The 56,203-nt window shown below is 69.9% G+C and carries 49 protein-coding genes and 2 pseudogenes (2 of these 51 running past the window's edge); 24 read left to right on the top strand and 27 right to left on the bottom strand.

Translation table 11 applies throughout. The annotated features are described in order from the left end of the window. Both ACN28I_RS29345 and ACN28I_RS29340 read left to right on the top strand, forming a co-directional pair. Positions 1–1,031, top strand: the 3' portion of a protein-coding gene (locus ACN28I_RS29345) for a protein kinase domain-containing protein (RefSeq protein WP_420945229.1). The gene continues 379 nt to the left of window position 1, outside the view; only the last 1,031 of its 1,410 coding nucleotides appear in the window; the start codon falls outside the window, past its left edge; the stop codon is at positions 1,029–1,031. 74 nt (positions 1,032–1,105) lie between these two features. Next, positions 1,106–1,666, top strand: a complete 561-nt coding sequence (locus ACN28I_RS29340; protein WP_420945228.1) for a DUF2059 domain-containing protein — start codon at positions 1,106–1,108, stop codon at positions 1,664–1,666. A gap of 46 nt (positions 1,667–1,712) precedes the next feature. Here the strand turns inward: ACN28I_RS29340 and ACN28I_RS29335 are convergent, their stop codons facing one another. The 12 genes from ACN28I_RS29335 to ACN28I_RS29280 all read right to left on the bottom strand — a co-directional run bounded on the left by ACN28I_RS29335 (position 1,713) and on the right by ACN28I_RS29280 (position 11,704). Next, positions 1,713–2,171 (bottom strand): PaaI family thioesterase, encoded by a 459-nt coding sequence (locus ACN28I_RS29335; protein ID WP_420945227.1) that lies wholly within the window; start codon positions 2,169–2,171, stop codon positions 1,713–1,715. 3 nt (positions 2,172–2,174) lie between these two features. Further along, a complete protein-coding gene (locus ACN28I_RS29330; protein WP_420945226.1) occupies positions 2,175–2,627 on the bottom strand; it encodes a PaaI family thioesterase in 453 nt (150 codons plus the stop codon). Between the two features lie 46 nt (positions 2,628–2,673). Then, a complete protein-coding gene (locus ACN28I_RS29325; protein ID WP_420945225.1) occupies positions 2,674–4,098 on the bottom strand; it encodes an ArnT family glycosyltransferase in 1,425 nt (474 codons plus the stop codon). Then, complete coding sequence (locus tag ACN28I_RS29320) at positions 4,085–4,627, bottom strand: hypothetical protein (protein WP_420945224.1); 543 nt, start codon at positions 4,625–4,627, stop codon at positions 4,085–4,087. The genes ACN28I_RS29325 and ACN28I_RS29320 overlap by 14 nt, the downstream gene beginning before the upstream one ends. After that, positions 4,518–5,018 carry a tetratricopeptide repeat protein gene (locus tag ACN28I_RS29315; protein WP_420945223.1) on the bottom strand — a complete coding sequence of 167 codons (501 nt, stop codon included), beginning with the start codon at positions 5,016–5,018 and terminating at the stop codon, positions 4,518–4,520. Before ACN28I_RS29315 ends, ACN28I_RS29320 begins: the two co-directional genes overlap by 110 nt. A gap of 4 nt (positions 5,019–5,022) precedes the next feature. Beyond that, positions 5,023–5,499, bottom strand: coding sequence for a hypothetical protein (locus ACN28I_RS29310; RefSeq protein ID WP_420945222.1), 477 nt, complete (start codon positions 5,497–5,499; stop codon positions 5,023–5,025). A 2-nt stretch (positions 5,500–5,501) separates the two neighbouring features. Beyond that, on the bottom strand, positions 5,502–6,848 hold the full coding sequence (locus ACN28I_RS29305; RefSeq protein WP_420945221.1) for an ATP-binding protein: 1,347 nt from the start codon (positions 6,846–6,848) through the stop codon (positions 5,502–5,504). 107 nt (positions 6,849–6,955) lie between these two features. Next, positions 6,956–7,681, bottom strand: a complete 726-nt coding sequence (locus ACN28I_RS29300; RefSeq protein WP_420945220.1) for a double-CXXCG motif protein — start codon at positions 7,679–7,681, stop codon at positions 6,956–6,958. A gap of 78 nt (positions 7,682–7,759) precedes the next feature. Next, the gene (locus ACN28I_RS29295; RefSeq protein ID WP_420945219.1) at positions 7,760–9,610 is read right to left on the bottom strand and encodes a protein kinase domain-containing protein; all 1,851 of its coding nucleotides are present in this window, start codon (positions 9,608–9,610) and stop codon (positions 7,760–7,762) included. A gap of 8 nt (positions 9,611–9,618) precedes the next feature. Beyond that, entirely contained in the window at positions 9,619–10,449 is an 831-nt protein-coding gene (locus ACN28I_RS29290; RefSeq protein ID WP_420945218.1) for a DUF2381 family protein, read from the bottom strand. 333 nt (positions 10,450–10,782) lie between these two features. Continuing rightward, on the bottom strand, positions 10,783–10,992 hold the full coding sequence (locus tag ACN28I_RS29285; protein WP_420945217.1) for a hypothetical protein: 210 nt from the start codon (positions 10,990–10,992) through the stop codon (positions 10,783–10,785). A gap of 52 nt (positions 10,993–11,044) precedes the next feature. Further along, the gene (locus tag ACN28I_RS29280; RefSeq protein WP_420945216.1) at positions 11,045–11,704 is read right to left on the bottom strand and encodes a tetratricopeptide repeat protein; all 660 of its coding nucleotides are present in this window, start codon (positions 11,702–11,704) and stop codon (positions 11,045–11,047) included. Between the two features lie 270 nt (positions 11,705–11,974). Here ACN28I_RS29280 and ACN28I_RS29275 point away from each other — a divergent pair, with 270 nt between their 5' ends. From ACN28I_RS29275 to ACN28I_RS29260, 4 genes and pseudogenes are all read left to right on the top strand, one after another. Further along, on the top strand, positions 11,975–12,508 hold the full coding sequence (locus tag ACN28I_RS29275) for a PepSY domain-containing protein (RefSeq protein WP_420945215.1): 534 nt from the start codon (positions 11,975–11,977) through the stop codon (positions 12,506–12,508). A gap of 281 nt (positions 12,509–12,789) precedes the next feature. Then, positions 12,790–13,041: pseudogene (locus ACN28I_RS29270) on the top strand (TonB-dependent receptor plug domain-containing protein); the annotation flags it as partial. Between the two features lie 102 nt (positions 13,042–13,143). Beyond that, positions 13,144–14,730 (top strand): TonB-dependent receptor domain-containing protein, encoded by a 1,587-nt coding sequence (locus tag ACN28I_RS29265; RefSeq protein ID WP_420948739.1) that lies wholly within the window; start codon positions 13,144–13,146, stop codon positions 14,728–14,730. Then, positions 14,727–15,113 (top strand): hypothetical protein, encoded by a 387-nt coding sequence (locus ACN28I_RS29260; RefSeq protein WP_420945214.1) that lies wholly within the window; start codon positions 14,727–14,729, stop codon positions 15,111–15,113. The genes ACN28I_RS29265 and ACN28I_RS29260 overlap by 4 nt, the downstream gene beginning before the upstream one ends. 268 nt (positions 15,114–15,381) lie before the next feature. Here ACN28I_RS29260 and ACN28I_RS29255 read toward each other — a convergent pair whose 3' ends face one another. Together ACN28I_RS29255 and ACN28I_RS29250 are read right to left on the bottom strand one after the other, a co-directional pair. After that, a complete protein-coding gene (locus ACN28I_RS29255) occupies positions 15,382–17,760 on the bottom strand; it encodes a hypothetical protein (RefSeq protein ID WP_420945213.1) in 2,379 nt (792 codons plus the stop codon). A 368-nt stretch (positions 17,761–18,128) separates the two neighbouring features. Beyond that, the gene (locus ACN28I_RS29250; RefSeq protein WP_420945212.1) at positions 18,129–21,083 is read right to left on the bottom strand and encodes a tetratricopeptide repeat protein; all 2,955 of its coding nucleotides are present in this window, start codon (positions 21,081–21,083) and stop codon (positions 18,129–18,131) included. A gap of 294 nt (positions 21,084–21,377) precedes the next feature. Here ACN28I_RS29250 and ACN28I_RS29245 point away from each other — a divergent pair, with 294 nt between their 5' ends. From ACN28I_RS29245 to ACN28I_RS29220, 6 genes are all read left to right on the top strand, one after another. Beyond that, positions 21,378–22,661 carry an MFS transporter gene (locus tag ACN28I_RS29245; protein ID WP_420945211.1) on the top strand — a complete coding sequence of 428 codons (1,284 nt, stop codon included), beginning with the start codon at positions 21,378–21,380 and terminating at the stop codon, positions 22,659–22,661. 168 nt (positions 22,662–22,829) lie between these two features. Beyond that, a complete protein-coding gene (locus ACN28I_RS29240; protein ID WP_420948738.1) occupies positions 22,830–23,087 on the top strand; it encodes a DUF2381 family protein in 258 nt (85 codons plus the stop codon). Continuing rightward, positions 23,044–23,718, top strand: a complete 675-nt coding sequence (locus ACN28I_RS29235; protein WP_420945210.1) for a DUF2381 family protein — start codon at positions 23,044–23,046, stop codon at positions 23,716–23,718. Before ACN28I_RS29240 ends, ACN28I_RS29235 begins: the two co-directional genes overlap by 44 nt. Positions 23,719–23,730: 12 nt before the next feature. Next, positions 23,731–25,485: a serine/threonine protein kinase gene (locus ACN28I_RS29230; protein WP_420945209.1), complete on the top strand. Its 1,755-nt coding sequence runs from the start codon at positions 23,731–23,733 to the stop codon at positions 25,483–25,485. A gap of 402 nt (positions 25,486–25,887) precedes the next feature. Then, complete coding sequence (locus tag ACN28I_RS29225; RefSeq protein WP_420945208.1) at positions 25,888–26,037, top strand: hypothetical protein; 150 nt, start codon at positions 25,888–25,890, stop codon at positions 26,035–26,037. A gap of 610 nt (positions 26,038–26,647) precedes the next feature. Then, the gene (locus ACN28I_RS29220) at positions 26,648–27,301 is read left to right on the top strand and encodes a carbonic anhydrase (protein ID WP_420945207.1); all 654 of its coding nucleotides are present in this window, start codon (positions 26,648–26,650) and stop codon (positions 27,299–27,301) included. Between the two features lie 27 nt (positions 27,302–27,328). Here the strand turns inward: ACN28I_RS29220 and ACN28I_RS29215 are convergent, their stop codons facing one another. Together ACN28I_RS29215 and ACN28I_RS29210 are read right to left on the bottom strand one after the other, a co-directional pair. Beyond that, complete coding sequence (locus tag ACN28I_RS29215; protein WP_420945206.1) at positions 27,329–27,718, bottom strand: hypothetical protein; 390 nt, start codon at positions 27,716–27,718, stop codon at positions 27,329–27,331. Between the two features lie 107 nt (positions 27,719–27,825). Continuing rightward, the gene (locus ACN28I_RS29210) at positions 27,826–28,362 is read right to left on the bottom strand and encodes a hypothetical protein (protein WP_420945205.1); all 537 of its coding nucleotides are present in this window, start codon (positions 28,360–28,362) and stop codon (positions 27,826–27,828) included. A gap of 108 nt (positions 28,363–28,470) precedes the next feature. On the opposite strand from ACN28I_RS29210, the gene ACN28I_RS29205 reads away from it, so the two are divergent. After that, positions 28,471–31,788 (top strand): amidohydrolase family protein, encoded by a 3,318-nt coding sequence (locus tag ACN28I_RS29205; RefSeq protein ID WP_420945204.1) that lies wholly within the window; start codon positions 28,471–28,473, stop codon positions 31,786–31,788. Between the two features lie 97 nt (positions 31,789–31,885). Here ACN28I_RS29205 and ACN28I_RS29200 read toward each other — a convergent pair whose 3' ends face one another. Both ACN28I_RS29200 and ACN28I_RS29195 read right to left on the bottom strand, forming a co-directional pair. Next, positions 31,886–32,152, bottom strand: a complete 267-nt coding sequence (locus tag ACN28I_RS29200; RefSeq protein WP_420945203.1) for a hypothetical protein — start codon at positions 32,150–32,152, stop codon at positions 31,886–31,888. Continuing rightward, the gene (locus ACN28I_RS29195; protein ID WP_420945202.1) at positions 32,139–33,203 is read right to left on the bottom strand and encodes a hypothetical protein; all 1,065 of its coding nucleotides are present in this window, start codon (positions 33,201–33,203) and stop codon (positions 32,139–32,141) included. The genes ACN28I_RS29200 and ACN28I_RS29195 overlap by 14 nt, the downstream gene beginning before the upstream one ends. Before the next feature lie 313 nt (positions 33,204–33,516). On the opposite strand from ACN28I_RS29195, the gene ACN28I_RS29190 reads away from it, so the two are divergent. Further along, positions 33,517–34,824, top strand: a complete 1,308-nt coding sequence (locus ACN28I_RS29190; protein WP_420945201.1) for a hypothetical protein — start codon at positions 33,517–33,519, stop codon at positions 34,822–34,824. Between the two features lie 7 nt (positions 34,825–34,831). Here ACN28I_RS29190 and ACN28I_RS29185 read toward each other — a convergent pair whose 3' ends face one another. Together ACN28I_RS29185 and ACN28I_RS29180 are read right to left on the bottom strand one after the other, a co-directional pair. Continuing rightward, complete coding sequence (locus ACN28I_RS29185) at positions 34,832–35,320, bottom strand: SGNH/GDSL hydrolase family protein (protein ID WP_420948737.1); 489 nt, start codon at positions 35,318–35,320, stop codon at positions 34,832–34,834. A gap of 280 nt (positions 35,321–35,600) precedes the next feature. Continuing rightward, positions 35,601–35,861, bottom strand: a pseudogene (locus ACN28I_RS29180) (acetyl xylan esterase); the annotation flags it as partial. Between the two features lie 321 nt (positions 35,862–36,182). Between ACN28I_RS29180 and ACN28I_RS29175 the strand changes: the two are divergent. From ACN28I_RS29175 to ACN28I_RS29160, 4 genes are all read left to right on the top strand, one after another. Then, positions 36,183–36,632 (top strand): universal stress protein, encoded by a 450-nt coding sequence (locus tag ACN28I_RS29175; protein ID WP_420945200.1) that lies wholly within the window; start codon positions 36,183–36,185, stop codon positions 36,630–36,632. 51 nt (positions 36,633–36,683) lie between these two features. Beyond that, on the top strand, positions 36,684–37,451 hold the full coding sequence (locus tag ACN28I_RS29170; RefSeq protein ID WP_420945199.1) for a hypothetical protein: 768 nt from the start codon (positions 36,684–36,686) through the stop codon (positions 37,449–37,451). A 99-nt stretch (positions 37,452–37,550) separates the two neighbouring features. Then, the gene (locus tag ACN28I_RS29165) at positions 37,551–38,999 is read left to right on the top strand and encodes a M20/M25/M40 family metallo-hydrolase (RefSeq protein ID WP_420945198.1); all 1,449 of its coding nucleotides are present in this window, start codon (positions 37,551–37,553) and stop codon (positions 38,997–38,999) included. A gap of 115 nt (positions 39,000–39,114) precedes the next feature. Continuing rightward, positions 39,115–39,489 carry a hypothetical protein gene (locus ACN28I_RS29160; protein WP_420945197.1) on the top strand — a complete coding sequence of 125 codons (375 nt, stop codon included), beginning with the start codon at positions 39,115–39,117 and terminating at the stop codon, positions 39,487–39,489. 74 nt (positions 39,490–39,563) lie between these two features. On the opposite strand, the gene ACN28I_RS29155 is transcribed toward ACN28I_RS29160, so the two are convergent. Then, positions 39,564–41,015 (bottom strand): amidase, encoded by a 1,452-nt coding sequence (locus ACN28I_RS29155; RefSeq protein WP_420945196.1) that lies wholly within the window; start codon positions 41,013–41,015, stop codon positions 39,564–39,566. Between the two features lie 257 nt (positions 41,016–41,272). Between ACN28I_RS29155 and ACN28I_RS29150 the strand changes: the two genes are divergently transcribed. From ACN28I_RS29150 to ACN28I_RS29140, 3 genes are all read left to right on the top strand, one after another. Beyond that, positions 41,273–42,061, top strand: a complete 789-nt coding sequence (locus tag ACN28I_RS29150; protein WP_420945195.1) for a WecB/TagA/CpsF family glycosyltransferase — start codon at positions 41,273–41,275, stop codon at positions 42,059–42,061. A 71-nt stretch (positions 42,062–42,132) separates the two neighbouring features. Further along, the gene (locus ACN28I_RS29145; RefSeq protein WP_420945194.1) at positions 42,133–43,257 is read left to right on the top strand and encodes an acyltransferase family protein; all 1,125 of its coding nucleotides are present in this window, start codon (positions 42,133–42,135) and stop codon (positions 43,255–43,257) included. A 22-nt stretch (positions 43,258–43,279) separates the two neighbouring features. Further along, the gene (locus tag ACN28I_RS29140; RefSeq protein WP_420945193.1) at positions 43,280–44,560 is read left to right on the top strand and encodes a carbamoyl-phosphate synthase; all 1,281 of its coding nucleotides are present in this window, start codon (positions 43,280–43,282) and stop codon (positions 44,558–44,560) included. A 12-nt stretch (positions 44,561–44,572) separates the two neighbouring features. Here the strand turns inward: ACN28I_RS29140 and ACN28I_RS29135 are convergent, their stop codons facing one another. Both ACN28I_RS29135 and ACN28I_RS29130 read right to left on the bottom strand, forming a co-directional pair. After that, on the bottom strand, positions 44,573–45,307 hold the full coding sequence (locus ACN28I_RS29135) for a hypothetical protein (RefSeq protein ID WP_420945192.1): 735 nt from the start codon (positions 45,305–45,307) through the stop codon (positions 44,573–44,575). Next, entirely contained in the window at positions 45,304–46,527 is a 1,224-nt protein-coding gene (locus ACN28I_RS29130) for an AAA family ATPase (protein WP_420945191.1), read from the bottom strand. Before ACN28I_RS29130 ends, ACN28I_RS29135 begins: the two co-directional genes overlap by 4 nt. A 120-nt stretch (positions 46,528–46,647) precedes the next feature. On the opposite strand from ACN28I_RS29130, the gene ACN28I_RS29125 reads away from it, so the two are divergent. Then, positions 46,648–48,219 (top strand): tetratricopeptide repeat protein, encoded by a 1,572-nt coding sequence (locus tag ACN28I_RS29125; protein ID WP_420945190.1) that lies wholly within the window; start codon positions 46,648–46,650, stop codon positions 48,217–48,219. A 69-nt stretch (positions 48,220–48,288) separates the two neighbouring features. Further along, a complete protein-coding gene (locus ACN28I_RS29120) occupies positions 48,289–49,155 on the top strand; it encodes a fatty acid desaturase family protein (protein WP_420945189.1) in 867 nt (288 codons plus the stop codon). A gap of 169 nt (positions 49,156–49,324) precedes the next feature. Here ACN28I_RS29120 and ACN28I_RS29115 read toward each other — a convergent pair whose 3' ends face one another. After that, a complete protein-coding gene (locus ACN28I_RS29115; protein WP_420945188.1) occupies positions 49,325–50,644 on the bottom strand; it encodes an SPFH domain-containing protein in 1,320 nt (439 codons plus the stop codon). Further along, positions 50,641–52,155, bottom strand: coding sequence for an SPFH domain-containing protein (locus ACN28I_RS29110; RefSeq protein WP_420945187.1), 1,515 nt, complete (start codon positions 52,153–52,155; stop codon positions 50,641–50,643). Before ACN28I_RS29110 ends, ACN28I_RS29115 begins: the two co-directional genes overlap by 4 nt. A 276-nt stretch (positions 52,156–52,431) precedes the next feature. Between ACN28I_RS29110 and ACN28I_RS29105 the strand changes: the two genes are divergently transcribed. Further along, positions 52,432–53,286: a fatty acid desaturase family protein gene (locus ACN28I_RS29105; RefSeq protein WP_420945186.1), complete on the top strand. Its 855-nt coding sequence runs from the start codon at positions 52,432–52,434 to the stop codon at positions 53,284–53,286. Between the two features lie 26 nt (positions 53,287–53,312). Here ACN28I_RS29105 and ACN28I_RS29100 read toward each other — a convergent pair whose 3' ends face one another. Further along, positions 53,313–56,063: a glycoside hydrolase family 44 protein gene (locus tag ACN28I_RS29100; RefSeq protein ID WP_420945185.1), complete on the bottom strand. Its 2,751-nt coding sequence runs from the start codon at positions 56,061–56,063 to the stop codon at positions 53,313–53,315. Next, positions 56,063–56,203, bottom strand: the end of a protein-coding gene (gene epsD, locus ACN28I_RS29095; RefSeq protein ID WP_420945184.1) for an exopolysaccharide biosynthesis glycosyltransferase EpsD. It continues 1,464 nt past the right edge of the window; 141 of the gene's 1,605 nt are visible here — the last part of the coding sequence; its start codon lies off the right edge, out of view — the gene reads right to left on this strand; it ends in the stop codon at positions 56,063–56,065. The genes ACN28I_RS29100 and epsD overlap by 1 nt, the downstream gene beginning before the upstream one ends.

Below are 56,203 nucleotides of genomic sequence, written 5' to 3'. Positions count from 1 at the left end.
GCGGGGGAGGGGACGAGGGCCGTGCGCGGCTGGTGCGCGAGGCCCAGGCGATGGCGCGGCTGTCGCACCCCAACGTGCTGCCCCTGTTCGAGCTGGGGACGGAGGGCGGGAGCGTCTTCCTCGCGATGGAGCGGGTGGAGGGCCCCACGCTGGCGGGCTGGCTGCGCGAGCGCGAGCGGCCGTGGCGCGAGGTGCTCGCCCTCTTCGTCCAGGCGGGCGAGGGGCTGGCGGCGGCGCACCGCGCGGGCCTGGTGCACCGGGACTTCAAGCCGGCCAACGTGCTGGTGGGCGTGGACGGACGGCCCCGTGTCACGGACTTCGGGCTGGTGCGCCACGGAGCCCGGGGGGACGAGGGGCTCGCGGGAGAGGCGGGCACTGGAGACGCTGGCGAGGCGCTCACCCGTGCGGGCGCGGTGCCGGGGACGCCCGCGTACATGTCACCCGAGCAGCTCGCGGGCCGCGAGGTGGATGCGCGCGGAGACCAGTTCAGCTTCTGCGTGGCGCTCCACGAGGCGCTGTATGGCCTTCGCCCCTTCGATGCGCGGGCCCGGGGCGAGGCCCGCTGGCGCCGGGTGCCGGTGCCGCGAGGGCCTCGGCTGCCAGGGTCCGTGCGGGCCGCGCTGGAGCGGGGGCTGGCGCTGGAGCCGGAGGCGCGCTTCCCCTCGATGGACGTGCTGCTGGCGGGGCTGGCCCGGCCCTCGGGGCCTCGCTGGCTGCCGGTGGTGACGGTGGTGGCCGGGTTGGGGCTGGTGCTCGCCGGGGCGGACGTCCTGGTGGGGCGGACGCGGGAGCCGGTGGCCGTGGAGAAGCCGGAGGCCCTGCCTCTCGCGCTGGTGCTGGGCACGCCCGTGGAGCTCGTGCTCCCCGAGGTGGTGCGCGTGGCGGTGGGCGCTCCGGGCATCGTGGATGTGACGGTGCTGGGCGAGGACAAGCTGCGGCTCGAGCCCGTCGAGACGGGCACCACCACGCTGCTGGTGTGGACTCGGGACGGCGAGCGCCGGGCGTACACGGTGTCCGTGGGTCCATACTGAGCGGGGGACCCCCTTTACCGGCACATGGGGGCGGGGACTATCGTGAGAGTCCTCTCGTCGCGGAGGGCTGTTCGTTGCGCTCCATCAATCCCCTGGCGTCCTGGCGGTGGTGTCTCCTCGCGGTCCTCGCGGTGGGCTGCGCGCATTCGAGCGCGGGCCCGGCCGCGGACCCGGCTCCGGCTCCGGCCACCGTGGCGGAGTCCTCCCCTCCGGGCACCTCGTCCGATGCCGGGATGCGCAAGCAGGCGAAGGTGCGCAGGCTGATGGCGGCCACGGGGGCGGAGGCCTCGGGCAGGATGATGCTGGACATGATGACGCAGCACTTCGAGCGGATGTCCACCCTCCCACCGGGCTTCATGGAGAAGTTCCGCGAGGTGGCGGAGGAGGAGTCCATGGTGGACATGCTGGTGCCGGTCTACATGAAGCACTTCACCGAGGAGGACCTGGACGCGGCCCTCGCCTTCCACGAGTCGCCGGCGGGCAAGCGCTTCCTCGCGGCCCAGCCGCTGGTGATGCAGGAGGCGAAGGAGGTGGGCGAGCAGTGGGGCGTGCGGCTCGCGGAGAAGACGCTGCGGGCGCTCAAGGAGGAGGCACGGCAGCCGCAACCCGCGCGTCATGAAGGTCAGCAGCTGTAGATACATCCCCTCTCCCAGAGGGAGAGGGAGCATGCGCAACCCGGCCTCACGACACGAGGAACAGGGCGTTGGCGCTGGCGATGGGCTTGCTCCGGTCCTCCTGCCAGGCCTGCACCTGCAGATTGGCCACGCGCCGGCCGAGCCGCGTAATCGTGGCCTTGGCCAGCGTGTCCTGCGGCCGGCCCGAGCGCAGGAAGTCCGCGGTGATGCTGATGATCTTGGGCACCCGGTCCGTCTGGGTGCGCAGCAGCAGCTCGAAGATGGCGGCGGACTCCAGCAGCGCGCCGAGCGTGCCGCCGTGCAGCGCGGGGATGGAGCTGTTGCCGATGAGCATGGGCGCGAAGCGCATGCGGCACAGCACCTCGCCGGTGGTGTTCTCCACGCCAATGCCGAGGAAGCGCGTGTAGGGGATGGCCTCGGTGAGCAGGTGGTACTCGCCCGTGAGGCGCACCTCGCGCAGGATGTTGGCGATGCGGGTGGGGGGAGTCGGGGGCGTGCTGTCCATGGCTCAGTCCTCCACGATGATGAAGGTGCCCTGCGCCGAGGCCACCGGGTTCTCCGCGTCCCCATGGTGCGCGAGCGCTCGCACGAAGGCCACGGCGCGCGTGAGCTTGTAGCACTCGGCGTGCGCGAGCAGCTCCTTGCCGGGCGTGGCCGGGTGCAGGTAGTCGATGCGCAGGTCCAACGTGGCGATGCGCGCCATGCGGGCCATCTTCATGAAGACGGCGATGCCACACGTGGCGTCGATGAGCGTCGTCACCGCCCCGCCGTGCAGCACGCCCGTCTCGGGGTTGCCCACCAGCTTCTCCGAGTAGGGCAACCGCACGGTGGCCTCCGCCGCCCCGAGGTCCACCACGCTCAGCCCCAGCTCGCGGTTGTGCGGGACGGAGTCGCTCATGAAGCGGTTGATGCTCTCCATCATCTGCTGCTTGTCATTGGGGAACGCGTCGTCGATCGCCATGCGCGAGCGTGGATAACAGCTTCGGCGCTCCGCCACCGCGTGAAATTCAGGGCTTGCGCAGCAGCCGCCAGCGGCCCTCGCGTCCCACCTCGCGCCAGCCCGGGTCGCTCACGGGCGCGCCCTCGGCGACGAAGGCCACACGGGCCTCGGCGGGGCCTCCGGGAGCGAGCCCGCTTCCCAACTCCGTGAGGCGCCAGGGCGACCAGCGCCGCTCCACGGCGAACGCGGCCACGGTGGTCCACTCATGGCTCGGGGACACCACCAGCACGGAGGCTCCGGGGGGCACGTCCGCCGTCTCGGGGCCCAAAGCCCCCGCGAGCGGACAGCGCCTCGGAAAGAGCGGCCGGCCCGCACCCGCCAGGGAGGCCACCAGCACGACGAAAGCGAGCACGGCCAGGCCCCGCGTGGCCCTGCGCGCGCGCTCGGGGGAAGCGAGCCGTGCCTCCAGCCACGGGCCCACGCCGATGCCCACGAGCATGGCCAGCAGCGGGAAGGCGACGAGCGAGTGGTTCCACACCTTGCGCCCCGGGATGCAGAGCGCGGTGAGGATGAAGAGGCTCGCGAGCAGCAGCACACAGGCGGTGCGGCGGACTCCGGCCTCGTCGCGGGTGCCCTCGGGAAGCAGGGTGCGGAGGGCGCGAGCGGGCCGGCCGAAGGCGAGCACGCCACCGGCCACGAGCAGGGGCAGCCCGGGCCAGAAGCGGCTGAGAATGGTCCGGAAGGGGATGTACCAGGAGAGCTGCCCGTCGGTGCGCGCGCCGGAGGCGGAGGCGAGGACCTGGTGGCGCACATAGCCCTCCCACCAGTCCGGATGGGTGACGAGGAAGAGGACGGTGGGCACGGTGGCGGCGAGGCCCACGAGGGTGCCGATGACGAGCACCTGGAAGGAGCGCTCGACGAAGGCGCGGGCGACGGCGGCTCCGGCGAAGGGCAGCACGCCGAAGGGCCCCTTCACGGCGCAGGCGAGGGCGGCGAGCACGCCACACAGGAACCACTCACGCGGGCGCGGCACACCGAGCAACAGCGGCACCGCGGAGGCGGTGGCGAGCAGCAGCAGCAGGGGCTCGAGGAAGGGCTGGCCGGCGCGGGTGAAGAAGCCATCGGGGAAGGAGAGCACCAGCATGGCGGTGACCCCGGCCCACGGCCCCGCGGCGCGGCGGGCGACGGTGCCGGTGAGCAGCAGGGTGCCCAGCGAGAAGGCGGCGCACAGCGGGAACAGGGCGCGCTCGCCGAAGAGGCGGATGACGAGGGCGAAGGGCCAGAGGCCGAAGGGGAGGTGCTCGAAGAAGCGCGGGTGGACGTCGGGCAGGTAGCGCAGGGCGAGCCAGGTGCCGTCCTCGACCATGTGGCGGGAGACGGCCTGGTAGAGCTGCGAGTCCCCGAGGTCCGTGTGGGTCCACCACGTGGAGGTGGTGAGGCCGAGGAAGACGAGCACGGCCCAGACCGTGGGCTTTGGCTCAGAAGCGCGCATCCAACCGCACCGTGTCCAACTCCTGGCGCACCATCTTCTGGAAGAGGGCGGGGCCCACCCACGTGTACAGGGCGAGCCCCAGCCAGACGAGCTGGATGAGGGAGGCGAGGTTGGGCTGGCCCAGGTCCTTCGCGGCGAGGGTGGCGAAGCGGTAGGCCACGAAGGCGCCCAGCAGCACGAGCGTGCTCTTGCCGTCGCCCAGCGAGCCCATGAACATCGCATAGCGCCACCACAGGCCGAGCAGCGGGCTCCGCCGCGCCTTGATGCTGGCGAGCAGCCGCAGCGAGCCCTCGTCGGCGGCGTCCTGGCGCAAGGCCCACAGCGCGTGCTCGCGCGCATCCTCGATGCGGCCCTGGCGCAGGTACACCTGCCCCATGAGCACCAACCCGTCCTGGAACTCGGGCCGGGCGGTGAGGGCGTCATGGGCCCACTGCGCGGCCCGCTTCACGTCCCCGCGCTCCAGCGCGTCCCACCCCATCATCACCATCGTGTCCGGGTCGTTCGCATCCAGCGCGATGGCCCGCTCCAACACCTCCCGCTTGAGCTGCTTCTTGCCCGTGCAGCTCGAGGAAGCGGGCCTGCAGGCGGAGGTTGCTCGTGTCGTCGGGCTCCAGCTCCAGCAGGTTCTTCAGGTGCTGCTCGGCGTCCTTGAAGCGGCGGCGGGCCATGGCCGCCGAGGCCGCCGCGGCGTGGGCCAGGGGCAACATCGGCTCCAGCGACAGGGCGATGCCGGCCTCGTGCTCGGCGGCGTGCGGGCGCTTGAGGGACAGCAGCACCAACGACAGCAGGGCATGGGCCTCGGGGTCTTCCGGCTCCTGCGCGAGGCCCCGGCGCAACGTCTCGAGCGCACCCCGGTGGTCCCCGCGGGCGAGCTGCACCTGCGCGTAGTGGCGCCAATGGAAGGACGGGAAGTCACTCATGGCATCACCAGAGCAGCACCTGCAGCAGCGTGTTTTCGCCGACGAGCCCCGCGACGAGCCGCGAGCCCAGGAAGACACCGGCCACCAGCACGAGCACCCCGTTGCGCACCACGCCGCCGTAGTACTCGTGCAGCGCGAAGCTGCGCTGCTGGAGGTTGAAGATGGCGTAGCCCATGGCCAGCCGCCACACGATGGCGCTCACCCCGGCGTAGGGCGCGGACGTCTTCGTCAGCACGCCCGCCTGCACCAGGGTGCCGAGCAGCATGGCCAGCAGCAGCGTCCCGGGCACCACCAGCACCGCGAGCACCGTCTCCTTGCGGCGCGTGGTGCTGCCCATGGCGAAGCCGTTGAGGATGAACCACGGCACCCCCAGCCACACCCCGCCCATCATGAAGGCCAGCAGGGGGAAGACGGGGTTGACGACGAGGTGCCCGAGGGCTCCGGGGCTCGGCTCGTCCTGGATGCGGTAGGTGGCGCTCATGCTCAGGACTTCCCGTGGGCCTGGAGGAAGGCCAGGACCTCGTCGTACTGGCCGGCGTCATTGGCATAGCGCGCGTAGTTGCGCGCGGTGGTGAGCCACTCCAGCGCGGTGGGCTTCACCTCCTGGAGGGCGCCCTTGAGGTCCGCCGCGGTGATGGGCGCCTCGTCGCCCTGCTCGAGCGAGCGCTCGATGGCGGCGTCGCTGGCCGTCTCCACCACGTTGGACAGGTCCGCGCCCGAGAAGGTGCTGGTGTGCTTCACCACGAAGCCCAGGTCCAGGTGGGGCTCCTGGGGCCGGTCCTTGAGCAGGAGCTTCAAAATCTCCTCGCGCGCCACGGCGTCCGGCGGGGGGACGAAGAGGACGCGGTCGAAGCGGCCCGGGCGGCGGAAGGCCGGGTCGATGGCCCACGGCGTGTTGGTGGCGCCGAGAATCAGCACCCCGGCGTTGTTCTGCGCATAGCCATCCATCTCCGCGAGGAACTGGCTGACGAGCTTGGCGCTGGTGCCCTCGCGGCTGAACTGGCGCTTGGCGGCGAGCGCCTCCAGCTCGTCGAAGAAGAGGACGGCGGGCGTCGTCTGGCGGGCCTTCTCGAAGAGGGCGTGCAGCTTCCGCTCCGACTCGCCGATGTACATGTCGAGGATGTCGGAGATGGCGATGTTGTAGAAGGTGGCGCCGCACTCTCCTGCGGTGGCGCGCGCGAGCAGCGTCTTGCCGCAGCCCGGAGGCCCGTAGAGGAGGATGCCGCCGCCGGCCTTCTTCTTGAAGCGCTCGAAGAGGCTGGGCTTCTGGAAGGGGAGGATGATGCGCTTGCGAATCTGCTTCTTGATGCCCTCGAGGCCGCCCACGTCGGCGAAGGTGAGGGGCGGCTGAGGAGGGGCGACGACACGGTCCACCTCGTTGGAGGCGGTGTCGTCGTTGGAGATGACGCGCAGACGGGGGCCTCCGGCGGAGGGCTGCACGTCGCGCACGGAGGCGGAGAGCTGGGCGAGCAGGTCGCGATCTTCCAGGGTGGGGTTGAGGGAGACGGCGCGCTGGTAGGAGGCGCGGGCCTCGTCCTTGCGGCCGAGCGCGGCGAGGGCGCGGGCGGAGAGGAGGGCGGCCTCGGCGGAGGGGTGGTTGGAGCAGAAGAGGAGGGCGCGCTCGTGCTCGCCGGTCTGGACGAGCGTGCGTGCGGCGTGGAGCCGGTCGGGCTCGGAGAAGAGGTCCGGGGCGTTGTCGCCGAGAATGGCGCGGGCCTGCATGACTTCGTTGCGGTCGAGGTGGGCCTTGAGCACGAGCCCGCGCAGGGGCGCGTTGTCGGGGCTCGCGTCGAGCGCGGCCTTGAGGGAGGCGAGCGTGGTGTCATCCATGGCGGGGCGAAACCTCTCACAGCCCCGAGGGCTCCTTCAAATGCGGAGACACGAGGGAGGACGGGGAGCGTCCGGCCCCTCACGGCCGGTGTGGCCTGGTGTCCGGCTCAGCGGGCCTCCAGCTCCTTGAAGACGACGCCATCCAGCTCCAGGCGGCGCACCGCGTCCACCAGGCGCTCGTTGGCGATGATGAGCGTCGAGGCGTCGGCCAGCCGGAAGATGTCCACGTGCTCCGGCAGCGATGCGGCGTCGAGCACATACGGATCCGGGACGCTGTGGCCCATGGCGACCCCACAGGTGGGGCACGGAGGATGGGGGGGCGGGAGGCAGCCCGGGTGGAATCGCCCGTGGCTTTCGAGCTGGATGTCCCGCAGGTCGGGTGCGTGTTTGGTGCGGAACCGCACCTGGGTGGGGCAGCCGGTCAGGCCCCGCACGCCCGAGCCCTGCAACCGCTCCAGGGCCTCGCGGCGCAGGCAGAGGGACCAGGGGTTCTGCATGACGAGCTGGCCGAAGTAGCCCAGGCCGCTTCCCCGCAGGGGGCCGAAGCGCGCTCCCGATGTCAGCACGGCGTAGGCAGGCGCCAGGGGGCGCACCAGCTCGCGCAGCCGGATGAACTCCTCGCGCGGAACGGGCCAGGAGTCCAACAGCTTCTCCTGGTCCCCGGGCGGCAGACCCGACAGGTCCACGCACGGGTATTGGCCCATCGTATAAGCCTCTGGCGGCAAATCACAGACAGGGCAGCGCTCCACACCGGGCAGCCCCCACTTGTGGGCAGCGTTCAGGTCGCCCGTGTAACGGGGCGATGGGTCTCTCTCCAATTCGTAGAATTGCATACGGTCGAGTCTCAAGACTCACGCCCCCCTCTCGGGCGGAGAGCACGGGATGCGCTGTGATCGCCCCGGGCCGCAACCTCAGCGCCAGTCGGGCGGGGCCAGGGTGAGGCGCGGCATCGGGTGGCCCTCGGGGTATTGCAGCACCGTCTCGAAGCGCGGGTCGTTGAGCACCACGCTGCCGGGACTCCGGTCTATCTTGGCCGGCTCCACCAGCGAGCCTGGAATGGGCTCCTTTGCCCACGTGGGCACCCCGTAGGACGTGAAGTCATCCACCGCCACCCCGCAGATGGGCCACCACGTACCGTCCGGCAATTGCATCCGGTCGAACTGGATGTAGAGGCGGTAGGGCGTCGTCACCGCCTCGCCGGTGATCTTCGTCTCCACCTCCTTGCCCTTCACCTCCGCGTACATGGTGGCCATGACGGGGCCGGGCTTGACGTTGAGGGAGCCGCCCTCCTCGATGGGGTCAACCGAGGCCGGAGTGCCCGTCTCCAGGAAGGTGGCGTTCTCCCGGGAGTCGAAGCCCAGCTTGATGGGCGTGGCAACGGCCTCGGGTGGGCAGCGCGCGAGGTAGCTGGCCGGGTCGGGCCGCGCGGGCGTGGTGGCGCACCCGGCGAGCTGCGCGGCGGCCACGCCTCCCAGCAGGTGGGTGAGGACCACGCACAGGCGCGAGGGCTTCGATTCAGCGGAGACGGGAGGCGTTTCGAAAGGGGAGGAGGGCACGGGCTGCGTTCCTTTTTCGGTGGCCTCCGCGCGAGGGCCGTCCTCCAGAGGAGGGGCATGCGTCGCGCGGAGCAGGGCCCACCCTATCCCGAGTACCCCCAGCCCGAGGACCAGCGCGAGAAGGCGCATCGGCCACCGGCTCCTCTTCCCCTCGGGCCCGGCGGAGCGGACCTCCCGGATGGGCTCGGGCTCGGGCTCGGGCTCGGGGGACTCCTCCAGCATGTCCACGTCCGGAAACCGCTCCGGCACCCATGTGCACTCCGAGGGCCGCTTCGCCGGGGCCTGCCAGGCGGCGGTGTGCCCCTCCTGCTCGCGCAGCCGCTCCAATTCTTCACGCACGGCGCGGGCGCTCGGGGGGCGCTGCCCGGGGTCCTTCGCCAGCAGCCGCAGGGCCAGTGCGCCCAGCGAGGCGGGCGCCTCGGGAGCGAGCTGCCCGGGCTCCACCGGTGGCGTGTAGGCGATGGCGGGCAGCAGCTCGTCCAGCGGTAGCCGGGTGCTGAAGGGGCGGCACCCGGTGAGGGCCTCGTAGAGGAGCACGCCAAAGGCATACAGGTCGGCGGCGGGCCGGGCCTCCAGCCGCGAGCCCGAGGGCGGAGGGTCGTCGGACAGCAGGGACGCCAGAAAGAGGATGGCCTCGGGTGGCTGGCAGTAGAGCGTTCCCGGTGCGAGCCCCTCCGTCAGCACGCGGGCCCACGGCAGGTGCGCCGTGCCGAAGTCGATGAGAAAGGGCGTGTCGTTCCCCTGCCTCACCAGGATGTTGTCTGCCTTCACGTCCCGGTGGACGATTCCGTCCGCGTGCAGGACCTCCAGCGTCTTCAATTGCTCGCACAGCACGCCCACCACCTGGTGCAGCGAGGCGCGCTCCCGCCAGCGCCACACATGGAAGGTGCTCCCGGAGACGTAGGGGGTGACGAAGTAGGCGTAACCCGTCTCCGGCCCGGGCCACCGGCCCCACTCCAGCACGGGCAGCAGGTGGGGGTGGCGCACGTACTCCAGCGAGCTCACCTCGCGGCGCATCCAGTCATCCACCTGGTCCGGGTCCTTCTGCGAAGCGGGCCGGGCCGCCATCTTCACCGTGTAGCGCTCGCCTCCGCGCTCCATCAGGAAGACGAAGGCGAAGCCACCGACTCCCAACCGGCGGACGACGCGGAAGTCCCGCATGGGGTGGCCCTCGCGGAGCTGGTCCGGGCGGCGCGGTCTCCTCATGGCTTTTCTCATGGCCGTGGTGCCTCTTGTCCTGGCAGCGGGCTGAATCCGCCCGGGGAGTCCTCTCCGTCCAGTGCCACCTCCAGGTGCGAGGCGCCCTCGGGAAGCAGGCTGGTGAAGACGTGGCGTTGGCCCCTCGCTTCCAGCGCGCCGGATACGAGCTGGGCGGGCCACTCCATGAGCGAGCCGTCCACGAGGGTGGCCCGCAGCCGCACCTGCACCAGCCGCCACGGTGGGGCGCCTTCCTGGCTGTCCCGCTCGGACGCGGTGGCGAAGAAGCGCGGGCCCATCCAGAGCACGGACTCCACCCGCGCCCGGGTGCGCCCCGGATCTCGCGCCACCGCCCGGGGCCAGGCGAGCGCGACGCGGGAGGGCGGCGTGGCGAGCAGGTGGAGCGCCAGGGCCCGCGCGGCGTCGTCCTCGGAGGAGGAGCCAGCACCCACCACGCGCACGCGCACGTCCGCTACCTCGCGCCGGGTGACGAGCGTGAAGTGAAGGGGCTCGGTGCCGGGTCCGGTCTCCAGGGTGAGCGGCACCTGTTCGCCCTCGGCCAGGGAGGTGGAGAGAAGGAGGAGCCACGAGCCGGGACCCAACGCGACGAGCCGGATGCGGGCCTCGTCCACCGGAAGCCTCGGAGCCGAGGGCGGCAGTGGCGCTTGGAACTGGAGAAGCGTGGGCACGCCGACGGCCACGTGCAGCGCCAGGGGCGGCACCTCGCCGGGCCGGGCGGGGGCCACGAGCGTGCGTGTGCGGAGCGAGGGCCCGCGGGGCGGTTGCCGGGCAATGGCCGGGGCGGACAGCAGGAGGGACAGGATGAGGAGCCAGGAACCGGAGCGCACGCGAGCCTCGACGAGCAGGCGTGCACGCTAGGAGCGGCCCGTTCCCGGGAGCAAGCACGAAACAACCTCCGCCGTCACCCCGGAGCGGGTGACTCGGGAGGACATCCGGGGCGGTTCTTCCGCGCACGTCCTGCCCGGCTCGGACAGGGCGCTCCATAGGGAAAACCGAAGGACTCGTTTCGGTTTATCTCAACAACCTTGGCAATCGCCTCCCGATAACTCCCGAGCACGAAGACATCCCGGAGGTGAGGCATGAGAGTCAGCGCGCTGGCGAACAGCATGAATGTCCAGACTCCTTCCAAAGCCACGGGAGCCCAAGGGGTGGGGTCGAGCTCATTTCAGGCGCGTCTGGGGACGGTGGCGGGCGAGCGTTCTTCCGCCGCGCAAGCAGGACCGACCGGAGCGGAGATCCTCCAGCAGACCGCGCAGGAGATGCGCTCGCTGCTGCGCCTCCAATACGAGCTTCTCCCGGAGCACGACCTCCCTGATCTCCAACATCATGAAGACGCGGCACGAGACGGCGAAGAATTCGATCCAGAACATCCGCTGAGGAGGGCTCCTACTGCACCCCGTGTGGGGTTCCATGATCAGGGCATCAGCCCATCTCCTGGAGCCTGTGCCTCAGGTCATCCGCGAGCCCGGACGGATCGCCTTCTCGCAGCGCGGCGAGCCCCGCCTCGAAATCCACACGGGCCCCCTCTGTGTCACCCAGTCGCGCGCGCAGCACGCCCCGATCGCGCAGCAACTCCGCGTCCACCGGCTCGCCCTCCTGTGCGGCGAGCGCGTCGGTAATGTCTCTCACCGCCTCCTCCAGCCGGCCCAGTCTCCCCCGCGCCAGGGCCCGCTGGTGCAGCAGCCACGGATTGCCCGGGTCCTCCGCGAGCGCGAGCGTCCAATCCCGCTCGGCATCCTCATGCCGGCCGAGCACCTCCAGCGACTCGGCGCGCTTCATGTGCAGCACGAGCGCCTTGCGGAAGCTTCCGGTCTCCAGTGCATCGAAGCCAGCCACGGCCTCGGCGTGACGGCCCAGCGCGGCCAGGGCGAGGGCGCGGTGCAGTTGCGCCGAAGCGTGCCCGGGCGCCAGCTCCAGGACGCGCTCGTACCAGGGCAGGGCCTCGGCGGGGGCGCTGCCCCAGATGCCAATCGTCAACCCCATCTCCAGCAGCACGCGCGCCTGGCGGGGGTACGTCTCGGTGAGCTGGCGCATGCGCGAGAGCGCCTCCGTGTACCGCCCGCTGCGCCGCAGCTTGTCCACCTTGCGCAGCAGCTCCGTGAGCTTCCGGCGGCCACGCCTCGCGCCCGTTGCGCTCAGTCATTGCTTCCACTCCCGGGGTGTGGGGCCCCACCGTTGTCGCCCGCACCCGATTCGCTATAGTTCCACACGACCGAGACGAGGCCTGGGCCGTGCGCTCCTCCTCCCTCCGCGCCCCCCATGCCGTCGCCCGCCCGTGTCACCCGAAAAACCTCGGAAGCCGAGGTCCCCGCTCTTACGCCCGTCGCCCCTCCCCGCCCGGGCCCCTCGCGCGTGGTGGTCTGGCTGCGCCGGCTGCGCCCGCTGCACCGCTGGGTCGGCGTCCCGCTCACGCTCCTCATCCTGCTCAGCAGCCTGACAGGCATCCTCCTGGGCTGGAAGAAGTACGTCCCAGTCCTCCAACCCCCCGTCCAGCGCGGCGCCTCGCTCGAGGCCCGGGACTGGCAGCCCCTGCACCTCATCTCCTCGGCCGCCGAGGCCGGCCTGCGCGCGCACCTCGGCGCGGCTCCCGGTCCCGTCGACCGGCTCGACGTGCGTCCCTCCAAGGGCGTGGCCAAGGTCCTCTTCCGCGAGGGCTTCTGGGAGGTGCAGGTCGACCTCACCACCGCCCGCGTCCTCTCGGTGGATCGCCGCGCCTCGGACTTCATCGAGACGCTCCATGACGGCTCCATCCTCGGCGAGGCCGCCCGCGCCACGATGAGCACCGTGCTGGGGCTCGGCCTGCTGTTGCTCTCCCTCTCGGGACTCTGGCTCTGGTGGGGCCCGAAGCTGGCCCGCCGCAACACTCCCCCTCCACGCGACACCTGATTCCATGCGTCACCCTCCTCGCGCCCGGCGCGCTCTTGTCTGGTCGTGCTCCCTCTCCCTGCTGTGCCACGCCCTCCCCGCGGGAGCGCAGGAGCAGCCCCCGGCGGAGACGCCGCCCGCCGAGGCCCCGCCCTCGCCGGAGACCCGGGCCGGGAAGCCGGACACGTCCGGTGTCACCCTCGGGGAGACGTACGTGAAGTCCACGAGCATCCCCAAGCCGCTGATGCCCGCCTCGCGCGTGGGCTCGGAGGTGACGGCCGAGGAGCTTCTCCCGCCGTCCCGCGCGCTCCACCCCGGAGGCGCTCCTGGAGGAGGAGGGCGTCTTCGTCCAGCGCACCAACCACGCCGGTGGCCACCCCATCATCCGCGGCCTGCTCGGCCACCAGGTGCTCGTCCTCGTGGACGGCGTGCGCCTCAACAACGCCGTCACGCGCGCGGGCCCCAACCAGTACCTCAACACGGTGGACCCCTTCCTCGTCGAGCGCCTCGAGGTGGTGCGCGGCCCGTCCTCGGTGCTCTACGGCTCGGACGCCATTGGTGGCGTCGTCAACGTCCTCACCCTCACGCCGCGCTTCTCCTCCGAGGGCGAGCGCCGCTTTCCCACCAGCCTGCGGGCCCAGGCGGGCAGCGCGGACATGAGCCTCCAGGGCAGTCTGCGGCTGGGCGTGGAGCTGCCCAACACGGCGGCGCTCGGCGTGGTGACGGGGCGGGACTTCAATGACCTGCGCGGCGGCGCGGACGTCGGCGTGCAGCGCTACACCGGCTATACCGAGTACGACGCGGCGGTGAAGGCGCGCCAGCGGCTGTCTCCCGGCGCCATCCTCCTGGTGCAGTACCAGGCCGCGCGCCAGAGCGACGCGCCGCGCACGGACCGCTCGGTGCCCGGCGACTTCCGCGTCTTCTCCCTCCAGGAGCGCGACTTCCTCCATGGCCAGCTCACCTTGAGTGGGGCGGGGCCCTTCCACCGCGTGCGCGTGGACGCGAGCGCGCTGCGGCAGAGCGAGCGCACGGACCGCTTCCGCATCGCCCGGGATCGCATCGAGCGTGAGGACGCGAACGTGTGGACGCTCGGCCTGCGCGCCGAGGGCGAGCGGGGCCTCTCGTGGAACAACGCGAGCCTGCGCGTGGGGGCGGATGTCTTCCACGACCAGGTGACGGGTGCGGCCACGTGGGGCGCCATCCAGGTGCCGGGAGCCTTCGAGCCGCGGCCGGAGCTGGCGCGCTACCCGGGCTCGCCCACGGCGCTGGCCACGGGCCTCTTCGGCCTGTTGCAGATGGACCTGGGGCCGAGCGCGACGGGGCACGTGGGGGCGCGGGCGCAGCTCAACCGCACGCACCTGCCCGCGGACAACCGGTTGGAGTTGCAGTTCCCGGGCAGCCCCGTGCTGCCAGCCATCACCGAGCAGGCGCTGGGCGTGGCGGGCGAGCTGGGCTTCCAGCAGCGGGCCACCGAGAACGTGACGCTCTTCGCCAACCTGGCCACGGGCTTCCGCGCGCCCAACGTGGATGACTACCTGCGCCTGGGTGCCGAGGGCCCGGGCTTCGTGTTGCCCAGCCGCGAGCTGTCCCCCGAGGTCTCCTATACCGGCGAGGTGGGCGGGCGCTTCCAGCGCGGCAACCTGGCGCGGGTGCAGGCCGTGTATGCCTATACCTTCATCGACAACCTGGTGACGGCGGTGCCCACCGAGTTCAACGGCGAGACGCACACGCCGGACGGGCTGGCGTACCTGGCGCGGACGAACGCGGACAACGCGCAGGTGCACGCGGTGGAGCTGTCCGGGCAGGTGAAGCCGGTGCCCTCGCTGACGCTGCTGGCGCAGGCCGCGTGGGTGTTCTCCTCGCAGAAGCGGTTGGATCCGCTCGAGCCCGCGGCGCCGCCGCAGACGGAGCCCTTCAACAAGTCCCCGCCGCTCAACGGGCTGGTGCGCGCCACGTGGGAGCCGGTGGACTTCGCCTTCGTGGAGGGCGTGTTCCAGTGGGCGGCGAACCAGGAGCGGCTGAGCGCGGCGGATCGCGAGGACATCCGGATCTGCCCCGAGTCGCCCGGCTGCCAGGGGACGCCGGGCTGGGGGGCGGTGCACCTGCGGGCCGGGGCTCGCTGGCGTTGGTTCACCACGACGCTGGAACTGCGCAACCTCACGGACGCCTCGTACCGCTTCCACGCCTCGGGGGTGGATGCGCCGGGCCGCTCGGTGACGCTCGCGCTGGAGGGAAGCCTGTGAAGTCCGTGAAGACGTGGCTGTTGTGCGCCGTGATGCTCGGCGCCGTGGGGTGCAACGAGGGCGTGGGAGACCGGTGTGATGCGGACACCGCGTGCCCCGAGGGGCTGGAGTGCTCCTTCTCGCCGCCTCCCCGGAGCGGGCCGGTGGAGAATCCCCAGGGTGTCTGTGATTACCCCTTGCGCGCGGAGGGCGAGCCCTGCTCCCAGGCCGCCGACTGCCAGACGGCGCTGACGTGCTCCAACCACTTCGAGGCGAACACGCGCTATGGCCGGTGCGTGCAGAAGCACGGCCTGGGCGAGGCGTGCTTCCAGGACCGCGACTGCGCCGCCGGGACGTGCGAGGGCGCGGACGAGAGCGGCCTCGGCGGCACCTGCACGCCCTGACGGAACACGGCCTGGGCCGCGAACGGGCTCGGGCGCCTTTCGAGGACAGCGCCTGTTGGGACCGAGCTCGAGCAACTGGTCCGATTGTTGGACCAGTTGGTGAGCTTCGCCGCCGGAGGCTGCCGGGCGCGGTCTTCTGAAACTTGTCCAACGGTTGGACACCTTTTGGAGCTCGCCCACCGGGAGCCTGTCCGCGGGCCCCGCGAACGAAGAAGGGGCCCGGGCTTGTGGCCCGGACCCCTGTCACTTCAGAGCGAGGTGCTCCGGATTACGGCGTGAGCTCCCACACCGAGCGGCCGAAGGTGCCGGCGCGCACGAGGCTCGAGTCCGGGAGGATCTCGATGTCCGTCACGTTGACCAGCGGCATGCCCGTGCCGAAGCGCGTCCAGGAGGCGCCCGCGTCGGTGGAGCGGTACACGCCCAGGTGCGTGGCGGCGTACAGCGTGGTGTTGCTGCCCGGGTCCACGGAGATCTGGTTCACCGGGACGCCGGCCGGCAGGCCGTTCTCGATGGCCGTGAACGTGGCGCCGAAGTCCGTGGACTTCCACGTGTGCGCCTTGGTCGCGTCCGGGGCCACCGACGTCACGTACAGCGTGTTGGGGTTGGTCGGGTCGAACGCGATGCTGCTGGTGCTCAGCCCGTTGTTGGGCAGCGCGCCCGTCTGCGTCCAGCTCGCGCCGCCGTTGTTGGTCAGGAACACGCGGCCGCCGCTGGCGACGATGCCCAGGACGCTGCCGTTGCTCTTGGCCGCCGCCACGCCGCGGATGAAGATGCCCGAGGGCAGCCCGGTGACGCCCAGCGCGCTCCACGAGGTCGCGAAGTTGGTGGACTTGTACACCTTGGTGTTCGAGTAGGTGTAGACGGTGTTGCCCGTCGGGTCGCCATCCCATTTGGCCAGCACGGTGATGAAGGGCGCCGAGCTGCTGTTGTTGCTCTCGGTGATGCCGGTGCTCGCCGCGGCCCAGTTCAGGCCGCCGTCGGTGCTCTTGTAGATGCGGCTGTAGTACAGCGTGCCCAGCATCAGCCTGGCGTTGGTGGCGTGGATCTCGCAATCGAAGCCGTCGCCGCCGAGCTCCTGGTTGTAGACGGTGGTGGAGCCCACGCGCACGCGGGTGCCGTTGTCCTGCAGGCCCGCGATGACGGCGTTGCGGTCACCGCCCGAGCTGCCGATGTCGTAGATGAGGTGCGAGGCGATGCCCACGTTGAGCGTGTCGCTGAAGGTGGCGCCGCCGTCGGCCGTCGTGAAGATGCCGCCGTCGTTGCCCACGTACAGCTTGCCCGAGGCGTCGAAGGCCGCCGCGTGGAAGTCCGCGTGCACGTACGGCAGGCTGAACTGGCCCAGCCAGTTGGAGACCATCGAGTAGGACGTGCCGCCATCGGTGCTCTTGGCCAGGTGCAGCGCGCCGCCGATGAAGAGCTCGTTGGCGTTCTTCGGGTTGACGATGATGAGCTGGTCGTACCAGCCCTGGGTGTTGAAGAGCGTGCCGACGGTGCGCGACTCGGTGTTGGCGTTCTTGTAGCGCTTGCCGGCCGCGCTGGTCGCCGTGAAGCTGGTGCCGCCGTTGGTGGACTTGAAGATCTCCGCCAGGTCACCGCCCGGCTTGGCCGCCAGCACGTACACGGTGGTGGGGCTGGAGGGCGCGGTGGCCACCGTCATGCGCTCCAGGCCCGCGGTGGAGGTGACGCCCGTGGAGCGCGTCCAGGTGGCGCCGGCATCCGCCGTCACCCACACCTGGCCCTGCGTGTTGCCGCTGGCCGCGGAGGGCTGCGCCTCGAGGGTGGCGATGAACCTCGTGCCGCCCGCGTGGGCGATGGACCAGCCGGACGGCGCCTCGGCGTAGCCGGTGTTGAGGCTCACCTGGCTCCAGGTGGCGCCCGCGTCCACCGAGCGGAAGAGGCCCGCGTTGGTGGTGGCCAGCACGATGTTGCTGTTGCCCGGCACCACCTGGAGGTCGGTGATGGAGGTGGCGTTGCCCAGGTACACCGGGGCCATCCACGTGGCGCCGCCGTCGGTGGACTTCACCAGGCCGATGCCCGTGCCGTCGAAGGGGTCACCCAGGCCGAGGTAGAGCGTGTTGCTGTTGTTGGGATCCAGCTCCAGCGAGCCCACGGAGAGGCTGCCCAGCGTCTCGGTGATGGGCGTCCAGGTGGTGCCGCCGTTGGTGGACTTCCACACGCCACCGCCGGAGAAGGCGGCATAGAGGGTGGTGGTGCCCGGCACGGGGATGATGTTGCGCACGCGGCCCGCGTCCGTCTTGGCCAGCTTGTAGCTGCCGTTCTCGATGTAGTCGGACTTGGTGGGGCCGATGTTCACCCAGGTGGAGCCCGTGGCGGCGACGGTGGCCGTGGGGTCCGTCACCGCGGTGATGGTCGTCGCGGTGCCGGGGAGCTGGGAGGCATATTTCGCGCGCTCCTTGGCGGCCGCCTCGTTCATGAACTTGCGGAACGCCGGCGCCCAGGGCCCGTCCTTCTTCCTCTTGCCGTTCTGCTTGGGGCCGTAGGCCTCGTTGTACCAGGCGTCCATGGCCTCGCGACGGCCGTTGGGATCGTCCTTGTCCTTGTCCTCGGCGAGGGCGGAGACAGGGGCGAGCGTCACGGCGAGCGCCGCGGCGAACAGCTTCTGCCACTTCTTCGAAGAGAGCTTCACGTCGACTCCTTGGGGCCTGGGGGCCTGGGGGACCGCCAATGGTTTGACTGCAAACCAACTCGCGTGCCAGACTGGGGGTTTCGTTGGCGGCGGACAGTTACAGCAGTTTCCGCGCCAGCCCAGGCAGCCGAGTGAATCCAGGGACTTGGGACTTCTTGCTCCCGTGACGTGGTGCGTTCCCGCTCCAGCCCCACATGTCGGGCAACGTCAACGGAGTTGACACTCCGGCCGCGAAGCTCTCGGAGAATGAGAGTTTGAGGGGAGGCCAGGGGGTGTCCCGGAAACGGACAGGGCGTCCCGGTGGGTGCCGGAATTCGTCACTTCACGGGGGAGACGGAGGCGCGTGACGGGGGGTGAAGCGGGGCGCTCTAGCGGCGCGGCGGACGGGCGGCGAGCCACGCCTGGACGCGGGTGCGCAGGGCCTCGGAGCCGGGCTGCTCCAGGGCGTCCCCGGCCTTCCGGGCGAGCTCGCGGGCGCGCGTGCCGTCCTGGCGCGCGTCCCACAGCGCGCGGGCGAGGACGAAGCGCGTCTCGGCCAGCTCCGCCGGGGCCACGGCGTGTGTCTCGCGCAGGGCCAGGGCGCGCTCCAGCGGCGCGAGCGCCTCCCGGGCCCGGCCCAGCTCCACCAACGCCTCGCCCCGGCCGGTGAGCGGCCCGGCCAGCTCCGGGTGCCCGGCCCCCAGCGCGTGCTCGCGCAGGCGCAGCGCCCGCTCGAAGTGGCGCAGGGCCTCGGCGGGGCGCCCGGCGTCCACCAGCACCCGGCCCAGCGTGCTGCTCGGCCCGGCCACGTCCGGGTGCTCCGGCCCGCGCGCCCGCTCCGCGGCTTCCACCGCCCGCTTCAGCACCGTCAGCGCCTCGTCCGTCTTCCCGTCCCGCCACAGCGCGCCGCCCAGCGCGTCCAGCACCATGGCCCGGAAGGGGTGGCGCGGCGAGAGCGAGCGCTCGACAATCCCCACACCCTGGCGCAGCGGCGCCAGCGCCTCGGCGTACCGGCCCAGGGCGCTCAGGGTGGTGCCCAGGTTCACCAGGGAGCTGCCCACACGCGGGTGCTCGGCGCCGAGCGTCTGGGCGAAGGCCGCGTGCGCCTGCTGGTACACCGGCAGCGCCTCCGCGTGGCGGCCCTGGTCGCTCAGCGTGTTGCCCAGCCGGCGCAGCACCATGGCCATCTCGGGGCTTTGCGGCGAGGACACCTTCTCCAGGGCGACGAGCGCGTTGCGCTGCGAGGTCTCCGCGGCGCCCGCGTCGCCCTGGGCGGCGTACACCAGCCCGTGGGCGCTCTCGAGCTCGGCGAGGATGCGGCCCTGGCGCCGGGTGCGCACCAGCAGGGCGCGCGCCTGGCGGAACCAGTCATGCCCGTCCTGCACGCGCGCGGCGTCATAGGCGACGAGCTGGGTGAGGGCCACCAGCGCCTCGGCGCGCACCTCGTCCAGCCGCACCTCGTCGGCCGTCCACATGGCCTCCTTGAGGGTGTGCTCGGCCTCGGGGTTGCCGAAGCCCGCCTGCTGCTGGCCCAGCTCCAACAGGGCCTCGGCCTCCAGGGGGCGGTAGCCCAGGCCGCGCGCCTCGGCGGCCACGGGGGCGGCCACGGAGAGCCCCGCCGCGTACTGGCCGGAGATGCGCAGCGCCCGGGCGCGCGAGAGCGCGGCGCGCAGCCCCTCCGCCCGCGCGGCCACCCGGGCGTCCGCGGGCGGCGGCACGGGGGCGGTGAGGGGATCCGCCGAGTCACACGGGCCCGGCTCGGACAGGCCGCGCACGGCCTCCACGGCGCGCTCCACCACGGCGGCATCCGCCTCGGCCAGCACGCCGGTGAGGGCCTTGAGCTCCGAGCGGCGGCGCTCCAGGCAGACGGTGCGCGCGGTGAGCAGCTCCTCGGAGGACTCGCCGCGCAGCCGCGTCGCCTCGCACGCGCCGCGCTGTCCGGCCACCCACTGGGCGGCGTAGGCGTCGAGCGCGGTCTTCACCCCGTTCCAGGCATCGGCCGCGTAGGGGGCGCCGGTGGCGAGGAAGGCCTTGCGCACGGCCTCCTGGCGCGGCGCGTCCCACACCCCCTCCAGGCGCGAGCCCACGCCCTGGCAGAGGCCCTGGCGCTGGTGCCACTCGCCCACGGCGCCGGCCACCACGGCCACGAGGAAGGCGGCGGCCATGGCGACGAAGGCCTGGCGGCGGAGGCGGGCGCGCGGGTCGTCGTGGAGCGCCTCCAGCAGCGCCTCCAGGGAGGCGTAGCGCTCCTGGGGGTGGAGGTGGAGGCCGCGCAGGACGACGCGCCGCAGCCAGCCCGGCACGCCCGAGTCGCGCGGCGGCGGGCGCAGGCGGCCCTCCAGGGTGGCGCGGGCGAGCGCGGCGGCGCCGCTGCCCTCGAAGGCATGCTCGCGGTAGAGGGCGTAGTAGAGCGTGGCGCAGAAGCTGAACTGGTCGGCGCGGGCGGTGACGGCCTCCTGGCGGTACTGCTCCGGGGCCATGTAGCCCGGGGTGCCCATGATGAGGCCGTGGCGCGTCACCGGCGTCTCCAGCGGCTCGCGCGTGCGCAGGCCGGAGATGGAGCCGGAGTCGGAGCCCCCGGGCAGCTCGGCGCGCAGCAGCTCGGAGAGGTCCACCGGGGTGGGCGCGCCGGGCGAGCCGGTGCCCTGCTCACACGCGAGGCCGAAGTCGAAGACGAGCACGCGCCCGTCGCGCCCCACCAGCACGTTGTCCGGCTTGAAGTCGCGGTGGACGAGCCCCACGGCGTGCGCGGCGGCCAGTCCCCGGCCCGCGAGGGTGAGCGCCTCCACCACCTCGCGCCAGCCGCGCGGCTGCTCCTTGAGCCACTGCCGCAGCGTGCTGCCCTCCACCAGCTCCAGGGCGATGAAGACCTGGTCCCCGTGCTCGCCGATGTCGTAGACGGGCAGCACGTTGGGGTGCGACAGGCGGGCCATGGCCTGCGCCTCGCGCATCAGCCGCAGGCGGGCCTCGCTCCCGTCCAGGCCCTCGCCTCCGGGCAGCAGCAGCTTGATGGCCACCCGGCGGTTGAGCTGCGGATCGAAGGCCGCGTACACCTCGCCCATGCCACCGGCGCCCAGGCGCTCGAGCACGAGGTAGCGTCCCACCGAGGTGCCCCGGGGCAGGGGCTGGGCCTCTTCCGGGGCGGCGAGGGGCAGGGGGGGGCCGACGACGCGGGTGGGCTCGGCCTCGCCCTGGCTGAGGTGCGCGTGGGCGCGCAGCAGCTCCTCCTCGAGCACGTCCGCGAAGTCGCCGAGGTCACCTGGGCGGTCGTCCGGCTGCCGCGCACCCGCCGTTTCCGGTAGGGCGGCTTGCTGCTCCGGTTGCGACCGCTTCAGGCTCTCCACTTCCATCCCCCTGACGACGTCAGGTCCTCGATGCCCGGCGAGGACAGAATATTACAGCCGCGAAAAAACGGGAAGGTTGTTGATCCACGTCCACGAGGGACTTTGCGTTCTACACCGCGATGCATCATGACCCAAGGGGCCAGCACTGTCTTGCAGCCGGACGGGCGAGCCGCTGGCCGTCCGGGAGGGCATCCGGAGCGGGGCGGGAGCCCTGGCGACCCTACTTTTAACGAGAGGTGGGGGCGTTCGCCTGGAGTTGGAGCGGGCGAAGACAACGAGTGAGGAGAGCTGGGAATGGCGGTGCGAGGAGGCGGAGGTGCGCCGGAGGGCGGCTGGAGGTTCCTGCTGCGGGCGCTGGCGCACCGCAACTACCGGCTCTTCTTCATGGGGCAGAGCGTGTCGTTGGTGGGGACGTGGCTGACGCGGGTGGCAACGAGCTGGCTGGTGTACCGGCTGAGCGGCTCGGCGTGGCTGCTGGGGCTGGTGATGTTCTGCGGGCAGATTCCCTCGTTGGTGCTGGCACCGGTGGCGGGGGTGCTGGTGGACCGGTGGGACCGGCACCGGCTGCTGGTGGTGACGCAGGTGCTGGCGATGCTGCAGTCGCTCGCGCTGGCGGTGCTGGCGCTGACGGGCGTCATCCAGGTCTGGCACCTGGGGGTGCTGAGCCTGGTGCAGGGGTTGATCAACGCCTTCGACGTGCCGGGGCGGCAGGCCTTCGTGGTGGAGATGGTGGAGGACCGGGCGGATCTGCCGAACGCGATTGCCCTCAACTCCAGCATGTTCAACGCGGCGCGGCTGCTGGGCCCGTCGGCGGCGGGAGGGCTGATTGCGTGGGTGGGGGAGGGGGGCTGCTTCCTGATCGACGGCCTGAGCTACCTGGCGGTGATTGCCTCGCTGCTGGCGATGAAGCTGACGAAGCGCCCGAAGGTGGAGCAGCACGGGCGGGTGTTCGCGGAGCTGAAGGCGGGCTTCGGGTACGCGTACCACTTCACGCCCATCCGGTCGCTGCTGGGGATGCTGGCGGTGATGAGCGTGATGGGGATGAGCTACACGGTGCTGATGCCGCTGATGGCGACGGAGGTGTTGGAGGGAGGCCCGTCGACGCTGGGCTTCCTGATGGCGGCGGCGGGACTGGGGGCGTTGGGCGGGGCGGCGTACCTGGCGTCGAGAAGCTCGGTGAGGGGCTTCGGGAAGACGATCGCCCGGACGGGAGCGCTCTTCGGGGCGGGGCTGGTGGCGTTCGCGCTGTCGAGACACGTGGTGGTGTCGCTGCTGACGCTGACGGTGGTGGGGTACGGGATGATGGTGATGATGGCGGCGAGCAACACGCTGTTGCAGACGATCGTCGAGGAGCGGATGAGGGGGAGGGTGATGAGCTTCTACGCGATGGCGCTGATTGGAACGGCGCCCTTCGGGAGCCTGCTGGCGGGAGCGTTGGCGGCGCGGATTGGTGCGGCGGCGACGATTGGAGCGGGAGGGGTGGTGTGCCTGGGCGTGGCGGGATGGTTCGCGGTGAAGCTGCCGGTGTGGAGGGAACAGGTGAGGCCCGTCTACGAGCGGCTGGGCATCGTGGACTGAGCCAGGAGGGGTAGGTCCTGACAGGGGGGAGGTTCCGGCCGCGAGGGGGGAGCAACTGGTCCGATTGTTGGACCAGTCGGCACGCCGCGCGGCCGGAAGGCGCCCCGTGCATTCGCGCACCGTCGTCCCAATTCCCACATCTGCTAGGGTGGACTCCGGAGGTACCCCATCCTGGTACGACTTCTCACGTGGTTACCGCTCGCTCTCCTGCTGACGGGGCCGACGGCGTCAGCCCAGCCTCCCCCCTCGGCCCGAGAGCATCAGCAGCGGCAGGTCATGGTTCCCACCAGTCCGGACGAGCCGGTGCCGGAGGTGCGGGTGGCAGCCAACGTCTCCACCCACTTCCGCTTCGATGCATCCATCGACCGGGAGCTCGCTGGAGGTGGAGGGACGCGCAACACGCTTCAGCCTGGTGGATGCAGGTGACCACACCCTCACCCTGGAGCTGGCCGTGGAACCGGGTGCCGCCGAGAAGCTGGGCGTGCGTGTGCGCTACAAGGATGGGGTCTCCCCGGCCTATGCCACCTTCGCGCTCGTCTCCCATCCCACGCTGGTGGACAAGGAGGTGGAGGTGGTGCGGCGCCCGCGCACGGTGGAGGCAATGGAAGCGGCGTTGGCGGAGAAGGACGCGCAGCTCGCGGCGCTTCGGGCCGTGAGCGGGCCTGTTGGGCTCGTGTTCTCAGGGCGGCTCGACTGGAAGGGAGTGAAGGCCCGGCCCATTGAGGGCATTACCACTGACACTCCGAATGGATTGAAGGTGGTCAACGGCGTGGGATATCGCGCCGGGTCCTGGGCACTCGCGGTCGTCCGTGTGCAGAACCTCTCGGGGCAGAAACCCTGGGAGCCAGGGCAGGCGCGACTCACCCGCACCACGAACGGTCTCCCGGTCCAAGTGCGCTCCGTAGGCTTGAACAAGGCGCGGCTCGCGCCCGGCGAGGAAGGCCTCGTGGCGGTGGAGATGGAGGCGCCCCACTGGAACAGCGGTGAGCTGTTCCGGTTGGAGGTGCTGGACAGGAGCGGCTCGCGGCGGCTTCCCACCCTCGATGTGAAGCTTTAGGAGGCAGGAGCCATGACGACGGAAGCCCTTCACCCGGACCACCTCCTGCCCGGCCACATGGTGGGCCCCTGGCGCATCGTCGACAGGTTGGGGACCGGCGGCTCCAGCCGTGTCTTCAAGGTGGAGCGCGAGGGTCTGTGCTTCACGATGAAGATGGCGTTGCGGCCTCTTTCCGCCGAGGAGGGAGAGGAAGAGGAGACCTCCTGGCGGATGGCGCGCGAGGTGGCGGCGTTGCTGACGTACGCGCCCCACCCCAACCTGCTGCGCGTCCATGCGGTGGACTGCTGGCCCCACCTCCAGAAGGGTTACCTCTTCTTCGTGATGGACTTCGTGGACGGGGACACCTGGCACGGGTGGCGCTGGAGGACGCCTCTCCCTGCCGCCGGGCTGCTGGACGCCTTCTCCGAGGTGGTCCGCACGGTGGGGGTGCTGCACTCTCGCGGCGTGTACCACCGCGACTTGAAGGCGGAAAACATCCTCATCCGCCGGGAGGATGGCAGGCCCTTCCTCATCGACTTTGGCAACGTCCGCTTGCCGGGAGCCTTCACGAAGACACTCGGCCTGCCGCCGGGCGTCATCCACCTGCTGCCCCCGGAAGTCCTCGCCTATACACGCAGTGAGGTATGGAAGGAGGGAGTGCCCTTCCAGGGCGGTGCCGCCGCGGACCTCTACGCCCTGGGGGTGCTGCTCTACCAGGGTCTCACCGACCTCCACCCGTTCGACCCCGAGCTGCCAGACAAGGCGCTGGTGGCGGCCATCGCCACCGTGCCCCCCACGGAGCCCCACCTCCTCAACCCCAGGGTGCCGCGCTCGCTGAGCGACATCGCCATGAAGCTGCTGGAGAAGCGGCCGGAGGATCGTTACCCCGGCACCGAGGCGCTGCTGCAGGCCCTGTGGAATGCGGGCAAGGAGCGGACGTCCAGCGCCTGGAAGGTGCCGCTCTTCGCCGTTGAAGGCAGCCTGGGGACGCCAGCGCTCACGGACGTGGCCCCGCCCGCCCCGTCTTCGGAAACAGTGAGCGTGGCCTCCGAGGAGGTTCATCCGGCCACGCAGGAGGCGCACCAGGAAGAGGCGCGGCTCGTGGTCCCAGCGGCATCAGGCCGCCCGCCCCGTTCGAAGTGGCTCCGGGTCCTGCTCGCGAGCCTGACCGTGCTCGGCCTTGCCTTGTGGCTGGCGCGCTCCACACTCACGCCCCCAGCCGAGGCGCTGCTGCCTGGGTCTGCCCATCCCGAGAAAGAAATCCCGCCCATGTCCACTCCTCCCCGCTCCACTCCTTCGAGTTTCCTCGCCGCCTGGCTGTGCGCAGTCGCCGGCCTGGGTTGCCCTGCCGCTCAGGTGCGGCCCCCGGAGCCGGAGGACTGCCCCAGGGAGGCGCGAGAGGCCATGACCGAGGAGTTGAAGTTTTTTGTTGAGGGCGCCGCTTTTCGTATCACCGTAGACATCAACCAGCCTGGCTGGGGGGCGGGCATCTACCAGGATGGTCCAGTCATCGGACGCATCTCGGAGGGAGAGGGCGACCTGTCCGAGGGAACGCTGCTCCATGGACGCCTATGGACAGGTCCTGGCATCTACGATGACTCCAATTTGAAGGAACCGGCCATCATGGGCCGCTACACCCTGGCCGTGCTGCCCGATGGCCGGAAGTACCCCGTGTGCATCGCGCTGGGGGACGTTGACGGGCGTGTGCCCAGGCAGGCTGGCTCCAAGGCCGGTGCCGCCGTGGCGAGCCGGCAACTGCCGGCGAGCATTGTCTTTCGCTGGCGGTGAGCGCATCGCCCACGCACGAGCTCGGGCTTCAAAAGAGAGATGTTTTCAGTTGGGACTCTTATGGAAGGAAAAGACCCAGATGCTTCCCTATGATCCAAAGACGGGCAACCTGAAATGAGCCCTCGTGAAATCGACCTGGGCGGAGTCACGCTGACCGTGCCCCCGAACTGGCACGACATCACTGCGGAACTAGCGGCTTCCGACGCGCCCCATACCCTCGCGGATCCAGATGGTGGTGTTGGCGCGCTACAGTTCTCTTTTGCCCTCCATGAGGGTGGCTCCCCGCCACTTCCCTCCGGTTCGGACCTGCTGTCCCTGGCACGAGAGTTCGGTCAACAGCAGGCCCTCGGGCTTCCATCCGAGGAGGAGATCTTCTCAGAGGACTCGCTACAGGGAGCGGGAGTGAGCTTCCACAGCGGAGAGGACTTCATCCGGGTCTGGTATGTCTCGGATGGGCGGAGCATCTCCCGGGTGACGTATGTCTGCGCATGGGGCCAACATGAGATTGAGCGGCCCATCTGCGAGGACATCGTCCGCTCCATGCGCTTCTAACGCAGGCGGGCGGGACGGTGCTGCTTACTGTTGCCGCGCACGTTTGTTGATGGAGATTTGGACCGGCTGGTTGATGGGCATCGACGAAGATGCGCGGGTCCGGCTCCAGGCTGGTGGCGGAAGCAGTGATGGCCGGGTCTGGGGTGAGTCACAGTGCAGGGCGTGCTACGCCGCCTGCATGCGCTATGGGTTCTGGCCGTGGCAAGCCAACGACAAGCCCTGTCCTGGAGCCTGAGTGCAGGCACTGGACCTGTTCCCTCGACAGGCTCGTGAAGCATGGGAGATGTTGGAGGACACAGAGCGAAGAGTGTGCCGGCTCCGTCGAGAGGACCCCCTCCGCAAGGAACATAGGGAGGCCATCGCGCACGCGAAGAAGGTTGCCCGCGTGCCGTCTCCCCCTCGATGACAGGGCCCGGCCGGACCCCAAGCCCCGGCCCTTCATATTCGTCCCCATCTACACGGTGGCACCGGGGGGGGCCGTCTCGGCCCTTGGGCATGACGAGCGGCGTCACCGTGCCCTGCCAGGCGAGCGCGTCGCGCCAGAAGCGCCGGGGCCGCCCGGTGCGGATTCCGTTGGACGGCACCACTCCTGGAGGAGAGGCTTCCGGACATGACCATCAAAGGCATTCCCCCTCCTCCCCTGCCCGCCACTCAGGCGCTCCAGCGCCTTCAGGAGGGCAACCGCCGCTTCAACCAGAACCTGCGGAGCCTGGACACGACGATGGGCCAGGCGGCGCGGGCCTCGCTGGCGGCCTCGCAGCATCCGGTCGCCATCATCCTCTCGTGCTCGGACTCCCGGGTGCCGTCGGAGTTCATCTTCGATCAGGGGCTGGGGGACCTCTTCGTCATCCGGGTGGCGGGCAACGTGGTGGCGCCCTCGCTGGTGGGGAGCGTGGAGTTCGCGGCGGCCACCTTCGGGACGCGCCTGGTGGTGGTGATGGGCCACTCGCGCTGCGGCGCCATCAAGGCGACGCTGGACTTCATCCAGCACCGCGTGGACGCGCCCTCGGAGAACATCCACGACATCGTGGACCGGTGCCGGCCCGCGGTGGAGAGCGTGGTGCACGCGGCCGGCCCGAACGTGGAGCCGGAGCGCCTGGTGCACGAGGCCGTGCGCGCCAACGTCCGGCAGTCCTGCGCCCACCTGCGCCACGGCAGCCGGCTGCTCGAGCGGCTCATCTTGGATGAGGGGCTGTTGGTCGTCGGCGCCGACTACTCGCTGGACACCGGCGAGGTCGATTTCTTCGACGGCCTCCCGCGCTGAGCCCTCCCCCCCCCCGAGGCGTGTGGCCTACGGGGCCTTGGGGGCGAACGTCGAGAAGTTCGAGATATGGAACGAGGTGCAGGTCCCGGACGTGTTCCAGGAGAAGGCGATGAACGAGTCATCGGAGATGGAGCGGATCTGCGCGATGTGCTCGGGGTCGGTGGTGGTGCAGTTGCCCGAGACACCGCTCGCGTTGCGGGCCGCGCAGTAGCCGGTCGGGGCGCCGTAGGAATTGACGACAATCCGGCAGCCCAGCATCTGCTGGGAGTCGGGGCTGTTGCGCGCACTGCCGAGCGAACCCTCCGCGAGCCGCATGGACGTGAGCACGACGACGTTGGCCACCTCCTGGGTCCCCGCCCAGGCGGCGGGTGCGGCGGCGGCGATGAACAACAGGGCTGCGACGGTGGTGCGCTTCATGGTGTCTCTCCTGGGCAGTGTGCCGGAATAAACGGTGAGAGCCATGAGAACATGAATTCCCGGGAGAGAGAAGAAGATCCCGGTCCGAACGGTGCGAGCGTTCGCGCTCAGAAAGGAAGGCCGCGGGTCTCCATCTGGATGCGTCCTTCGTTGATGGCCACCACGACCTGCTGCATGAGCGCCCGTCGCTGCGCGTCCGGGAGGTGGGGGGCGAGCCGCCGGAAGGCCTCGGCGTCCTGATCCGTCCAGCGCCGCGCGCTCAGGGCCGAGTCCACGAGGCGTTGCGTGTCCTGGATGAGGGGCAGTTGCTCCGGAGCCGGCGTCTCGGCGCGGGGCAGCTCCGGAGGCGGCTCGGCGGAAGGCGCCCGCGGCTCGGGGTGCAACTCCTCGCGCACGAGGCGGGCGAGCTCGGCGCGGAGGGAGGCACTGTCGTTGGCGCTCAGCGTGGCCACGGTGGTGCACGTGCCTTGTGGGGGCGGCGGTGGCTGCGAGCGCAGCGCGGCGAGCTGCGCGTCATGCGCGAGGACGAGCTGGCGCAGCGCGTCGTCCGCCTCCGGTGTCGGGACGCTGGCGCGGCCCGCCCAGAAGCCCAGCAGCCCGGTCACTGTCCCCGTGAGTGCCAGCCAGACGGCGGGATTTCTCATGGGCCCGAGCATACCGCGCCCTCACTCGCCCGGCTGCTTCCACGAACTCCACACGCGTCCTCGCCGGGGTAGGCTGCGCACCCCCATTCCGCCCGACGAGGAACCGCGGTGAACCGATTGAGCCTCCGTTGCCTCGCGCTCGTGCTGACGAGCGCGTTGCCCCTGTCCGCCCGCGCGCAGGCGCCGGCCCCCATGCCCGCCCCGCCGCAGCAGCCGGCGAAGGACGCGGGCAAGCCCGAGGAGAAGAAGCCCGAGGAGAAGTGGGACGTGAACGCGCCCGGCTTCCCGGCCACCCAGGTGGACCTCGACGTCACCGAGGGCACGTGGATGAGCCTGGACGTGAGCCCCAAGGGCGATGAGCTCGTCTTCGACTTGCTGGGGGACCTCTACACGCTGCCCATCGGCGGCGGCGAGGCGAAGGCGCTCACCCGCGGCGTCGCCTGGGACATGCAGCCGCGCTACAGCCCGGATGGGAAGTCCATCGCCTTCACGAGCGACCGGGGCGGCGGGGACAACCTCTGGGTGATGAAGCGCGACGGAAGCGAGCCCACGGCGGTGACGCAGGAGAAGTTCCGCCTGCTCAACAGCCCCGCGTGGTCGCCGGACGGACAGTACCTCATCGCGCGCAAGCACTTCACCTCGCGGCGCTCGCTGGGCGCGGGCGAAATCTGGATGTACCACCGCTCGGGCGGTGACGGCGTGCAGCTCACCGAGCGTCCCAATGATCAGAAGGACGTGGGCGAGCCCGCGTTCTCTCCGGACGGCCGGTACGTCTACTACAGCCAGGACATCACGCCGGGGAAGGTGTTCGAGTACAACAAGGACCCGAACGGGGAAATCTACGTCATCCAGCGGCTGGACCTGGACACGCGGGAGACGGATCGCTTCGTGACGGGCCCGGGCGGCTCCATCCGTCCGACGCCGTCGCCGGACGGCAAGTCGCTGGCCTTCATCCGCCGGGTGCGCGGCAAGAGCACGCTGTACGTGACGGACCTGGCGAGCGGCGCCGAGCGGCCCATTTTCGACGGGCTCGAGCGGGACATGCAGGAGACGTGGGCGATCCACGGCGTGTACCCGGTGATGGCGTGGACGCCGGACAACAAGTCGCTGGTGTTCTGGGCGGGCGGCAAGCTGCACCGGATTGAGGTGGCGACGAAGAAGGTGACGCCGATTCCCTTCCGCGTGCGCGGCACCCGGACGATTCACGAGGCGGTGCGCTTCCCGCAGGCGGTGGCGCCCGAGAAGTTCCACGTGAAGATGCTGCGCTGGGTGCAGGTGTCTCCGAAGGGGGACAAGGTGGTGTACCAGGCGCTGGGGCACCTGTACGTGCGTGACTTGCCCAACGGCACGCCGAAGCGGCTGACGAAGCAGACGGAGCACACGGAGCTGTATCCGGCGTTCTCGCGGGACGGAAAGAGCATCGTCTACACGACGTGGGACGACGAGAAGCTGGGCACGGTGCGGGTGGTGCCGGTGACGGGCGGCGAGGGCAAGGTGGTGAGCACGAAGCCGGGCCACTACATCGAGCCGGCACTGTCTCCGGACGGGCGCTTCCTCGTGTACCGGTCCATCGGCGGGGGCTACCTGCGCTCGGGGCTCTACAGCAAGGAGCAGGGGCTGTTCGCGGTTCCGGTGGCGGGAGGCACGCCGAGGCGGCTGGTGAAGGACGGCGAGCAGCCGCACTTCGGGGCGAGCGCGGAGCGGGTGTTCTTCCTGACGGTGGAGCCTCGGGAGAAGGACGAGGAGCGGGCGCTGAAGAGCATCCGGCTGGACGGGAGCGAGCAGCGCACGCACCTGACGAGCGACGAGGCGACGGAGTACCGGGTATCGCCGGACGAGAAGTGGCTGGCGTTCCGGGAGAACTTCCAGGCGTTCATCATGCCGCTGCCGCGCGGAGCGAAGGGCGCGGTGGCGAGCCCCGAGGGCAAGGCGCTGCCGGTGGCGAAGGTGTCGCGCGACGCGGGCGAGTGGCTGCACTGGTCGGGAGACGGCAAGCGGCTGCACTGGGCGCTGGGGCCGGAGCTGTACACGCGCGAACTGAAGGACAGCTTCCGCTTCCAGGAGGGAGCGCCGGAGAAGCTGCCGGAGGTGGCGGAGAAGGGGCAGGACATCGGCTTCCAGGCGAAGACGGACGCGCCGGAGGGGACGGTGGCGCTGGTGGGAGGCCGCGTCATCACGATGAAGGGGGACGAGGTCCTCGAGAATGGCGTGGTGGTGGTGAAGGGCAGCCGCATCGTGGCGGTGGGCCCGAAGGGGAAGGTGGTGGTGCCGGCGGGGGCGAAGGTGGTGGACGTGACGGGCAAGACGCTGATGCCGGGCATCGTGGACGTGCACTGGCACGGGGCCATGGGCGACGAGGGCGTGCTGCCGGAGCAGAACTGGAAGCTGCTGTCCTCGCTGGCGTTCGGCGTGACGACGGTGCACGACCCGTCCAACGACACGGGCTCCATCTTCGCCACGAGCGAGCTGGTGAAGTCCGGGGCGATGGTGGGGCCGCGCGTGTACTCGACGGGCACCATCCTGTACGGCGCGTCGGGGGCGTTCCGCGCGCCCATCGAGTCGCTGGAGGACGCGCGCTCGCACCTGCGGCGGATGAAGGCGGTGGGGGCGTTCAGCGTGAAGAGCTACAACCAGCCAAGGCGGGACCAGCGGCAGAAGGTGCTCCAGGCGGCGCGCGAGCTGCAGATGATGGTGGTGCCGGAGGGAGGCTCGCTCTACCAGCACAACATGACGATGGTGGTGGACGGGCACACGGGCATCGAGCACTCGATTCCGGTGTCGAAGGCATACGCGGACGTGCAGCAGCTCTGGAGCCGGAGCGGGACGGGCTACACGCCGACGCTGATCGTGGCGTACGGCGGCGTGTGGGGTGAGAATTACTGGTACCAGAAGACGAACGTGTGGGACGACAAGCGTCTCCTGGCGTTCGCGCCGAGGCGGGTGGTGGATGCGCGCAGCCGCCGGCCGGTGATGGCGCCGGAGGACGAGTTCAACCACATCCAGATCGCCCGGGTGACGAAGGAGCTGAACGACAAGGGCGTGAGCGTGCAGTTGGGAGCGCACGGTCAGCGCGAGGGCCTGGGGGCGCACTGGGAGCTGTGGATGTTCGGGCAGGGCGGGATGAAGCCGCTGCAGGCGCTGAAGGCGGCGACGCTGTCGGGGGCGCACTACCTGGGACTGGACGGGGACCTCGGCTCGCTGGAGGAGGGCAAGCTGGCGGACCTGCTGGTGCTGGATAAGAACCCGCTGGAGGACCTGCGCAACAGCACGTCCATCCAGTACACGATGGTGGGCGGGCGGCTGTACGACGCGCTGACGCTGAACGAGGTGGGCGGGGCGTCGCGCAAGCGGGAGCCGCTCTTCTTCGAGCGGGAGGGCCAGGAAGCGTGGGGCCCGACGACGACGGTGAGCACGCACGAGGACTGAGGAAGTCCCAGGTTGAGCCCGTGTGAAGCCCCCTCTCCCTCTGGGAGAGGGCTGGGGTGAGGGTCATCGGACAGAGGACCCCACCCCGCCCAATCCGTCACCGCTCGCCAGTCGCCCCAGCCGCGTCCTCCACGGAGGGCGAGTGCGAGATGCGGATGGCTGGGTCATCGACGCGCGAGCCGTTCTTCTTCACGCGGGTGCCGAGGATGACCTGGAAGGGAGGCTCCTCGACGATGGGCGCGGCGCCGTAGACGACGAAGTGAGTCCCATCGGCGACGGCCACGTCCTGCTGGACCTCGCGGAGGAACTCACCGCCCGAGAGCACGAAGCCGTCCGGGGAGGCGAGGGTGCTATCGGCCCGCACGAAGTTGCCCCGGACGGAGAAGCGCTCGGGGGTCAACCGGCTCCAGGTGGCGAGTACACGCGACCCGTTGTAGGCGAGGGCTGGCTGGAGGCTCCGTCTCCGGGCCGGTGGAGATGGGGAAGCCATCGGGGTCGGGCACGGCGCCATGGGGCTTCACGAGCGTCGCGAAGATGTCCGGGTTGCCGAGGCGCGTATCGGTCCAGGCGACGAGGAAGCCGTGCTTGGTGGCGACCACGTCGGGGAGGGTCTGCTGGCCGGGCGAGTCGGAGAGCGGGATGCCGGCCGGGTCGAGCACGGTGCCATCGGCCCTCACGCGGGCGGCGATGAGTTGGGCGGTGCCGGTGCGCGCATCGCTCCAGACGACGAGGAAGCGGTCATGCCCCCAGGCCGCGGAGATGCCGAACGCGGCGAGGGACGGAGCGGACGAGATGACGATCTCCCGCGTGCCCAGGCCCATGTCATCGCTCTCCACGATGACGCCGCGGACGCTGCGGGGGTCGCCGAAGTCGATCCAGGCCACCAGACACTTGCGCCAGCCGCACGCGATGGTGGGGGCGGGGGCGGGGCTGGTGAAGGCCTCGGCGAGGGTCAGGACGGGAGGCTCGACGGTCCCGTCGCGGTTCACGCGGACGAGATTCAACGTGAACTCCGACTGCCAGACGACGAGGAATTGCCTGCCGTCGAAGGCGACGGCGGGGTCGCCGGCCTGGACGGCGGGATCCAGGTTGAGCCGGATGCTGTCGGGATCGAGCAGCTTGCCCTCCTTGGACACGCGCGCGGCGAAGAGCTCGGTGGGCCGGAGCACGTCACGCCAGACGGTGAGGAATTGCTTCCCATCCGTGGCCAGGACCGGGACGGCGGCGAAGGTGGGCGTGGACCACGTGGGAAACGGCCCCTGTCCGCCACCGTTGTCGTGCATCGCGGAGACGGAGCCCTCCTCGAGTGGCTCCACCTCCGGCGGCTCGGACACGGCCCCGCACGCGGCGAGCACGAGCGTTCCCAACACCCACCACTTCCAGCCCCGGGCCGGGGCCTGCGTTTCAGATTTCATCGGACAACCCCCCTCGTGTGAACGGCTTGGGCAAGGTCCGTCTCACGCAGGGGCGGAACAACATCCCCCGGGTGAGGTGCGGGCGCCGGGTGGAGGACGGCGCCAGCTCCCCCGGGTCCAGCCCATGCTCGCCTGCCTGGCGGGGGCTCCAGCGCACGAGGCGCACCGCCACCCCGTCAGCCGATGGCGGCGGCCCCGCGGGTGCACAAGCTCGCGAGGCCCGCGGGCGGCGGGTGAGCAGGAGGGGGACGGCGTGAGGCGCGGCTGGGCAATGGGAGTCGCCGTGTGTCTGGGGTGGGGGTGCGGAGCGGGGGTGGAAACACCGGAGCCCTCGCCGCCGCTGGCCCTCCAGGAGCGGGAGACGCGGGTGGAGCGCGGCGCCACGCGTCAGGTGCGCCCGGTGGAGGGCTCGGCCTTCGGGTGGACGGTGAGCGTGGACCGGACGGGCAACGCCTTCATCTCGCTCGCGTACGAGCGGAGCGGCGTGGACCTGGGAGGCGGTGCGCTGCCCGGGGAGGCGGGGCTGGCGCTGGCCAAGTACGCACCGGACGGCACGCACCTGTGGTCCACGGGCTTCCCCACCTACAACGGCGCGAGCCCCACGGTGACCGCGATGGTGGCGGATGGAGCGGGCAACCTCTACATCGCCGGGGAGCACCGCGAGCCCACGCTGAGCCTCGGGGGCGAGCCGCTGCCGGCGGGGCCCTTCCTGGCGAAGTACGCGCCGGACGGCACGCACCTGTGGTCCCGCTCGGCGGTGTTGCCGGGCGTGGGCCTCCTACCGGCCCGGGCGCTGGCGGTGGACGAGCACCGGGGGCAGCTCGTGGTGGCGGTGAATTTCAAGGACAAGGGCCAGTCGCTGGGCGCGGCGCTGGTGGGGCGGGTGCGCGCGGAAGACGGACAGGTGCTCGCGTTGAGTCCGGTGGTGCGGCGGGGGCGGCTGGCGGTGACGTCGCTGGCGCTGGAGCCGTCCGGGCACATCTCGGTGGCGGGCTTCTTCGAGGGCGAGGTGGACCTGGGAGGACGCCCCTTCTTCACGGTGAAGCCGCGCAGCCCGTTCGTGGCGCGCTTCACGCCGGACATGCGCCACGTGTGGTCGAGAGGGCTCGCGGGAGCGGAGGGCACGGCCACGGGAGTGGCGGTGGAGCCGGGGCGCATCCTGGTGGTGGGCGAGTACACGGGAGCCATCGCGTTCCGGGGACGGACGCAATGGTCGGAGGGGAAGGACGGCTTCGTGGCGGTGTACGGCCCGACGGGCGGGGAGCTGTGGATGCGCCACTTCGGGGAGAGCGTGACGGGCGTGGCGGTGGACGAGGAGAACCGGGTGGTGTTGACGGGCCAGTACCGTCCGGGAGACAGCGTGGGAGGGCCGCGGCTGCCGTGGCGAGCGGGAGGCACACCGGACAACCACCTCTTCGTGGTGAAGCTCTACCGGGGCTCCGGGGGGCACGAGTGGTCGCGAGGGCTCGTGTCGGAAGGGGTGCTGCGGGCGGGGACGGTGGCGGTGTCACGCCGGGGCGAGGCGGTGCTGCTGCCACGCGTCGAGGGCACGGCGGACGTGGGCAAGGGGCCCATCACGGCGCCCCCGGACTCCGCCTTCTTCCTGCGCTTCGTCCGCTGACCCCGTCTCAGAAGCCCAGGCCCTGGATGAAGGGAGCGATCTCCTTGGCCATCTCGGCGTGGGACTCATTGGTGGGGTGCCAGTCCTCGCCGTAGGGGTCCCCGACGATGGGGGTATAGGCGAAGTAGTGGACGTTGGGATCGCCCAGGTCCGTGACCATGTCGCGGACGTAGGTCTTCATCTTGGTCCAGTGCTCGCGGCCGGGCGGGTAGTTGTCGTTCATCATCGGGCCGACGGAGCAGACGATCTTCGCCCTCGGGTAGTACTCGCGGAGCTGCCGGACGAAGGCCGCGTAGGCCTTCTTGAACTCCGTGGCGTCCGGGGCGGTCGGGAGCTTGTCGGGGCCGGACACGTTGAAGTCGTTGTTGCCCAGGTTGATGACGATGAGCTTCCGGCTGGTACCACTGGGTGTTCCAGATCGGCGCCTCGCGGTCGGGGTAGACGCGCGTGTAGAGCGAGGGGAAGGCCTTGCCCACCGTGGAGCCGTCTTTGTCATTGATGTTGCGGTAGACGCCGGTGCCGGAGATGCAGGTGGTGATGACCTCGGCGTTGAACTTGCGGCCCAGCAGGGAGCCGTAGGCCTGGGAGATGTCCTCGTTCTTCGAGTGGTAGCCGGTGTTGGGCTCGGTATAGGTGGGGGCGTAGATGTCCACCTCGTTGCCGTAGCCGCAGGTGATGGAGTCGCCGATGAACTCGAAGCGCCTCTCGGGCCAGGGCGGCGGATCCAGGAGGACGCCCTGGACGCTGACGCCGAGGAACTGGATGGGCCCGGCATAGGGCTCGGTGCGCTTGACGATCTCGATGAGGTGCTCGCCCCGGGGGAGGTTGCGGGCGCCGCGCAGGATGTTGCGGCCGGGCTTGAGCTCGACCTTGGCCTGGGTCTTCCCGTCGACGATGACGTTGACCCAGTTGGTGTGCTCCGGGCCGCCGGTGCCATGGTCCTCGAAGGCCACGTCCACGCCGGTGCAGTTGCAGCGGAAGCGGACGGTGACGCCCGAATGGGCATAGGTGGGCCCATCCTTCGTGGACCAGTCCATGCGCCCGATGTACTGCAACCGCGTGTCGTTTCCGTCCGGGACGTAGTCGAACCAGGGATCGAAGGGCTCGCAGCCAGCCAGGAAGAGGACTGGCAACAGCCAGGCAAAACGGGAGCGGAGCATTCGTGTGTCCTCCAGGCGGCGAGTATCGCGCAGTGCGAGGGGGGCGTCACTCGCGCGGCTGGGAGGGGAGCGGGTGCAGGAATTGCGTGGGGGTGGAGTGTGCGCAGCATTTGCGCCGCGCGTGCGGGGGCTTCCGAGGGAGCGCGGGTGGGAACGGCCATTGCACCAGGAGGGGGAGACCTGACCTGGAGTGGAGCCATGAGCAAGATTCAGCGAATCCTCGTGCCGGTGGACTTCTCGGAGACGTCGAAGCGGGCGCTCGAGTACGCGGACCTCTTCGTGAAGAGCTTCGACGCGAAGCTGGACGTGCTGCACGTGTGGCGGCCGTCCGAGTACGCGGGAGACGAGATGGTGGTGCTGACGCGCAGCGAGCCGGAGCTGACGCTGTCCACCTACCTGCGCAACCACGCGGACCAGCAGCTCACGGCCTTCCTCGAGAATGTCCCCCACGCGAAGCGGATGTTGGAGGCGGGAGATCCGGCGCACGTCATCGCGAAGGTGGCGGGCGAGGGCGGGTATGACCTCATCATCATGGGCACGCACGGGCGCACGGGCCTGTCGCACATGATGATGGGCAGCGTGGCGGAGAAGGTGGTGCGGCTGGCGCCGTGCCCGGTGCTCACCTACCGCGCGCCGGAGAAGAAGTAGAGGCGGCCGGGGGCGTGCTTGAGGTAGCAATGCCGGCACATGGAAGCCAGCATGGCATTGGCGGTGGTGCTCCTCCTGGGGGTGGGTCTGCTCCTGGGAGGAGGAGGGCTGTTGCTGTGGAGCAAGGCCCGGCGGGCGCGGTGGCGCGCCCTGCCGAGGAGCCGGGCGAAGCAGGCGCGTCCGGGCACCTCCGTGAAGGTGGTGGGCCGGTTGCGCGCGAGGGAGCCGGTGCGCACGCCGCTCACCGGCGTGGACTGCGTGTACTACCGGCTGCGCGTCTGGGAGGAGGATGGCGACAACGTGCGCCAGCTCTTCACGGAGACGGAGTACGCGGAGGGCTGGGAGCTGGAGGACGAGTCCGGCCGCATCGGGCTGGAGGGCGCGGAGGCGTCCTTCTCCTTCCTGGACGAGCACGAGTACAGCCCCGGGGGACTGCTCGACACGTCGGGCCTCGAGCGCGAGGAGCTCTTGCGCTACGTGCAGGACAAGACGGGCCGGGTGCCTGAGAAGTCCCTGCGCCTGAAGGAGGAGCGGCTGGAGCTGGGAGACAGCGTGGTGGCGGTGGGGCAGGTGGCGCTGGGGAAGCGAGGGCCGGTGCTGGTGGCGGGGCCCAAGCTGGAGGTGATGCGGGGCACGGAGCAGGAGGTGCAGGGGTACAGGGACCCGGACCTCATCTCCTGGGTGATGCTGGCGGCGGGCGTACTGCTGTGCGTGGCGGCGGGCGCGTGGATGTGGGAGGAGCCCGAACCCGTACCGGTGGTGAAGGACCAGCCGTTGAAACGCCTGGGCCCGGCGCGGTCCGGCGCGCGGTCCGAGTAGGCAGAGCCGGGAGCGAAGGCGCGCCGGGGCACCGGGGTGCTTGCGAGGAAGCGCTCGCGGAACGAGAGTGCAGGCCCCCTCTCTCTCCGGAGTCACCCCGTGCCCTCGGTCCTCCCGCTCTCCGCCGCGCTCCTGTCCCTGCTCACCACCGCGCCGCGGGCCCCGGCCCCCGAGGCCGTGACGGGCCCCTCGTTGCAGGTGGCCGAGCGGCTCATCGGCGCGGCGCTCACCGAGGGCCGTGCGTACGCGCGGCTGGCGGAGCTCACCGATGGCATCGGCCCGCGGCTGGCGGGCTCGGAGGGCGAGAAGGCCGCGGTGCAGTGGGCGAAGCGGAGCTTCGAGGCGGACGGGGTGAAGGTGTGGTTGGAGCCGGTGAAGGTGCCGCGCTGGGTGCGAGGGGAGGAGAGCGGGCGGGTGCTGGCTTCGGAGCGCTACCGTGCGCACCCGCTGGCGCTGATGGCGCTGGGCGGGAGCGTGGGCACGCCGGCCAAGGGGCTGACGGCGGAGGTCATCGAGGTGCGCTCGCTGGAGGAGGTGGCGGCGCTGGGGGAGAAGGTGAAGGGGAAGGTGGTGCTCTTCAACCACTCGATGAGCGTGGCGGCGGACTACGGCAAGGCGGCGGCGCTGCGGACGCGGGGCGCGTCGGTGGCGGCGAAGGCGGGGGCGGTGGGGATGCTGGTGCGCTCGTTGGCCACGGCGTCACTGCGCTCGCCGCACACGGGGGCGATGCGTTACGAGGAGGGCGTGCCCCAGATTCCGGCGGCGGCGGTGTCGGTGGAGGACGCGGAGCTGCTGCACCGGCTGCTGGCGGGAGGGCCGGTGAAGGTGGAGCTGAAGCTGGGCTGCCGGACGCTGCCGGACGTGGACTCCTTCAACGTGGTGGCGGAGGTGCCGGGCCGGGAGAAGCCGCGGGAGGTGGTGTTGCTGGGCGCGCACCTGGACTCGTGGGACGTGGGGACGGGGGCGCACGATGACGGGGCGGGGGTGGTGATGGTGATGGAGACGGCGCGGCTGATCGGAAAGCTGAATCCGGCGCCGAGGCGCACGGTGCGGGTGGTGCTGTTCGCGAACGAGGAGAACGGGCTGAGGGGAGGCCGTGCGTACGCGGAGGCGCATGCGGGGGAGCTGGGCAACCACGTGGCGGCGCTGGAGATGGACGCGGGAGGCTACAAGCCGCTGGGGGTGGTGCTGAGGGCGGGCCCTGGAGGGGCGGAGCTGGTGGGCCCGTGGCTGAAGCCGCTGGAGGCGCTGGGGGCGGGGAGCATCCTGCCGGGGGAAGCGGGAGGGGCGGACATCTCGCCGCTGATTCCGGCGCGAGTGCCGTTCGTGGGGGTGAGGGTGGACAGCAGCCGGTACTTCGACGTGCACCACTCGGAGGCGGACACGCTGGACAAGGTGGACCCGAAGGATCTGGCGCAGGCGACGGCGGCGGTGGCGTGGGTGAGCTACGTGCTGGCGGAGGTGCCGGGGGTGTTGCCGAGGCCCGAGGCCCCGCCGGCTGAGGCTCCGAAGGCACCGGCCGCGGCCCCCAAGTCCTCAGCGCCGTGAACCGGTAGAACCCAAGCCTCCACTGAGCCCAAAATCCCCTCGCCCGCCGGGAGAGGGACGGGGTGAGGGTGCCGGGAGCCGAGGGTTCCCACCCGAGTCCCGAAAAGAGAGCACCATGAGCAACGAATTGGACCCGGAGGATCGCCGGGCGCCGCGCGAGAGCCGGCTGAAGCAGGAGCACCGCGAGTCCATCCTGAGCGCGCTCAAGGAGGTGCACGAGCGGGTGCACCAGGCGGCGCCGGAGGGCTCGAGCCCGAAGCTGTCACAGGGCTGGGTGGACCGGAGGAGGCTGCTGCTGGTGGACCTGGCGCTGCACCTCTGCGAGGAGGCGGTGAAGGGGGAGACGGTGGGGACGAGGGAGCTGGCGGAGAAGGTGCACTCGGTGCTGTACGTGGCGAAGGATCTGGCGCCGGGGCACGCATTGGAGAAGGCGGCGGAGCTGGTGCTCGAGGCGCTGGGAGAGGGAGACCCGGACGCGCACGTGGATTGAACCCGTGTATGTCCCCTCTCCCTCTGGGAGAGGGCCAGGGTGAGGGTCGTCCCCTGCCCGTCAACGCGCGCGGCTCAGAACCCGGGAGGCTTGCGGAAGGCGCCCGTGATGTGGGCGAGCGACTCGGAGAGGGCGAGCAATTCCTCATCGAGCCACCGGCGGCCGACCACCTGGATGCCCAGGGGGAGGGGCGAGTCCACCAGCTCGGTCAGCGGCAGCACCACCACGGGGTGGCCGGTGAGGTTGAACACGGAGGTGAAGCCGGCGGTGCCGGACATATAGGGCACCCGCTGCTCATCCACTTCGATCCACTCGCCACTGGGCCGGTGCGTGAACGCCTGTCCCACCGAGACGGGGCACAGCCAGGCGTCCCAGTCGGAGAGGAAGGACTCCACCTGCCCGGTGATGCGGTCGCGGATGGCGAGCGCCTCGATGTACTCGGGCATCTCAATCTGCATGCCGCGCACGACACCGCGATTCAAGGTGGCCTCGCCGCGCATGGCGTTGAAGCGCACGCTGATGGCGAAGCGGAACAGGAAGGGCATTTCCGAGCCAATCTCGGCGCCGAGCACGCGGCCCCACACCTCCCACAGCTCGTCGAAGTTGATGCCTTTGGGGGCGGCGTGCTCCACGCGGCAGCCGAGCCCCTCGAGGGTGCGCGCGAGCTTCTCCAGGGCGGCGCGGGTCTCGCGGGTGACGGGCAGGCCGCCGAAGTCCTCCGTCCAGGCGATGCGGTAGTGGCGCGGCTCGCGCGGGGGCACCTCGCGGACGGGCAGCGGAGGCACGTCGAAGTCCTCGTCATCCGGGCCGGCGAGCAGCTTGAGCCCGAGCCGCAAATCCTCCACGGAGCGGGCGAGGGGCCCGGCGGCGCCCTCGTAACGGACGCCGCGGGGGCGGCCGGGCAGCGGGGGGATGTGGCCGGAGATGGGGACGCGGTGCTCGGTGGGCTTGAAGCCGAAGACGCCGCAGTAGTGCGAGGGCACGCGGATGGAGCCGCCCAGGTCACTCCCCACCTCGAAGGGGGACATGCCCGTGGCCACGGCCACCGCGCCGCCGCCGGTGCTGCCGCCGGGGGTGCGCGACTCGTCCCAGGGGTTGCTGGCCCGGCCGAAGAGGTGCCCGCTCGTCTGTAAATCCAGCGTGAGGGTGGGCAGGTTCGTCTTGCCCAGGAGGATGCCGCCGGCGGCCTTGAGCCGGGCCACCACGGTGGCGTCGTGCGAGGGGATGTGGTTGCGCAGCCGCTTGTAGCTGCTGGTGGTGCGCACCCCGGCCGTCATGAAGGAGTCCTTGATGGTGAGGGGCACCCCGTGCAGGGGGCCCCAGGACTCGCCGCGGGCGGTGGCCTCGTCGGCCTGGCGGGCGCGCTCGCGGGCACGCTCCTCGTCCAGGGTGACGATCGCGTTGAGGCGGCCGTTGTGCCGGGCTATCTGCGCCAGGTGGGCTTCCAGCAACTCCCGGGCCGATACCTCCCGGGCGCGTATCAGCGCCGCGAGCCGGTGGGCCGGAAGGAAGTTGAGCTCCTGCATAGGGCGCCGTCCTCCGCGCAATGTGCGCTGCGTCGTGGACTCCAAAAGCTAGACACGGGCCACGGCGACTCCGTCATCCACTGTCCGAAAGTCTCTCCCACCCGTTCACCACATGGCGGAGCATGTGCGTACCCCTGTTGACGGCGGACACTCGGTGAGGTCGGCCGGTACCCGGCGCGGGCCGGCGCCACACCCCGCGTCAAACCGTTCCGGTCGCCCGCCCGGTCCACTATCCTCCCGCGTCCTCAGGAGGAAGCATGCCGAGCCAGGAGCCCACGAAGTCCGAGCGCGCGCGCAACTTCATGGCGCTGATGAACCGCATCCGCATCATCGACGACGAGGCGGCCGAGCAGGCGTTGCTCGACGAGCTCGCCCGTCCCACGCGTCCCTTCATCCTCTCCTTCCTCAACGCGCACGCGGTGAACCTGGGGTGGAATCAACCAGGGATGCTGGAAGGGCTGATGCGCTCGGACATGGTGCTGCGCGACGGCATCGGGGTGAAGCTGGGGCTGAAGGCCTTCCAGCGGCCCTTTGGGCTCAACATGAATGGCACGGACTTCATCCCGAAGATTGCCCGGGCGTACACGGGACGGCGGGTGGCGCTCTTCGGGACGCGCTCGCCGTGGCTGGACAACGCGCGGCGCACGCTCGAGGAGTGGGGGCTGAACGTGGTGGCGAGCCAGGAGGGGTTCGATCCACCGGAGACGTACCTGCGGCTGGCGGCGGAGACGAAGCCGGAGCTCATCCTCATGGCGATGGGCATGCCCAAGCAGGAGGAGGTGTCGGTGAAGCTGCGCGAGGCGCTCACGCACCCGGTGCTCATCGTGAATGGGGGCGCCATCCTGGACTACATCGGCGGGAAGGTGCCGCGGGCGCCGGTGGTGATGCGCAAGGTGGGGATGGAGTGGCTGTTCCGGCTGGCGGTGGAGCCCAAGCGGCTCTTCACCCGCTACGTGGTGGGCATCCCCGTCTACTTCGCGCACGTGGCCAAGGTGCGCCGCTCCGGTGAAACGGGAGAGCCGCCGAGCGGGCGAGCGGTGCGCTAGCGGTACGGCGGGAGCGCGTCCTGCGCGCCCCTTGTAGAGGGCTGGGAATTCTGCGTTGCTGAAGGCGCACCATGGACTCCGCCCAGACCGCCCATCAGTCCTTCCTTCGCACCAAGACCTTCGGAGCCCTGGACGGGCTGCGAGCCCTCGCCATCTTCGCCGTGGTGCTCTACCACGTGCTGGAGGCCCGAGAGGGCCTGGTGGGGCGCTTCTACCTGAGCGTCTCGCTCTTCTTCGCCATCAGCGGCTTCCTGATTACCACGCTGCTGCTGCGTGAGCGGGCCCAGACGGGGACCATCTCGCTCAAGGGCTTCTACGCGCGGCGCTCGCTGCGCATCTTCCCGCTCTACTACGCGGTGACGGCGCTCTACATCGTGCTCGTGTCGCTCTTCGAGACGGACATGGCGGTGCGCGGGGCCTTCTTCGACAACGTGAAGTACTACCTCACGTACACGTCGAACTGGTTCATCAACCTGGAAGAGGGCCGCATCATCTTCTACTTCGCGTGGTCCATGGCCACCGAGGAGCAGTTCTACCTGCTGTGGCCCTTCGTGGTGCGCTACTTCAAGAGCACGTGGGGCCCGGTGGTGTTCATGTCGGGGATGCTGGTGGTGGGCATCTTCATGGGCTGGGCGACGAAGACGGGCTACCTGGACATGAAGCACCTGTGGGTGCGGATTCTCGCGAGCATCTCCATCTCGGTGTGCATGGGCTGCCTGTCGGCGTACCTGGTGCACTTCGAGAAGCCCTTCGCGTGGACGTGGAAGGTGCTGGGGCAGGTGTGGAGCGTGCCGGTGATGGTGGTGTTGGTGTTCTTCGCCATCTACAACTACAACACGCCGCTGTGGCTGTCCTCGCTGCTGCTGACGCTGATGGTGGTGGCCATGTGCATCCGGCCGCAGCACGTGCTGGCGCCGCTCATCGACCACAAGTGGCTGCGCTACGTGGGCTCCATCACCTACGGCATCTACCTGATGCACATGATTTCGCTGAACATCGTGCGCCGGGTGGTGCCGCACAACCTGCCGCTGTACTACGTGCTGACGCTGGCGCTGAGCATCGTCTTCGCGACGCTGAGCTACCGCTACTTCGAGAAGCCGTTCCTGAAGCTGAAGGATCGCTTCGACTGGCGCTCGAAGAAGCCGGTGGCCGAGGCGGCGCAGCCGGTGGTGAGCACGCCGGTCAACCTGGGCTGAGAGACACGAGGAACCCGACACCATGACGACGCAGTCCCGCCCTCCCATCCTGCTGACGATGGCCGACTACTACGGCACGTTGGCCGCGGTGCGCAGCCTCGGCCGGCTGGGGATTCCGGTCACCGTGGCCGAGTCCAAGCTGCTGGCGCCGGCGCGCTGGAGCCGCTACGTGACGAGGCGGGTGGAGTGCCCGGACGTGGGGGACTCGGACGCCTTCCTGGAGTGGCTGCTGCGCTTCGGCGAGGCCGAGCCGGGGCACGTGCTCTACCCGACGAGCGATGACATGGCGTGGCTGTTCGCGCTGCACCGCGAGGAGCTGGGCAGGCACTTCCGGATGTACCAGCCGGGGGTGGACGTCATCTACGGGCTGCTGAACAAGCAGCGGCTGCACGACCTGTGCAAGGACGTGGGGCTGGACGTGCCGGACACCTGGTTCCCGGAGGGCGAGGCGGACCTGGAGAAGGTGGCGGCCGAGGCGCGCTTCCCGGTGCTGCTCAAGCCGCAGACGCAGATTCTGTTCGAGAGCCACGTGAAGGGCTCGCAGGTGGAGCGCGCGAGCGAGCTGTTGCCGCGCTACCGCGAGTTCCTGGAGCGCAACCGGTACGGGCGGAAGCTGCTGGACTACGACAGCGAGGCGAACCGGCCGATGGTGCAGGCCTTCTACACGGAGGCGGCGCAGAACATCTTCAGCCTGAGCGGCTTCGTGGACCGGACGGGCGAGCTGTTCGTGGCGCGCGGGGCGTTGAAGGTGTTGCAGCGTCCGCGCAAGCTGGGCATCGGGCTGTGCTTCGAAGAGGTGCCGGTGGAGCGGGAGCTCGCGGAGAAGGTGCGGGCGCTGTGCAAGAAGCTGGGCTACCACGGCACGTTCGAGGTGGAGTTCATCCGGGCGGGTGGGAAGCAGCTGTTGATCGACTTCAATCCGCGCTTCTACAGCCAGATGGGGTTCGACATCGCGCGGGGGAGCCCGCTGCCGCTGTTCGTGTACGAGGCGGCGTGTGGGCACGAGGATCGGCTGGGCGAGGTGGCGAAGGATGCACTGGGGTGGCAGGGCGGAGGCCAGTACATCTACTGCCACCGGGGTATCTTCGAGCTGTTGCTGAGGGCGCAAGGGTTGTCGGGGCGGCTGAGCTCGGACGAGGTGAAGCACTGGCGCGAGTGGTACGCGCGCAACCGGGAGCGGGCGGTGGACGCGGTCATCGACACGGGGGACTGGGTGCCGTGGATGGTGGACGTGGCCATGCACCTGCGCTCGTACGCGAGGCACCCGAAGGGCTTCATCCGGACGATGGTGCTGGACCGGTAGGCGCGAGCCGCGTCACGGCTCCATGGACTTGAGGGCGAGCGCCGACAGCGCCACTTTCAGATCCTCGGAGGCCTGTTTCCAGCCGGTCCAATCGTAGCGATCGAGATCCTCGGCGGAGATGCATTCGGCGAGACTCGCCTGCATCTTCGCGTTGATGCTGCCCCCGAAGGAGTGGAGCAGTCGCTGGAGCTCGGCCTTGGCATCTCTCCTCAGCGCGTCCTCATCCGGTTCGGGTACGGAACAGTGCTCGCGGCCGTAGGCCAGCTCGATGGCCCGCTTGCGCGTAAGCCAGGATTGGATTTCTGGCGCGGGTTGCAGCAGGGGCACGTGCGTGCCGAGGCTCGTGTTGACCACGAGCACGGCCCTGATGACGGCGGAAGCCCCCGTATCTGCGTCATGCGTGGCCACGAGCAGGTCGACTGGAGCCGGGCCTCCGCGCGCCGGCTTCAATGCGGCTGAGACGAGCACTCCGAGCTTGTTCGAGTCTGCGAGGATCTCGACCATCGCAGGCTGCCGCGAGAACGGGAGCGCTGGAGGTTGGAGGATGCGTATCCCGTCGCTCTGCTTGATGAATCGCCGGTCCCAGGGCTGGCCGCCATTCATCAGGGGATAGAGGGCCCGCCGCACGAGGATTTCCATCGCTCCCTGCTGCTCATGGGGAACCGGGGTGAAGGGGGGCTGCGTACGGTTCTTGCCACGCTCGTCCTTGCCCTCGCCGAGCACGGTGACGCGGAGCGGAGTCTTCATGCATCCAGCCCCGGAACGCCTCCGAGGGCTCCCGAGTACCAGAGGTCTCCCGCGTTCGCCTGGAACTTGTCGACGAGAGTGCGCAGCGTTTCGTTCTCCTCGAGGGCGTGGACCTGCGTCCCTGTCACACTGCTGTATTCGACGACGCGGATCTCCGATGGCTCCACCCAGCGCACGAAGTCGACGGATTGGGTTGCGACGACCACTCGAAGCGGATGGCCGGTGAACTCACCGTTCGCGAGCGAGCGCAGGAATTCGACTCGCTTACCCATCAGATGTGGATGGAGCGCTGCTTCTGGTTCATCGATGAGGAGCGTGCCGTGCGGAGGCGTCGTTGCCCCAGCCCAGAGCAGGAACAGGGTTGTCAGGACACCATCCGCTTCCATTTGAGCCGGAATCAGTTGCTTCGAGCGTCGGGTTGAAAAGACCAGGTGCTGGATCTTGCCTTTGTCACCGGTGTCGAAGCGGATGCGCTGGATGTGCGGGAAGAGTTCGCTCAATCTCTGCGAGATGGCCTCGAAGCGCTCACTTTCCCGATTCTGGAGGGTGGCCAACGAAGCCACGAACCCCGAACCGTCTGGCCATACCTCGTTGTCAGCGGTGGGATGGAGCATCGCCGTGCTGTTCGGCCGAAAGTAGCGCGCGGTTCCGAAGGATTCCAGGTGTTGGACAAGGCCCTCCGTCTCCTCGCGGAACGGAGGAAGCCTTCCGAGCTGAGAGAGCATCCATGTGATGGAAAAGTGGCGTGGCTGCGACAGACTGATGGGCCGATCGTGGATCCTGAGCGCTTGAATTCCCATGTCTGTGCCGAGCGAACGTCCATTCTGATCCCTCAGTTGTTCCTTCAGGATCTGCGGCTCGGCCTTTTGCTCTGAACCCGGCTGCGCAACGATGTTGCTGCGTACCTGCTCCCAATCAATGCCGAGCGTCATTTCGTAATCGGGTTGAGTGGAATCGGGCTGGACGAATCCACGCAGGATGAGGAACTTCGCCGCATCTCCCCCGTTGATGATTTGGGGCCACTGGGAGCCCGTCAGTGAGTAGCCCGCGTATTTCACCTCCTGCATGGGCTGGTTCCGCAGCATCGCGAACAGCTCGATGCCGCGCATCACGGTCGTCTTGCCGGAAGCGTTGGACCCGAGGAGCACCGTCAGCGGGCTGAGTGACACGCCCGTCTTCTGGATGGAGCCAAGGTTCTCGATTTCGATTCGTTCCAGCATTGCCGCCGAACATGCCCAGTGGGCCAGAATCGGTCAACGTCCGGCAATCGGCCATCGTTGAGCGTCCCGTCCATAGGTCCGGACTTGAGGGCGTGGGCCGATTCGGGCATTGGAGCGCGCATGGGACTGGGTGACGCGTTTCGCTCGTGGCGGCTCTCGCGTGAGGTGCGCCGGCTGTTGATCGCCGGGGAGCGGAAGAACGCGCTCGCGCTCGTCTCCAGCGTGGGCGGGCAACTCCGGGCCAGCGCCCTGGTCGGCCTGGCCCAGGACTGCGACGAGGACGAGCTGGAACTCGCGTGCGAGCTGCTCCAGCAGGCGCTGGCGCGCGCTCCCCAGGATGATGACGTCATGTGGCTGTTGGCCCGGCAGGAGGCCAAGGCTGGCCGGGTGCGCTCGTCCGTCGAGCGGCTGCGAGCGCTCCAGGTCCGGCACCCCCGCCGCGTGGACGTGCTGGCCGAGCTGGCCAATCAACTCATCGAGCTGGAGCGCGCCTCCGAGGCGGAGCAACTCCTGGCGGGCTGGGAGGAGTCTCCGGAGCCCCGGCTCCTGTGTCTGCTCGGCAAGGCCCGTTTCGCCCAGGAGCGTCTGGAGGAGGCGCTTCCCTCGCTGGAGCGGGCGATGGAGCTGTACGAGCAGATGATTCGCGCCGATCCCTATGGACAGGCCGTGCGCGATGACGCGTACGTGGAACTGGAGGCACTTCACTCCGAGGTGCTCGCCTCCCTGCATGGCCAGGAGGCGCTGGTCGTGGACGCGGCGCGCCGGCGCAAGCTGGATGCGCGCGCGGGCGTGAACTTCCTGCTGCTCGCGGCGCACCAGATGGTGGGGGCGCCGTGCCGAGCCCCCAGCCTCTCGCTACTCCCGCTCGATCGGATGCGGGTACTGGCGGACGAACGGCTGCGCGAGGACGCCGCGGATACCGTGGGTCTCGTCCAGCGAGGCGGGGTGGCTCTCCGCGAGGGCCGCTTCAGCGACGCCCGGAAGCACTTCGAGCGGGCGCACGAGTTGTCTCCGGGCGACTTCGCGCCCCTCCTCGGCAAGGGCATGGCGCTCGAGCTCGACGAGCAGGACGTCCTCGGGGGCTTGAAGCGTCTGCCCGACGTGGGCCCGCTGGAGGGGCTCGAGCGCGTGTTCCCGGACTGGACGGTGCTGACCGGGCGGGAGCAGCGCGTCGTGCATGCCTCGGTGCTCCCCTTGCGCCAGTTCCTCCCGAGCCTGGCCGCGAGGGGCTACCGCCTTCGGATCCTCCCCCTGGACGTGCGCGTCTCGGACGTGCCCGAGTTCGCTCCTCTGCGGGAGGAGCGCGCGGGAGAGGGCGATCATCGGACATTCGAGGCGCTCCACGGAGTGACTCTCGGGAACCTGGCGATGGCGAAGGTGGAGGGGCTGTTGAGCCTGTCGCCCGGGGCGAACGGGTGGGTGCTCGCCCACGAGTTCGCGCACCTCGTCCTCATCGCGGGGCCCGACACGCTCCGCTTCCGTGTGCAGAGGTTGCTCCGGCGGGCCGAGCGCGCCGGTTACGTGGGTTCCGAGTACCAGAAGCAGAACGAGGACGAGTTCTTCGCCTGTGCGTACACGGAGTACCTCGCGCGGCGTTACGGGCTCGAGGTGGAACAGCAGCTGGATGACCGGGGTGTTTCCGCCGGCGTCTTCGCCCTTTTCGAGGAACTGGAGCGCCCGGTCTCCGGGTGACCATCCCGGGAAGGCGGTCTGTTCTGTATACTGGAGGACCCTTGGCCTCGGCCCCCCTTCTCAAAGCGCATGACCCTGTTCCGACATCCTGAAGACCGCATTCCCGTCCTGCTGTTCCTGTGTGTGTTCGCGCTGGACCTGACCGTGTACTTCACGGCGAGCAGTTGGTGGCTGCCCGTGCTGTGGCTCGCGGTGATGGCCATTCCGAAGGGGTGGATCAGCGCGTGGAACCACCACCACCAGCACGTCACGATGTTCCGCCACGCGCCCCTCAACCGGCTGCTGGAGATCGTGTTCGGCTTCCAGACGGGCATCACGTCGCACGGGTGGTTCCTGCACCACGTGGTGGGCCACCACGTGAACTACCTGGACCAGGAGAAGGACGAGTCCCGCTGGAAGCGCGACGACGGCTCCACCATGGGTGAGGTGGAGTACTCACTCAAGACGGCGCTGACGGCCTACCCGAGGGCCTTCCAGGTGGGGCGCAGATACCCCAAGGCGCTGCGCGTCTTCCTGGCCATGGGCGCGCTGCAGGTGGCGCTGCTCGGCGGACTGTTCTGGCACAACTGGTACAACGCGCTCTTCGTCTTCCTGCTGCCCATGTGCCTGTCGCTCTACCTCACGGTGTGGGCCACGTACTTCCACCACGTGGGGCTGGAGACGAAGGAGCACGCCGAGGCCTCGTACAACATCCTTCATCGGGGCTACAACCTGATGACGGGCAACCTCGGCTACCACGCCGCGCACCATGCGAAGCAGGCGCTGCACTGGTCGAAGCTGCCGGAGCTGCACGCGAAGATGGCGCAGGACATCCCCGCGACGCTCTACCGCCAGCCGGGCATTCCCTTCGTGTGGAGTGGCTCGGAGGAGAAGCTGGAGCTGACGGACGAGCAGGTGGAGGCGGCGCTCGCCCAGGCCCGGCCCGCGGGCTCCTGAGTCCGGACACCTGAAGTGACACACCAAGGGGCTCGCGGTGGACGCGGGCCCCTCTGCGTTTGGGCGGATGACTTCGTGAGGACCGGGTCCGGCGGCGCGCTGGACCAACTGGTCCAACAATCGGACCAGTTGCTCGAGTCCGGGCCCGGCGAGCCCTTCTTGAGATGGCTCAGTGCCCGGTGCCCAGGCCCTGCGCATCCGCATGGCCGTCCGCGTGTCCATCGGCCTGCCCGTCCGCGTGCCCGTTGCTCAGGCCGAGCGCGCTCGGGCCGATCATCTTGGGCAGCATCTGGGCCAGCACCAGGGTGGAGAGCGCGGACTGCTCACCGCCGCCGCTGCGCACGACGACGGGGCGCGGGGCGTGGCGCATGAGGGCCTCGGCGACCTTCAGCCGCCGCAGCGCGAGCTGGTACTGCAGCACGGCCCGGTTGTCCTGATAGGACCTGCCGAGGTGTTGCAGTCCACGCGCCTCGTTCTCGGCCTCCTTGAGGGTGGCCCGGCCGCGCGCTTCGATTTCCCAGCGCACGCGCTGCGCCTCGGTCTCCTTCTCCTGGAGCATGCGGGCCACGTCCTCGCGCGCCTTGTTGGTGGCGGCCCTGACCTCGACGAGCCGGGCATCGCGCACCTTCTTGGCGCGCTCTATTTCCATCAGCAGGCTGTCGGCGCGCTGCTTGCGGATGAGCTCCCAGCCGCGGGCGTAGGCCTCCAACTCCTTGGCGACCTTCTCGCGGGTGGCGAGGTGCTGCTGGTACTGGTCGGGGAGCTGCACGTCGGGGATGTTCGCGCCGATGATGCGCACGCCGTAACGGGTCATCTGCTTGTTGAGGTAGGTCTGCATGTCGCCCACGTCGCTGCCGCGCAGGTCATAGGCGCGCTCGGTCTGCACCTGGCGGCTGCGCTGGCGGATGGCGTCCTGGACGGCGCTGCTGAGCACCATGTCGAAGTTGCTCGCACCGATGTTGCGCACGAAGGCGATGGGATCCTCGATGCGGAACTTGAGGAAGAACTCGATGGCCTTGAGCGGCACGTTCTCCTTGGTGGGGCAGGCCACCACGGGCGCGGTGTAGGGCACCTCCGTCGAGGTATCCACCACGGCCTCGACCTTGTCCCAGGGCCACCAGAGGTAGTGCCGTCCCGGCGTCAGCGTGCCCACGATTTCGCCGTAGCGCGAGAGGATGCCCGTGGTGCCCTGCTCGATCTCCACGATGGAGCCGCGCCACAGCCACAGCAGCGCGAGCGCGAGCGAGAAGAAGGCGCCGAACCCCGCCAGGGCGCGGACGAACCCGAGGTCCGCGAAGAGCGCCACGCCCGCGAGGTAGAAGGCGAACGCGGCGAACACCAGCCAGCCGTAGCGGCGCCGGTCCTTGGGGATGACGACGGGGACGACCTGGCCCTCCTCGCCCGAGCGCAGCAACTGGCGGATGCGGCCCCAGGTGGCGACGGCCTCCTTGATCTTCGAGAACTCCTGCCTTCTCACGGGGGTGCTCATGCCGGGCCTCCTGGAGCCGCCTCTCCAGCGTGGGCTCCCGTCTCCAATTCCTGGAGCTGCTTCTCTCGCGCCTGGATGCGCGCCTGGATTTCGCGGGTCCGTCCGCGGATGACCTGGATGTCCGCCTCGCTGTAGAGCGCCTGGTCGGTGATGCCGAGCATGTGCCGCGCCGTCTCCAGGTAGTTGATGCGCTGGTCCTCCTCGACGCCGATGTCGATGATTTGAGGCAGGTGCCCGGAGACGGCCTCGAGCCGGTCGAGCACGTCCTGCTGGAAGCGGTACTGGAGGATTTCGGGGAACGAGGCGCTGCTGACGGCGCGGATGTCGAGTGCCTGGGCCTCCAGCAGGGCGGCGTTGGCCTTGGCGGCGCTCTCGGCCTCGCTCAGGAGCTGGCGGGCGTAGGCGTTGGCGCGGTGGATCTCCTTCTCCTTCGCGGTGTCGATCTGCGCCTGGTAGGTGGCGATCTCCGCGCGGATGGCGGAGAGCGTCTCGTGGAGCGAGGCGAGCTCGCGGTTGAGATCGCCCTCGTCCTGCTCCTTGCGCAGCTTGAGCTCGTACTGCCAGGTGTAGGCCTCCTTGGCGACGCGGACCATCTCCGGCGCGGCGAGGTCCATGCGGTAGTCCTGGCTGGAGGGCTCGGCGTGGGTGATGTTGGCGTTGACGAAGCGCACGGCGGGGAGGAACTGCTGGTTGAGGCTCGCGAGCATCGCCTGGGTGCTCTCGCCGATGAGGTCGTAGATGTCCTCGGCCTTCTGCTCGTAGATGAGGGCGCGGGTGACCTCGCTGATGGCGTTCTGGAGCTTCTCGGAGAAGCCGTTGGCGCCGCCGAGGGCGAAGATGAACTGGGCGGGGTCCTCTATTTTGAACTGGAGGAACAGGTCCACCGAGGCGTTGACGCGCTCGGCGGTGGGGGCCTCGCGGATGGGGGCGTTGTAGGGGTACTCGCGCGTGGTGTTGATGATGTAGCTGACGCGCTTCCAGGGGTTGAGCAGGGTTTTGCGGCCCGGCCCGGCGATCTCCTCCAGCTTGCCGAAGCGGGTGATGAGGGCCTGGCAGCCGTCGGGCACCTTGACGAAGCTGTTGCGCCACAGGTTGAAGGCCGTGTAGCCGGCCACCACCAGCCAGTAGTGGGGCCCGAAGAGAATCGTCGAGAGGTTGCCGAGGCCGGGCAGGCCGCCGAGGACCGCGGTGAGGCCCGCGCCGGTGAGGCCGAGCGCCACCAGCCCGAGGACGATGGCGGCCCAGAGGTAGGAGCGGTGGTCCTTGGGGATGACGACGGGGGAGATGACGTTGGTGTACTGGCCCGAGTTGGCGTCGCGCTGGGGGAAGCTGCGGTTGACGATCTCCGCGGAGTCCTCGAGTGTGGCGCTCCGCTGCTCGATGCGGGTACCGGGCGCCTCACCCCGCTCGCGCGCGGAGAGGAAGTCGGCGGAGTCGATGCGGAACTGCTCGATCTCCTTGCCCCGGGCCAGCTTCTGGACGGTGTCCAGGGTTTCCTGCCATTTGCCCATGCGCCCCCCTGCGTTCCTCGTTGGGCGAAGGTAGAGGCGCCATCGCACATGGGCAGGAGACAGGCGGGCGCGGCGCTGACTGCTGAGCAGAGCGAGGGGAGAAGGGTGCCCCGGTCAACGAGAGGGACGTCCCGGGGGGAGGGGCCGTGGGGGAACAGCGGACGGCCTGGGGAGCCGCTGTCCGCCCCGCCGTTCTCAAATCCTTACTCGGTGATTCCGGGCCTCGCTGTATCCTACCCAGCCCATCTCGCCGGATCTCACCAGAGTGGAAGACGCATGACCTTGTTCCGTCACCCCGAGGATCGCATCCCCGTCCTGCTGTTCGCGTGCGTGTTCGCACTCGACCTGACGGTGTATTTCATGGCGAGCAGCTGGTGGTTGCCCATGCTGTGGCTCGCGGTGATGGCCATTCCGAAGGGGTGGATCAGCGCGTGGAACCACCACCACCAGCACCTGACGATGTTCCGGCACGCGCCGCTCAACCGGCTGCTGGAAGTCGTTTTCGGCTTCCAGACGGGGGTGACGTCCCATACGTGGTTCCTTCACCACGTGGTGGGCCATCACGTGAACTACCTGGACCAGGAGAAGGACGAGTCGACGTGGAAGCGCGCCGACGGCTCCACCATGGGTGAAGTGGAGTACTCGCTCACCACGGCGCTGACGGCCTACCCGAGGGCCTTCCAGGTGGGGCGCAAGCACCCCAAGGCGCTGCGCGTCTTCCTGTCCATGGCGGCGCTGCAGGTGGTGCTGCTGGGCGTGCTGTTCTGGCACGACTGGTACAACGCGCTCTTCGTCTTCCTGCTGCCCATGTGCGTGTCGCTGTACGTGACGTCCTGGGCCACGTACTTCCACCACGTGGGGCTGGAGACGAAGGACCACGCCGAGGCCTCGTACAACATCCTTCACCGGGGCTACAACCTGATGACGGGCAACCTCGGCTACCACACGGCGCACCACACGAAGCAGGCGCTGCACTGGTCGAAGCTGCCGGAGCTGCACGCGAAGATGGCGCGCAACATCCCCTCGACGCTCTACCGTCAGCCGGGCATCCCCTTCGTGTGGAGTGGCTCGGAGGAGAAGCTGGAGCTGAGTGACGATCAGGTGGAAGCCCTCGCCCGCCCGGCGAGGTGAGCCGTGGGGCGCGAGCCTCCGCGCCCCTACTGCTTGAGCGTCACGTCGAGCACGGTGATGGACCAGGGAGGCAGCAACATCTGCAGGCTGCTGCCGGCCTGGAAGAAGGACTTCCGCTCGGCGAAGCCGGAGGGCTCGCCCGCGTAGCCCATCACCCGGGCGCTGGCCACGTTGCCGCAACCCTTGAGCTCCACCTGGGTGCTGCGGGCGGCGTCCGGCTCGAGGTTGAGGGCGATGGCCACCACGCGCTTGCCGTCATCGCTGCGCGAGGCGAACAGCGACATGCCCTGCGAGTCCGAGGCCTTCTCGAACTTCGTGGGCACGTAGTTGTCCTGGAAGCGCCCGCCCTTGCCGTCGAAGTTGCGGAAGGCGCGGAAGGCCCAGAAGGTGGGGCTGCGGTTGGGCGGGTAGGTGAAGAGGAAGGCCGAGGTGAGGTTGTGCTCGGCGAAGCGTCCCAGGGCCTCGGCCTGCGCGAGGCCTCCGCTCATGTGGCCCGTGGCGCCGAAGTTGTACTCGCCGATGGACAGGCCGCGGCCGGGGTAGTTCTCCGCCACCCAGCGCTTCATGCGCGGAATCAGCTCGACGTGGTCATCAATCCAGGACTCGTCCTTGTACTTCGGGTCCCACAGCGCGCGCGTGGAGCGGATGCGCCGCGCCGAGGTGTCCGGGTCCGTGGCGCCGCGCTCCTCGAAGCCGATGCCATCGCCCTGCGGGTAGAAGTGCAGATCCAACACGTCGAGGACGCGCACGCCCGTCTGCTTCTCGTGCTCGGCGAGCTTCTTGAGGTACCAGGCGATCAGCGGCGTGTTGCCGTGGGCCTTGCGGTCCTTCTTGTTGCCGCCCGGGGCCACGTCGGCCGCCGAGTTGAAGTAGTTCGTCCAGCCCCACTCGGCCGGGCCGGCGATGAGACCCTCGGGGTCCGCCTGACGCACGGCGGTGCCGTAGGCGATGGTGCGCTCGAGCAGCTCGTCGTAGGTGACGGGCTCGGGGTGCACGTCCCGGTGCGTGGTGTTCCAGAGCATCGGCTCGTTGTCGAGGATGTACTGGTGCACGGTGCGCCCGCGCGTCTTGTCCTTCTCGCGGATGGAGCGCACCCACTCGTGGATGAAGGAGGGCGGTGCCTCGACGCTCGTCTGGGCGGCGGGCAGCGGCGAGAGGCCCTCACCGGAGAGGGAGATGCCGTTGCCGGCCTCCGTCACATCCGGGTCCATCTTCTGCTGCGCGCCGAAGAGGGACTTGGGGAAGCCGACGGAGGTGGAGTCCTTGGCCACCCAGCCGAGCATGGGCACGGTGAGGGCGGACTGGAGGCCGCGCTGCTGGTTGGCCTGGAGGAAGCTGTCGGAGGTGTACTGGGGCGTGGTGCCGAGGATGATGTTGCGGAAGAAGTAGTCGTTGGCCGTGTTCCAGACGTTGCCCAGCTTCCAGTTGTAGCGGGAGGTGGGGTTGCCGCCCCAGCGGCGCGCCGTGGCGCCGAGCTCCCACTGGTGGCTGTCCTTGAGCTCGCGCAGGTTGTTGAAGGCGATGCCGTAGATGAGCGGGCTGATGGGGTGGCCGCGCTGGGTGCAGTCCACCACGACCTTGGCGCTCTTGGCATCGCCGAGCGCCACGCGGCCCCCGCCCACCGCGGCCGCGTCCGGAAGCGCCTGCTGCCCGGCGGCGCTGGGCGTGGCGGTGGTGACGAGCCGGGCCAGGCCCACCTGGTTCAGCTCCACCCAGTCCTTCTCCACGTTCTTGTGGGCGCGCACGACGAGCTGCGTGAAGGCGTGCTTGTCCGGGTTGAGCTCCGCCATGGGGACGAACACCTGCGTCCACTCGCCGTCTCGCGCGGTGATGTACGCGTCCGACAGCCGCACGCGGGGGAAGAGCGTCTCGCCCTCGGAGTCCAGCCGCAGCTCGAGGAAATCCCCGAAGCCCGGGGGTGCCTTGTAGCGCAGCGCGACGCCGCCGTACTCGGCGCCCAGGCCCTTCTTGTAGAGGATCCACCCGCCCAGGTGCGCCATGCGCAGCTTCGCCGGGGTGGCCCCCTTCAGCTCGCGCTCGGACCAGCCACGGTCTTCCCAGCCCGGCTGCAGGCCGTTGTCATAGGCCAGCTCCACGGGCTCGACGACGGCGCGGGCCGCCTCGCCCGGCTGCTGGGACTGCTGTTGCGCGAAGGCGGTGCCATCGGCGGGCGTCATGCCACCGGGAGCGGTGAGGCCCACCTGATCCATCTCCACCCAGTCGTTGCCCACCTTCTTGTAGGCGCGGATGACGAGCCGGCTGAAGGTCACCTTCTCCGGGTTGAGCTGCTCGAAGGGGATGAAGAGCTGCACCCACTCGCCCTCGCGGCGCGCCACGTGGCTTCCGTCCACGCGCACGCGGGGGAAGAGCGTCTCGCCCTCCGAGTCCAGCCGCACCTCGAGGAAGTCGCCGAAGCCCGCGGGCGCCTTGTAGCGCAGCGCCAGTCCGCCGAACTCCCCCTGGATGCCCTTCTTGTGCAGCATGAAGCCGCCCAGGTTGGCCAGGCGCATCTTCGCGCTGCCCGAGTGCTTCGTATCCCGCTCGGACCAGCCCTCGTCCTCCCATCCGGCTTGGAGCCCGCCGGCCCAGGCCGTCTCGGTGAGCGGGGGGATGTTGTAGACGCCCGAGGGCAAGACGGGCCCGGAGGAGGTGGCCGCCTGGGAGGTGTTCTGCTTGCAGGACTGCAGCACGGGGACGCACAGGTACACGCCGGCCAGCAGGGCCGCTCGGGCCCTCCTGCCATGCGTTGGTGCACCGCTGCTACCGGACCGCCGCATCACTCGCCGTCCACGTCCTTGTTGCGGGGAATGATACGCGCGGGAATGCCCACGGCCACGCTGTCCGGGGGCACGTCCTGGAGCACCACCGCGTTGGCGCCGATGCGCGAGCGGGCGCCCACGGTGATAGGGCCGAGGAT

The sequence above is a fragment of the Archangium gephyra genome (genome assembly GCF_049060025.1).
GTDB lineage: Bacteria > Myxococcota > Myxococcia > Myxococcales > Myxococcaceae > Archangium > Archangium gephyra_A.
This window is presented reverse-complemented; position numbering and strand designations above follow the sequence as displayed.

What these genes read in the sequence shown, in the direction of transcription:
- ACN28I_RS29115 (WP_420945188.1), bottom strand. Translation starts at nt 50,644, where the DNA reads ATGAGCACCCCCGTGAGAAGGCAGGAGTTCTCGAAGATCAAGGAGGCC.
- ACN28I_RS29105 (WP_420945186.1), top strand. Translation starts at nt 52,432, where the DNA reads ATGACCTTGTTCCGTCACCCCGAGGATCGCATCCCCGTCCTGCTGTTC.
- ACN28I_RS29230 (WP_420945209.1), top strand. Translation starts at nt 23,731, where the DNA reads ATGACGACGGAAGCCCTTCACCCGGACCACCTCCTGCCCGGCCACATG.
- ACN28I_RS29300 (WP_420945220.1), bottom strand. Translation starts at nt 7,681, where the DNA reads ATGCAATTCTACGAATTGGAGAGAGACCCATCGCCCCGTTACACGGGC.
- ACN28I_RS29125 (WP_420945190.1), top strand. Translation starts at nt 46,648, where the DNA reads ATGGGACTGGGTGACGCGTTTCGCTCGTGGCGGCTCTCGCGTGAGGTG.
- ACN28I_RS29100 (WP_420945185.1), bottom strand. Translation starts at nt 56,063, where the DNA reads ATGCGGCGGTCCGGTAGCAGCGGTGCACCAACGCATGGCAGGAGGGCC.
- ACN28I_RS29155 (WP_420945196.1), bottom strand. Translation starts at nt 41,015, where the DNA reads ATGCAGGAGCTCAACTTCCTTCCGGCCCACCGGCTCGCGGCGCTGATA.
- ACN28I_RS29140 (WP_420945193.1), top strand. Translation starts at nt 43,280, where the DNA reads ATGACGACGCAGTCCCGCCCTCCCATCCTGCTGACGATGGCCGACTAC.
- ACN28I_RS29170 (WP_420945199.1), top strand. Translation starts at nt 36,684, where the DNA reads ATGGCATTGGCGGTGGTGCTCCTCCTGGGGGTGGGTCTGCTCCTGGGA.
- ACN28I_RS29210 (WP_420945205.1), bottom strand. Translation starts at nt 28,362, where the DNA reads ATGAGAAATCCCGCCGTCTGGCTGGCACTCACGGGGACAGTGACCGGG.
- ACN28I_RS29130 (WP_420945191.1), bottom strand. Translation starts at nt 46,527, where the DNA reads ATGCTGGAACGAATCGAAATCGAGAACCTTGGCTCCATCCAGAAGACG.
- ACN28I_RS29185 (WP_420948737.1), bottom strand. Translation starts at nt 35,320, where the DNA reads ATGACAAAGACGGCTCCACGGTGGGCAAGGCCTTCCCCTCGCTCTACA.
- ACN28I_RS29175 (WP_420945200.1), top strand. Translation starts at nt 36,183, where the DNA reads ATGAGCAAGATTCAGCGAATCCTCGTGCCGGTGGACTTCTCGGAGACG.
- ACN28I_RS29220 (WP_420945207.1), top strand. Translation starts at nt 26,648, where the DNA reads ATGACCATCAAAGGCATTCCCCCTCCTCCCCTGCCCGCCACTCAGGCG.
- ACN28I_RS29160 (WP_420945197.1), top strand. Translation starts at nt 39,115, where the DNA reads ATGAGCAACGAATTGGACCCGGAGGATCGCCGGGCGCCGCGCGAGAGC.
- ACN28I_RS29325 (WP_420945225.1), bottom strand. Translation starts at nt 4,098, where the DNA reads ATGCGCGCTTCTGAGCCAAAGCCCACGGTCTGGGCCGTGCTCGTCTTC.
- ACN28I_RS29135 (WP_420945192.1), bottom strand. Translation starts at nt 45,307, where the DNA reads ATGAAGACTCCGCTCCGCGTCACCGTGCTCGGCGAGGGCAAGGACGAG.
- ACN28I_RS29145 (WP_420945194.1), top strand. Translation starts at nt 42,133, where the DNA reads ATGGACTCCGCCCAGACCGCCCATCAGTCCTTCCTTCGCACCAAGACC.
- ACN28I_RS29245 (WP_420945211.1), top strand. Translation starts at nt 21,378, where the DNA reads ATGGCGGTGCGAGGAGGCGGAGGTGCGCCGGAGGGCGGCTGGAGGTTC.
- ACN28I_RS29150 (WP_420945195.1), top strand. Translation starts at nt 41,273, where the DNA reads ATGCCGAGCCAGGAGCCCACGAAGTCCGAGCGCGCGCGCAACTTCATG.
- ACN28I_RS29330 (WP_420945226.1), bottom strand. Translation starts at nt 2,627, where the DNA reads ATGGCGATCGACGACGCGTTCCCCAATGACAAGCAGCAGATGATGGAG.
- ACN28I_RS29285 (WP_420945217.1), bottom strand. Translation starts at nt 10,992, where the DNA reads ATGTTCTGGATCGAATTCTTCGCCGTCTCGTGCCGCGTCTTCATGATG.
- ACN28I_RS29120 (WP_420945189.1), top strand. Translation starts at nt 48,289, where the DNA reads ATGACCCTGTTCCGACATCCTGAAGACCGCATTCCCGTCCTGCTGTTC.
- ACN28I_RS29295 (WP_420945219.1), bottom strand. Translation starts at nt 9,610, where the DNA reads ATGAGGAGACCGCGCCGCCCGGACCAGCTCCGCGAGGGCCACCCCATG.
- ACN28I_RS29315 (WP_420945223.1), bottom strand. Translation starts at nt 5,018, where the DNA reads ATGAGTGACTTCCCGTCCTTCCATTGGCGCCACTACGCGCAGGTGCAG.
- ACN28I_RS29110 (WP_420945187.1), bottom strand. Translation starts at nt 52,155, where the DNA reads ATGGGCAAATGGCAGGAAACCCTGGACACCGTCCAGAAGCTGGCCCGG.
- ACN28I_RS29305 (WP_420945221.1), bottom strand. Translation starts at nt 6,848, where the DNA reads ATGGATGACACCACGCTCGCCTCCCTCAAGGCCGCGCTCGACGCGAGC.
- ACN28I_RS29215 (WP_420945206.1), bottom strand. Translation starts at nt 27,718, where the DNA reads ATGAAGCGCACCACCGTCGCAGCCCTGTTGTTCATCGCCGCCGCCGCA.
- ACN28I_RS29265 (WP_420948739.1), top strand. Translation starts at nt 13,144, where the DNA reads ATGAGCCTCCAGGGCAGTCTGCGGCTGGGCGTGGAGCTGCCCAACACG.
- ACN28I_RS29195 (WP_420945202.1), bottom strand. Translation starts at nt 33,203, where the DNA reads ATGAAATCTGAAACGCAGGCCCCGGCCCGGGGCTGGAAGTGGTGGGTG.
- ACN28I_RS29310 (WP_420945222.1), bottom strand. Translation starts at nt 5,499, where the DNA reads ATGAGCGCCACCTACCGCATCCAGGACGAGCCGAGCCCCGGAGCCCTC.
- ACN28I_RS29335 (WP_420945227.1), bottom strand. Translation starts at nt 2,171, where the DNA reads ATGGACAGCACGCCCCCGACTCCCCCCACCCGCATCGCCAACATCCTG.